Genomic DNA, 56364 nt, shown 5'->3' on the forward strand with positions numbered 1-56364 from the left:
ACGAGCACGCCGGCGTGGGCGTGCCCCGCGCGAAAGAAGGTCCTCTGAAGCCCGTTGAACGGCAGACCGCGCGTCGCGATCCGCAGCAGGAAGGTGCCGCCCGACATGACGCCGATGACGGTGAGGATCGTCGCGCCGGCGACGATCGTGAGGATCGGGTCCATGGTGACCTCCGTTGGATAGTCTGACTCTCCAATATTGGATAGCGATAGTATCCAATGTCAAGAGCACGAGGGAGGCGCGATGAAGATCTCTGAACTCTCGGAGCGCAGCGGGGTGCCGGTAGCCACCGTGAAGTTCTACATCCGCGAGGGCATGCTCCCCCGGGGCGAGGCGGTCTCCACGACGCGGGCCGAGTACGGCGAGGAGCACCTTGGGCGCCTCAGGCTCATCGCCGCGCTGGCCGACGTGCGCGGGCTCCCGCTGTCGCGGGTGCGCGACATCCTCGGGCTGGTCGATGCCCCCGACGACGACCCGGTCGCGACGCTCGGGCGGGCGGTCGGGGCACTCCCGCCGTACGTCGAGTCCGACCGCGACGACTATCCCCGGGCGCGGGCCGCCATCGCCGAGCTGGGCCTGACGTACGACCCCGACTTCACCGCTGTCGCTCAACTCGACGAGGCGCTGGGAGCCTTGGAGGCGGCGGGATTGGATGCCGCCCCGGCCGTGCTCCGCCGCTACAGCGAGGCGATGCGCCAGGTCGCCGCCGAGGAGCTCGCGCCGCTGGCGGGCATGTCTCGCGCCGAGGCCGTGCCCTATGCGGTGCTCGGCACCGCGCTCTACGAGCCGGTGATGCTGGCGCTCCGCCGCCTGGCCCACCACCACCTGCTCGTCGAGGGCCAAGCCCGCTGAGCAGACCGGCCCAGGCTTGTTCGCCGGCCCACCGCGTTTCGACTTCGGGCGCCAGAGCGCCCTTCGCTCAACGACCGGTATCCGCTCGTTGAGCGACCGGTATCCGCTCGTTGAGCGAGCGGTATCCGCTCGTTGAGCGAGCTTGCGAGTCGAAACGCCCCGAACTGGGGACGAACGCCGGGCCGCGGGTGATCAGAGCTTCGTGATGGGGGCGATCTTGATCAGCAGCTTCTTCGGGCCGGCCGAGTCGAACCGCACGTGCGCGACGCGCTTCGCGCCCTCGCCGGTGATGGCGTCTACGCGGCCCTCGCCGAAGTCGTCGTGACGGATGCGGTCACCGGGCGCCAGCTCGAGGTCGCCGTTGTCGCGCACCTTCGCGGGGATCTTGTTCGCGAAGCGCTCGAGGTTGCCCGACGGTTCGCGGCGCGCCAGCGGCACCAGGTCATCGCCGTAACGCCGGCTGCCTGATCCGCCGAACCCGGAGCTCGACCCTGAGCCGCGCCGTGCGTTGAGCGCGCGTGACTGCGTGCCGCCCCGCGAGTTGACGTCACCCGGAGACTGGCGCCAGTGCAGCAGCTCGGCGGGGATCTCCTGCAGGAACCGGCTCGGCATCGCCACCGTGACCTCGCCGAACTGCGCGCGGGTCATCGCGAGCGAGAGGTACAAGCGCTTGCGAGCGCGCGTGATGCCGACATAGAACAACCGACGCTCCTCCTGCGGACCGCCGGGCTCCCCCGCCGAGATCCGGTGCGGGATGAGGTCCTCTTCGACTCCCGTCACGAAGACGGCGTCGTACTCGAGGCCCTTCGCGGTGTGCATCGTCATGAGCGACACCGAGCCTGACGCGTCCTCGAGGTCGTCGGCATCCGACACCAGAGCGACCTCGGTGAGGAAGTCCAGCAGGGTGCCCTCGGGGTTGTTGCGCGCGAACTCGCGGGCGACGGCCACCATCTCGTCGAGGTTCTCGATGCGCGCCTCGTCCTGCGCGTCCTTGCTGGCGCGCAGCGCGTCGTAGTAGCCGCTCTTGTTCAGCAGCAGGGTGAGGCCCTCGGCGACGGCGGTGGGCGGAGCGAGTTCACCCGACGACGGGAGCATGATCTCGGATGCCTCGGCCAGCACGGCGTCGAGATGCGCGATGGCCGCCTGGATCTTGGGCCCGACCCCCAGCGCGGATGCGTTTGCGAGCGCGTCGCGGAACGTGATCTGCTGATCGGCGGCGTACCGCGAGATCGTCTCGATCGTCACGTCGCCGATGCCGCGTCGAGGCCGGTTGATGATGCGGCGCATGGCCATCTCGTCGGCGGGGTTCGCGACGGCGACGAGGTAGGCGAGGGCGTCCTTGATCTCGGCGCGCTCGTAGAACTTCGTGCCGCCCATGATCTTGTAGGGCAGCGCCGAGCGGATGAAGATCTCTTCCAGCGCACGCGACTGCGAGTTGGTGCGGTAGAAGACCGCCATCTGCGAGTAGTCCACGCCGCCGCGGCGCAGCGCCTCGATCTCGTCGGCGACGAACTGCGCCTCGTCGTGCTGCGAGTAGCCGGTGAAGCCGACGATCTGCTCGCCCTCGCCGACGTCGGTCCAGAGCTTCTTGTCTTTACGGTCGAAGTTGTGGCTGATCACCGCGTTCGCGGCCGACAGGATGTTCTGCGTCGAGCGGTAGTTCTGTTCGAGCAGCACGACCTTGGCGCCCGGGTAATCCTTCTCGAACTCGCTGATGTTGCGGATGTCGGCACCGCGGAACGCGTAGATCGACTGATCGGAGTCGCCGACCACCGTCAGCGAGGCGCCGTCCTCGGCGGCCGGTTCGGGCTCGAAGATCATCATGCCGCCCGACGCGGCGAGGGGCGCAGCATCCGATCCGGGCGGACGCGTGAGCTCGTGGATCAGCGCGTACTGCGCGTGGTTGGTGTCCTGGTACTCGTCCACCAGGACATGGCGGAAGCGCCGTCGGTAGACGTCGGCGACCTGCGGGAAGGCGCGGAACAGGAAGACCGTCTGGCCGATGAGGTCGTCGAAGTCGAACGCGTTCGCCTTCTGCAGCTCGCGCTGGTACGCGCCGAACAGTTCGACGAAGACGCGCTCGGCAGGGTCGCTCATGTTGGCGGAGCGGGCGTAGGACTCCGCATCGGCCAGCTCGTTCTTCAGACGGGAGATCTTCGACTGCGTGGCCGCCGGCGTGAGCCCGAATGCGTCGGCCTCGTGCTCTTTGACCAGGCGCTTGATGAGCGCGCGCGAGTCGCCGGAGTCGTAGATCGTGAACGACTTGGTGAAGCCGAACTGCTCTGCCTCGCGCCGGAGGATCCGCACGCACGCCGAGTGGAACGTCGAGATCCACATGCCGCGCGACGAGTCGCCCACGAGGTGCTCGACGCGCTCGCGCATCTCGCCCGCGGCCTTGTTGGTGAACGTGATCGCGAGGATCTGGCTCGGCCATGCCTCGCGGTTGCGCAGCAGCGACGCGATGCGCCGTGTCAGCACGCTCGTCTTGCCGGAGCCCGCGCCGGCCACGATGAGCAGCGCCTGCCCTCGGTACGTCACGGCCTCCCGCTGCTGCGGGTTGAGCCCTTCGAGGAGGTCGTCGTCGAGGCGTGCGGCGGGGCCCTGGGGACCGATGTCTCTGCCGACGATGATGGGGGTGCTGGCGTCCGTCATTGCCCGTCAAGTCTAGGCGCGCGCGCCGACACCCATGCCGCCGGCGTCGTGCCGTTCACGCGCGACGAATGCTGTGCCTCACGGCAGCCGGGAGGCAGCCGCCTTCAGCTTCCGCAGCGCCGGCGACACCTCGGCGAGCCGTTTCTCCGCGTCGTCACGCAGCAGCTCAGCGATCGTGTCGTAGGCGTCGGACAGCTCGCCCGCTCGGCCGGCGAGGGCACCTTCGTGCGCGACCCGGAGCGCGAGCAGCATCGCGTCGCGGTGCCCACCGAGCGCGTCGTGCAGGTCGTCGCCGGCCTTCGCGATGGCCTCGACCTCCTTGGGGAACAGATCGGGAGCGACATCGGCGATCGCCTCGGCGACGTACCGCGTGCGACGCGCGGCCTTGCGCAGCTCGTGGTGAGCCTCGTCCGAGCCGTCGAGGCGGTCCTCGGCCTTCGCCACGCGCCGCGCCTGCTTCGCCAGCACGGCCGCGAACAGGTCGGCCGCAGGCTGATCCGGGTCCCCGACGACCGCGGGATCGACGAACTCGCGCAGCAGTCGGACGCGCTCCTCCGACCGCGGCGAGCGGGCGAGCTCCACGAGCCGCTCGTGCGCGGCGGGGTAGAGGCCGCGCTCACTCTCGACCAGCCGGCGCCGGACCGCGGGGTCGTCGATCTCGGCACGCTCCAGCATCTCTTCCGCGACGTCGGCCCGCACCTCGATATCGCGCACGACGCCGAGCTCGCGCCCCCACTCCGCGTACGCGACGCGCAGCCTATCCGCCGCGCGCGTGTCGAGGGCCCGGCGGAAACCGCCGAGCACGCTCCGCAGCCGCCGCACCCGCACGCGATGCTGATGCACGCCGTCCGGCTCGTCCGCCAGGGCGGCAGCGGCGGTGTCCTCGACCTCGGCCGCCGTGCGGCGCAGGATCTCTCCCAGCACGTCTCCGACGGTGGGATCCTCGCGCAGCCTGCCCATCCCCCGAGCCTAGAGAGGCGCCGCAGCGAGAGCCAGCGGCGCGAGCGATCGGCACCTGGGTCGCAGCATCCGTGCGCGGCCCGCGAGCAGGAGGCGTGTGGTCCGACCACGGCCGGTCTCGCACCCCCCCTCTCAGGAGGGAACGGATGCTGCGCCCCGCCGCCGTCGCCACGGCACCGCGAGCAACAGGCCGACGATGAGCAGCGCACCACCCGACGCGGCCGCGGCCCAGGGTGTGGCATCCGGGATCTCGAGGTACGTGGTGATCCCGAGTATGCGCGCGAGGCCCCACGGGAGCAGGCCCATCTCGTCGTTCCACCGGCTCAGCGCGGTCTCGAGGCCGACGAACCCGACGACGACCGCCGGCACGAGCAGCCCCGCGCCCGCAGCGGCGAGCACATACCCGGTCGCGCGCCGCGCGCGCACCTGCGCCGCGAGGGCCCAGCCGGCCGCGACGAACACCCAGACGAACAGCGCGAACGCGACGGTGATGTACACGGTCCGCAGCACGGGGTCGGTCCAGAACGCGAACCAGTAACCGCCCGGTCCGGAGAACGACAGGGCGAACAGCGTCACGATGCAGCGGAGCATCACGACGCCGCCGACGGCTGCGATGACAGGCCACGGCGAGCGCTCCCACACGAAGAGGCGCAGTACGAGGGCGAACACGACCCAGGCGCCGATGACGACGGCGAGGTGCGTCCACGACAGGAACGACGTCTGCACGGCGCGCGTCGCGATGAGCAGCCCGGCGGGCACGACCAGCAGCAGCCAGCGGTCGAGCTCCAGCATGCCGAGGGTCGACTCGCGGGCCCGCCACGGCCGGGTCGACGCGATCCACGTCGCGCGCGCCGCCGCGGCGCCGGGCTTCGCGACCAGGCGCGTGCGGGCGGCGAGCATGCCGATCACGACCCAGGCGACGGCGAGCACGAGCAGAACGCGCGCGAACCACGCCATCGTCTCGTCACGCTCCCCGCGCTCCACGCCGAGCCGCGCGGCGGTGAGGTTGAACGCCGGGTAGTCGATGTTCCCCTCATAGGCCTCGAGGTGCTGGGCCGCACGCTCCTCGTAGACGGCGCGGTCCGCGTCCCACCGGGCATGCGCCTCGGGCGAGAGCGTGTCGTGCCACTGCCCCTGGTGCAGGATCATCGCGCGATACGCCTCGAGCAGCCGCAGGGTGTCGAGCTCGTAGTCGAGCGTGTCCAGGAACGCGGCCCGGATGTCGGCGGAGTGCCAGGTGGCAGCATCCGTCTCCGAGACCAGATCGCGCATCTGCTCGACCGCGGCCACCGCGTCGGCTCCGGGGGCGATCGCCGCCTCGACGCCGTCGGGGCCACTGTCGCGGACGATCGAGTACAGCACGTCGAGCACCGCGGAGTCGCCGGTGAGGATGTCCCACTCGAAGATCCACATCATCGGCGGCGGCTCGAGCCCGATGGCGAACACCCGCTGCTCGGCGAACTGCGGCACGTACATGCCCTGCGCGATCGCGTCGCGGGAGTGCGTCATCGCCGCGACGATCGCCTCGACCGTGGCGGGGTCTTCGGAGAAGTACTCGCGCGCCCACGCGGCGGTGATGCCGGCGACGTCGCCGTCGGGATTCTGCGCAAGGGATGCTGCGAGCTGAGTGTTCAGCTCGTACAGCTGCCAGAACCCGGACTTCAGGTACAGCGACATGGGTCCGGCTCGCCAGGGTCCGCCGTCCTGGGTCCAGACCCAGACACCCTCGACCTGGTCGTTCGCGGCGAGCAGCTGCTGCAGCGCCGACTGGTACTCGGGGCCGAGGTCGTTGGGGAACGCGCCGAAGCTCTCGAACTCACGCCGGCTCTGGAACTCGACGATGCGCCGCTGCGCCCCCTGCTCGAGCGTGTCGTTGAGCGGCGGCCACGTGTAGAAGTCGCCGAGCGTGTACTTCGTCGACACGATCAGCGCGGGCGAGTCGATGCCGCCCAGCACCGCTTCATACGACGCGCTGTTGGTGTGCATGTCGCCGACGGCGCCGACCCCCACCGACCACGTCCGGAAGATCACTTCGCGATCGGATGCCTCGGCCTGCCCCGTGAACGCCTCGAGCATCGTCCGCACGGCGTCGACCGAGGTCACCTCGAGCGCGGAGTAGTAGTCCCAGCCGCCGACGTCATAGACCGGACCGGCCTCGCCGATACGGATGAGCACCCCGTCGAGCGCCGGCACGGCGGCGTAGAGCTCGTCGAGGCCGGCGGTGTAGACGCTCCACAGCTCGGGGTTCTCGGTGTCGAGCGAGCCGAACTCATCCGTGAGGTGCTGCTCGAGCGGCCCGGTCAGGGCGAGCATGTCGGTGCGCAGGAACACCTTCATGCCGAGCTCGTCGGCGCGCTCCCAGAACGGTGCGTACGCGTCGCGGAGCGCCAGCGCCTTGTCGCGGTGATCGTCGCCGTCCGCGTAGACCGGGCCGCCGGGAGCGTCGTCGAACGTCACGTACTCGACGAATCCGGGGAACGCGACCGCGTTGAACCCGTTCGCGAGCGAGTGCCGCAGGAACCCGTCGAAGTCCTCGAACGCCGCGGCGAGCGCGGTCTGGTCGACGTAGGGCGGCTCGGGCTGCATCACCGCCGCGAACGCCTTTGACGCGTGCGAGTAGTCGTCGCCCGACTCCCACTCCGCCGGGTCGGGGATCACGCCGACGGCGCCGAGATCGGTCATGCGCACCGGCAGGCGCGAGGCCTCGTGTTCGCCGATGAGCTCGGTGAGAGGCGCGGCGGCGCGCACCTGGTTGCTGAGGTCGTAGATGCCTCGCGTGACGCCGGCTTCGCTGCCGGCGCGCACGAGCAGCGACGCGGCATCCCCTTCGAGCGTGTACGCGTCATCGGTCGCGACGAGGGTCGGGTCGATCCGCACCGTGAGCACGCCTTCGCCGGAGGTTCCGGATGCTGCGGCCGCAGCATCCGTCAATTCCTCCAGTGCGACCGCCACGCGCTCGGTGTCGGGAGCATCGAAGGTGAGGGACGGCGGCAGAACCGGGTCGGCGACGTCCGGGACGAGCGGGGCGGCCGGTTCCATCTGGGCCGAGGGCTCAGTGCGGATGCCGAGCGCGTCGCCGACGGCGACGGCGACCCCGGCGCCGAACGCCAGCAGGATGATCGCGGTGACGGCAGCGAGGATGCCTCGCCGTCGCGCCGTCGTCATCCTCTGATCCTAGGTCCGCCGCCGAGGCCCCCTTCGACGGGTGCGCCCAACCGTTGCGGACATGTTGCCGAGCGGAGGGAACCGTTCACGGGAAGACGATCTCGGAATCCGGCTGCCGGATCAGGAAGCCCTGTGCGCGATCGCATCCCAGCGCCACCGCGATGTCGAGATGCGTGAGGGTCTCGATGCCCTCGGCCACCACGCGCAGCCCGTGCTCACGTGCGCGCTCGACCTCGTCGCGCAGCGCGGACCGCGCGTCGCCGTCCGCCGCCCGCACGAGGGATCCCGGCAGCTTCACCTCGGTGAGCGGCAGCCGCGGGAGGAGCCCGCGCGATGCGGGACCGGTGCCGAACCCGGCCATCGAGAACTCCACACCCATCTCGCGCAGCAGGTGCAGCTGCGACAGCACCGCACCATCGCTGAACGGGACGTCGTGGGCAAGCTCGAAGACGAGCGAACCGGGAGCGACCGCGCGTCGCGAGATCTCGCCGGCGACGTCACGGGCGAACGCCTCGTCTTCGAATTGCACCGGCGAGACGTTGACGGCGACGGCCCAGTCCCTGCCGGTCTCGCGCCATCCGGCGAGCGTGCCGAGGCACTCGTCGAGCATTCGCCGGCCCAGCGCGTGGATCGCTCCACTGCGCTCGGCGACGCCGATCATCGTCACGGGGTCGATGTCACCGAGCCGCGGATGCCGCCAACGGCACAGCGCCTCGGCGGCTACGATCGACCCGCTCTCCAGCGACACCTGAGGCTGGTAGACGGCGAAGACATCGGAGCCGCCGACAGCCGCCGCCAGGTCATCCGCGAGGTCTCCAGTGGTGGGCATCCCTCAAGTCAGCCCTGCGGAGCGCCTCCCTCGCAAGCCGACGCACGAGGAGCGACGATCGGGTACAGTCCCGCCCTTCCACGAGCGCAGGTGGTCTTCGAGGGCGGATCCCCGGATCCTATACTTTTCTCGTCGCAGAGGCAGCGGAAGGATCGCGATGGCGTTTCGGAATCTGAAGACGTTGGAGTCCTGGCTCGCCGAGTATCGCGCGCAGGGGAAGCCTCTCGCCGGCGCCGCACGTGTGATGGTGCAGGATGGCGAGGGCGGGGCGAACACGGGCCTGGTGGCGTTCCGGCTCGGTCACGCTCCGACGGGCGTCACCATCCAACCCGCGACGCCGGAGGACTCGACCTGGGTCGCGACGATGGAGCCGCGCGACGAGAGCCTCGTCCTCGACGCCGCGGGGCTGCTCGAGCTGTCCGCCGAGCTGGCCGCGGTCTCCGAGCTGTGCGCGTTCCTCGAGGCGAAGTCGCAGGAGTATCAGGGCACCGACGTCGCCTGAGCGACCGGTCAGCGCCGCGCGCCGACCGTGGCGGCGGTCAACGCCTCGAGCAGGGCGGCGGAGTCGCTGACCTTCGTCTGATCGGCAGCACCGACCGCGACGTCGAAGTCGTCGTCGAACCGGTTGAGTAGCGACCAGGGATCGACGGCGATGTCGATCGTCGCCGTGATGCGGTTGACGCGCCTGTCGGAGGGGTCGACATCACGCCGCACGAGGGAGCGGCTGACGAGCCGATCGATCAGCGTCGTCACACCGGCCGACGTGATCCCGAGGTATTCACGCAGCGCCGTCGGCCGTGTTCCGGGGTTGCCGACCACGAACAAGAGGGCGCGCGCGTCGATGTCGCTGATCCCGAGGCTGGCGCGCGCCGTCACCAGAGCGGCGTTGCGCGCCTCGAGGTACTCGCGCAGCGCTTGCCCGAGGGTCAGCGCCGGTGTCTCGTTCGCCATGCCGATTCTCCCCTCAGCCGCTTCGGGAGCAGAATAGCTCAGTCACGAATATTTAAGAAGACTAACTAAGTTTGCGAAGTATCGCCTAGGGTGGAGTGATCACCACGCGACGTCGCCCGCCGTCTCGCCACTATCCACCGCCTCGTGCAGAAGCTGGGAGGCCATCGTGACCGACGGAAATGCTCTGATCGTATGCCGCATCCTGTCCACCCCGCACGCCACGGTCGACCCATGCTAGGTCTCGCGAGCTGCGGGCTGATCGCCGTGGATCGGCAGTCGACGATTCTCGACGCGAACGAACAGGTCCTGGAGTGGTTGGGCTGCGACCGCGATGACGTCATCGGGAAGCCGCTGGAATCGCGCCTCACCCTGCGCATGCCGCTGGCGGACGCAGGCGGAATGCGCCCGACCGATGCCACCCTCCACGGCGTGTCAGGGGTCGTCCGCCCCGTGGTGGTCGGCTCGTTCGGCGAGGACGAGTGCGGCGTGGAGCGCATCGCCGTGTACGACGTATCGATGCGGTCGTCCTTCACTCTCGGATTCCAGGGCGCGGAGGCGAAGACGGAACGCGGCCGGCAGCGACTGCAGATCCTGCTCAACGCCGCGGTCGGATTCGGCAACGTGAGATCCGAGGTCGACGCGGCCGAGCTCCTCGTGGACGTGGCTCAGCGGGCGTTCGCCGCGAGTGCGGTGAGCGTGCATATCAGCGGTCCCGATGGGCTGACCCAGGTCGCCGGCGTGAACCCGCTCGCCCCTCATTGGCCGACGGACCTGCAGCCGGCCGGAACGATGACCATGCTCGGCGGCCAGGTGCTGATCGTTCGCTCCCCCGAAGACGCGAACTTCTTCATGCCCGGCGTCGGCATGAGCGAGATCTACCGAGCGGGTGGCGTGCACGCGGCAATCGCCTCGCCCATGCGATCCCACGGTGATGCGGTCGGTTCGATGGTGTGCTTCTTCGACCATCCGCGGGAGTTCGACGAAGAGGCCGTTCCGCTCGCCGAGGCGCTGTCCAATCAGGCAGCCCAGGCGATCGCGCGCATCCGCCTCGAACACACGCTGCGGCGCGCGGCCATGCATGACGAAGTGACCGGACTGCCGAACCGGCGATTGATAGAGGAAGACGTCACGCGCACGCTTTTCCCCGACTACTCGGCGCTGACGGTGATCTTCATCGACCTCGACGGCTTCAAGGCCGTGAACGACATGCTCGGTCACGCCGCCGGAGACGCGCTCCTCCGCGAGATCGGCCAGCGGCTGCGCGCCGTCATCCGTGAGAAGGACGTGCTCGGACGATTCGGCGGCGACGAATTCATCGCGGTCGCCGCGGTGGACAGCATCGCCGCCGCGGCGCTCGCCGACCGCATCCGCGCCGCGATCGCGGAGCCGTACGACGAGCTGCCCCCTGCGCTGACCATCACGGCCAGCGTGGGCGTGGTCACCGTCGGCAACGACGGCGCCCCGGTCATGGACCAGCTCATCCGCGCCGCGGACCACGCCATGTACGAGGCGAAGATGGCCGGCGGAGACCGCGTCGCCGTCGCCCACCACGCATTCACCCCCGCGACCCCCGCTATCCCCGCTGTTCCCGCTCGTTGAGCGAGCGTGCGAGTCGAAACGCCCCGAGCCCGGCGCAGGCCGCCGGATCCGAGGCGTTTCGACTTCGGGCGCCAGAGCGCCCTCCGCTCAACGAGCGAGGAAAGGCGCCAGAGCGCCCTCCGCTCAACGAGCGAGGAAGGCGCCAGAGCGCCCTCCGCTCGCCGAGCGGTGAGGAGTGTCAGCTGCTCTTTCGCATCGCCCGGATTCCGACGGCCAGCCCGACCACCGCGAGCACGATCGCGGCCACCCAGCCCCACAGCACCTCGACTGCGCCGAGATCGCCGGCGAACAGCGCGCGCTCGGCCTGCACGACCCAGTTCACCGGGTTCACCGTCGACACGGCGCGCATCCACGCCGGCCCCTCGTCCAGCGGCAGGAGCATGCCCGACAGGATCAGCAGCGGGAAGATCAGCGTCTGCTGCACGCCCCAGAACAGCCACTCGCGGTCCTTCGTCTTGAGGGCGAGCGTGTACGACAGCGACCCCAGGCCGACGCCGAAGACGGCGAGCAGGGCGAGCCCGATCACGAGCCCCGGCGCGTTGATCGTGAACCCGAAGGGCCACGCGATGAGCACGATGATGAGCGCCTGCACGACGATCGGCGCGATCTCCTTGAGCGCCCGGCCGACCAGCAGTGACGACCGCGCCAGCGGCGCCACCAGCGTGCGCTCGTGCGAGCCGGTCATCATCTCGTACTGCAGGTTCGACCCTGTCGCGCCGGTGCCGAACAGCACGATCATCACGAGCACGCCCGGCACGAACCATTGCAGGGTCTCCCCTACGGGCGCACCCGACGACCCGACCAGCAGCGGTGCGAAGAGGCCGAGGAAAACCAGGGGCTGCACAAGGCTGAAGATCAGCGTGAACGGGTCGCGTACCACCGGCTTCAGCTCGCGGGTCAGCACGTTCCAGACGTCACGCGCAGGATTCGCCCGCACCGCGGTGTCGGGCCGGGTCTCGATCTGAGTGCTCATCGCTTCGCTCCTGTCGTCTCGTTCACCTGTTCGGTGACGGATGCCTCGGCCGCAGCATCCGTGTTCTCCTCCGGTTCACCCTCACCCTCGCCGGCCTCGCGCAGCGTGCGTCCGGTGAGCGCCACGAACACGTCGTCGAGCGTCGGCGGCACGCCGGTCGCGGTCCGCACCGTGAGCCCGGCCGCGTCGAGCGCGCGCACCGCGGCGGGCAGCAGCGCATCGCCCTCCGGGACCGTGAGGACGACGGATGCGGCTTCCCTTCGCACCTCGCGCTCGGTGAGCCTCTGCACCACGGCGACGGCGGCGGCAGCATCCGTCTCGCCTCCGAAGCCGAAGGTGAGCACGTCGCCGGCGAGGTCCGACTTCAGCCGCGCGGCGGTGTCGTCCGCGATGACCCGCCCGCGGTCCATGACCATGACGCGTTCGGCGTAGCGGTCGGCCTCCTCGAGGTAGTGCGTCGTGAGGAAGACCGTCGTGCCGTACTGCGCCCGCAGGTCGATGATGTGCTGCCAGAGGTTGGCGCGGCTCTGCGGATCGAGTCCGGTGGACGGCTCGTCGAGGAACAGCAGCGGCGGCGCGTGCATGAGCCCGAGCGCGATGTCGAGCCGGCGCTTCTGCCCGCCCGACAGCTGCTGCACCGTGCGGGTCGCGAAGCCCGTGAGGTCGAGCGACTCGATGAGCTCGTCTGCCCGCGTGCGGGCAGCGGACTTCGACATGCCGTAGAACGCGCCCTGGCTCAGCAGTTCGTCGCGGGCGCGCTGCGAGAAGCTGCCGCTCGTGAGCTGGCCGACGTAGCCGATGCGCGCGCGGACTTCGGCGGGCTGCTTCAGGATGTCGAACCCGACGACCCCGGCCGTGCCCGACGTCGGCGGGATGAGCGTCGTGAGCATGCGCAGGCTGGTCGATTTGCCCGCGCCGTTGGGTCCGAGGAATGCGACGAGCTCGCCGCGCGCCACCTCGAACGCGAGGTCGGTGACGGCCTCGACGGTCTTGCCTTTCACGGTGAAGCGCTTGGTGAGCCCTTGCGCTTGGATGATCGATTCGTTCGCCATGCCCCCAAGCTAGGAGCAGATGCGGACAGATCCTGTCCGCGATGCATGAGATTCTTTTCTCATGTCCGACACGACCACCCGAGCCCTCTCGCTGCTCAACCTGCTCCAGACGCACCGGCATTGGCCGGGTTCCGAGCTGGCCGATCGGCTGGGCGTCACCGAGCGTACGGTGCGGCGCGACGTCGAGCGGCTGCGTGAGCTGGGCTACCGCATCGAGTCCATCCCGGGGGCTGCGGGCGGTTATCGCCTCGAGGCCGGCAGCGCCGTGCCGCCGTTGCTGCTCACCGATGAAGAGGCCGTGGCGATGGCCATCGGGCTGCGGGTGGCAGCATCCCAGCGGCTCGTGAGCGGCCCCGAGACGACCATCACCGCGCTCGCGAAGCTCGAGCAGGTGCTGCCCGCTCCCCTGCGGCGTCGCGTGGCCGCGCTGGCCGAGGCCGTGCAGCCCGCAGGACTCAACGTCGGCGCCGCCGTGTCGGGCGAGGTGCTCGGCGAGCTGGCGCTGGCCACCCGCGACCACGAGCGCGTGCGCTTCACGTACACCGCGGCGTCGGGCGAGGTCACGCACCGCCGCGTCGAGCCGCACGCCCTCGCGCCCGCCGACCGGCATTGGTACCTGCTGTGCTGGGACCTCGACAAGGACGACTGGCGCACCTTCCGCGTGGATCGACTGGCGGATGTCGCGCACACGCGCGTGCTCTTCGCCCCCAAGCCGCTCACCCCCGAGCAGGTCGAGGAATTCATCTTCGTGGCGCGCTCGTGGGCGCGGCAGGCGGTCGAGGCGGATGCGGTGATGGAGCTGCCGTTCGATGAGATGCGGGAGTACTTCGGCCAGTGGGGGCAGGGGGCGTCGGCTGAGGACGAGAGGCACACGCGGTGGCCGGTGGGTGGCGCGGACTTCCGCGAGACGATGTACGGTCTGTCGTGGATCCCGTCGGGGGTCGAGTACACGACGGACCTCGCCTCGCCGGCCCGGGAGGAGCTGCGCGAGACGCTGGAGCGGATGCTGCGCGCCCTCGACGCGCCGGCACCCCCTGTCCCGCCCGAACGGGCGTCGGCGCGGGAGCGCCAGCTGTCGGGGTGATACGAGGAGCCGCCCTGACGGGCCGCCAGCCGCAACATGTCCCGGTCAAGCGGAAGTTGCAACGTTGTGCTGATCGTGGCGCGCGACCGAGGTGACGGGACCGAAGACGAGGCGGCGCTCCGGCGGGATCACCGCAAGCGCCGCCTCGTCGGCGGGTCAGCCCTTGACGGCTCCCGCCATGACACCGGCCACGAGATGCCTACCCGCGAGCACGAGGACCAGGAGCAGGGGCAGGGCGACCAGGAAGACGCCGGCCATGACGAGCCCGGTGTCCGACGTGAACGCGCCGCGCAGCTGCGGAACGACGAGCGGCATCGTCAGCTGGGAGCGCATCACCACCGACGGCCAGAAGAAGCTGTTCCACGAGCCGATGAAGGTGAACAGGGCGAGGGTAGCCGCCGCGGGCCGGGCGGCGGGCATCGCGATGGACCAGAACGTGCGGAACATCGAAGCGCCGTCGACGCGTGCGGCCTCGATGAGCTCGTACGGCAGCGCTTCCTGCAGGTACTGCGTCATCCAGAACACGCCGAAGGCGCCCACGAGACCGGGCACGATCAGCGCCAGCACCGAATCGATCCAGCCGAAGTCGTTCATCATCACGAACAGCGGGATCGTGCCGACCTGTGCCGGGATGATCAGGGTGACGAGGACCGCGACATAGAGAGCCTGCCGGCCCGGGAACCGCAGCTTCGCGAAGCTGAAGCCGGCGAGCGTGGAGAAGAACACGACGGAGGCGCTCACCGCGACCGCGACGAGCAACGAGTTGCCGAAGGCGAGCCAGATGCTGAACTGCTCCGATGCGAAGACCTGGCCGAAGTTCTCCCACAGCCGGACCGTCGGAAGCCATCGCGGGAGATTGCCGACGGCCCTGGTGATCTCGGTCGTCGTGGATGAGCCGTACATCGCCGCGGCATAGAGAGGGAAGACAGACAGGAGGAAGACCAGGGCCAGGATGCCGTAGGTGACGAGCCCCGGACGCCGGCCCGAGGGAGCATGCGAGGCGATCGGCCGGCCGCGCGCCGCACGCCTGGCCGCGTACCTCGCGGCCCCTCGGCCGGCGGTGTTCTCGATGAGTGCCGTGTTCATCGGCCTGCTCCTTCCATCGCGTCATCCGCGACTTCGTGTGCGATCACGGACGGCGTGCCCGGCTGCCCCGCGGTGGAAGCGGACCGGCTGCGCCGGCGCGGACGGCGGGGCGCAGCATCCGTCGAGGAGATCCGCCGGGTGAGGGAGAAGTTCAGCAGCGAGATCACCAGGATGATGAACGCGAAGATCCACCCGACCGCCGCCGCCTGACCCAGCCGGTCCTGCCATTGACCGAAGCCGAGGTTGAAGAGGTACAGCATCACGGTCGTCCACTGGTTGTCGGTGCCGCCCTGACCGCCGCCCGTGCCGCCGCCGTCGAACAGGCGCGCCTCGTCGAAGATCTCCAGGCCGCCGATGGTCATCGTGAGGATGACGAAGATCAGCGTCGGACGGATGCTCGGGATCGTCACCGAGAAGAACTGCCGTGCCCGACCCGCGCCGTCGACGGTTGCAGCCTCGTACAGCTCGCGCGGCACCGCCTGCATGGCTGCGAGCAGGATGAGGGCGTTGTAGCCGGTCCAGCGGAACACCACCATCGAGCCGATCGCGACGTGCGAGAGGAACCGGTCCTGGAAGAACGGCGAACTGCTGTCGGTGAACAGGCCCAGGGCGTGGAGGTTCGGCACCAGGATCCCGAACTGGCCGAACACCTGGCCGAAGATCATCGACGTCGCCACCGGCATGACGACGAAGGGGATGAGAACGCTCATGCGCCAGAACGTCCGGGCGCGAAGATTCTGGTCGAGGATGGCCGCGATGATCAGGGCCAGGACCAGCTGCGGGACGCCGCCCAGCAGGAAGATCGAGATGGTGTTCTCGAGCGAACGCCAGAAGAGCGGCTGCTGCAGCACCCAGGCGAAGTTGTCGAGCCCGACGAAGTCGCCCATGCCCGCACGCCGATGCCAGTCGTGGAGGGCGACGACGACGTTGAACAGCAGCGGGAAGATGCCGAACACCGCGAAAAGCAGGAAGAAAGGCGAGATGTAGAGGTACGGCGAGACCTTGACGTCCCAGCGCGAGAGCCGCTGCCCCCAGCCGATGCGCCGCGGGGTGCGCGGCAGCGCTGAAGTGAGAGCCATCTTCGGCTCCTTCCGTGGAGTGGGTGCGATGTGGGGTGTCGCGGTCCGGCCGCGCGTTCGCGCAGCCGGACCGCGAACAGAGGTCAGTCCGCCGTGTCGAAGCCGAGCGCGTCGAACTCGCTGACGACCGAGTCCCACGCTTCCTGGGCCGTCGCACTGCCTGACTCGACCTGGCGGATGCCGTCGGTGACGAGGGTCTGGATGCCCGCGAAGTTCTCACCGCGGTAGCCTCCCGCCGCGGCATCCCCCGCGCCGGCCGCGAGGTCGCCGTAGATCTGGCCGAGGCGCTGGCCACCGAAGAACTCGTTCTCGGTCTCGGCGATGTCAGGGCTGGCGATCGCCTCGAGCTGCGAGGGGAACTGGCCCGTCTCGTGGAACCACTGCACGGCGGCATCGGGAGAGGTCAGGTAGTCGGCGAGCTTGACCGCCCATGCGGTGTTCTCCCCCGTGGCCGGGACCGCGAAGAATGAGCCGCCCCAGTTGCCTCCCCCGTCGGGGAAGGTGCTCGAAACGCGCCAGCCGGGCACGCCATCGGCGTTCTCGGCGATGATGCCGGCCATCCAGGCGGGGGTGACCACTGACGCCCACTGGCGGTTCTGGAAGCCCGCGCCCCAGTCCGCGTGGCCGATCGGGATGCCTGCCGAGATGCCGTCTTCCGCCGCCTCGGCGAACATCATGAAGAGCTCTTCGATCTGCGCGTTGTCCGCCAGCTCATACGGCTGACCGGAGTCGGCGTCCTCGAACGCGGCCGGAAGCAGGTTGATCGCCGCCTGGAACGCGCTGGAGAGGGAGTCGATGTAGTAGTTGTCGGACGCCGCGACGTACTGACGCCCGGCGTCGAGGAACGACTGCCACGATGCGGCGTCGCCGCCGATGAGCTCGCCGAACGACTCGGCGTCGGTCGCGACGCCCGCCGCGGCCATCATCTCCTCGTTGTACGCGATGCCGAGCGGGCCGATGTCGGTGCCGTATCCCGTGATCACGCCGTCGACGGATCCCTGTTTCACCTTCCAATCGACCCACCGATCGGGGATCTCGGGCAGCTCCACCCAGTCTTCGGGGACGGCCATCATCTCGGTCCACCAGTCCAGCTCGATCAGGTGCACGTCCGACAACCCGGCGCCGTTGGACGACAGCCCGTTGCGCAGCACGGTCTGCGCGGACGCCCCGTCAGGGAACGAGTTCACGACGACCTCGATGCCGTACTCGTCCTCGAAGGACTGCAGCAGCTCGGGCGGGAAGTCCATCCAGGCCGCGACGGTGAGCTTCTCGGGCTTGTTGTCGCCTGTCGCCTCACCGCCGCCGCTGCCGCCGGAGCCGCCTCCGCTGCAGGAGGCGAGGGCGAGGGCCGCCAGCGCGGCAGAGGCGATGACCGCGCCGGCTCGTGTGCTGATTCTCATGGTGGATCCTTTCGTGACGTCGTTGTACGCGGAGATGATGGTCAGGGGTTGCGTGGCGCGATCGACATCACGGCCCAGGGTGCGAGGGTGATGTCGATCTCCAGCACGCCGTCGGCGCTCACGGTGAGCGATCGGCGGTCGAGGTCGTCGGCGATCGCCGCGAGGTCGGCGACCTGCCGGGGGCTGAGATTGAGCGGCTCGCCCAGCCGATGCCACGCCTCGGCCACGTTGCCGTGCTCGAGGTCCAGGGTCTCGACGGCGTAGGCGTCACCGGGGCGGAGTCCCGTCACGGTGTGCGCGATGTGCCGGTCCGGCCCTTCGCCGGCGAGCCGGTGGGTCTGCACGTACCGGGTGGCGCCGCCGATGGACCGCGAGCCCATGGAGTCCGGGTAGTTGAAGAACACGGCGGCGACGGCATCCTCTGATGTCCGGGTGATGATGCCGTGCTCCGTCTGCAGCGCGATCCGGTCGCCGAGCCGGTTCAGCATCGCCATGGCGTGGAACGTCGGCTTGTGGATGCCCTGCTCGTTGACGAAGCCGAACCCACCGTGGAAGGGGCCGATGCCGCCGCCACCCTCCTCGAAGACGTCGGTGAACGTCCAGTACGAGATCGAGTCCGCAAGGCTGTGACACTGCAGGAACGCGCGGGCGATGTAGGTGGCCGCGTAGACGGTGTCGTGCATGTTGTCGCGGCTGGACGGCGACGTGGACCACTCGGTGATGTGCAGCTCGGCGTGCGGGTAGGGCGACCGCGCGATCACCTGGCGCATGACCTCGAGGTCGCTCCGCGTCGCATCGCGGTCTCGGCTGATCGAGCGGCCCACGCCCTGGGTGTCGAATGCGTAGTCGGTCGGGTAGAGGTGCGTGGAGAGGAAGTCCAGCGGGAGCTCTCGTTCCGCGCAGTACGCGATGAGCTCGTGGATCCACACCGGCTTCCAGGGCAGCGCGTCGGGGTCGGTCGCCTCCGCCGTCGCGGCTTCGACGGACTTGTCGTGGTACTCGCCGTCGTAACGGGAGTCGGGCACGAAGACCGATGACGAAGGGCCGCCGACCTTGAGGCTCGGATCGATCGCCTTGATCGCCCGGGCCGTCGCCTCGTAGAGCTGGAAGTACTCGGTTCGCGTGCCCGTCCAGAAGTGGGGCACGAGGTTCGGTTCGTTCCAGACCTCGAACGGCCACGTGCGCACCTCGTCGAGGCCGTACCGTTCGATCCAGTGCTCGACGGTCGCCGTGACGAGCTCGACCCACGCCGCCATGTCGGTGGGCGGGCTGCAGTGCGCCTTCCACCAGAACAGCGTCTCGGTCTGCGTCGCGAGCTCGCGGGGCATGAAGCCCAGCTCGACGAACGGGCGGGCTCCAGCGGCGAGGATGGCGTCGAAGACCTTGTCGACGTAGGCGAACGTATAGACGGGCGCCGTGAGCGGCGTCGGCGGTCCGAAGCCGCCCCCGTTGGATGCGCGGTACACGAACATGTCGTCGTGGAAGAGCCCGTGGAACCGCACGTAGCGCGCTCCCAGCGAGCCGACGGCCTCGCGGAAGTGACTCTGCCAGTCCGCGCGCAGTGCTTCGTTGGCACGACCCGCTCCGAGGCACACGCTCCACACGTGGGGCAACGGCGCCTCGGCAGAGGCCCGGCCGTCGATGGTGAGAGCGAGCGACGTATCGACGGACAAGGACGACCTCCATTGGTCAGGAGTGAAGGATTGAGATTCGATATTGCGAAAATATTTCGCAACCTGTATCGTTCGATCAGGCTAAGCATTCAAGCGCCGCCTGTCAAACTCTTTCCAACGTTGCAAAGACTCCAGGAGGCTCGTCGATGGAGCTGAGTATCGAAACTTGTTCGCCCGATCAGGCGAAACCGTGAAGCGTCCAACACCGCAGCGGGCCACGCTCGCAGACGTGGCGACGGCGGTCGGCGTCTCGCGCGCCACCGTGTCGAAGGCCCTCAACGGGCGGGGTGACATCTCCGACGAGACGAGGGAGCGGGTTCTCGCGGTCGTCGCTGAGCTCGGCTACCGCTCGACGACGGACCCGACTCCGTCGCCCGGCCGACGCTCGATCGCCGTCGTCTTCGACATCCCCGCGTCGCCGTACATCGTGGGCGTGCTCCAGGGCGTCCTCGCAGCCACGACCGAGGCCGGCGTCGATCTGCTCACGCGGTTGGCCCCGGACCGCTCGTCGCGCACCCAGCGCGCCGTCGCCCGCGAATGGGTCGCGCAGCAGCAGGCGTCGGGGGTCGTCGGCATCATCGGCCTGACGCTCGCGCGCCCCGACGGAATCCTCGAAGCCTCGAGCAGCGCGGGCCTGCCGTTCGTCATGGTCGACCCGGTCGACGCCCACCATCGCCAGATGGTGAGCGTCGGGTCGAGCAACTGGGCGGGAGCGCGCACGGCAGCCGAGCACCTGATCGGGCTCGGTCACCGTCGAATCGCCTGGATCGGCGGCCCCGAGGTGTCCGATGCCGCACGCGACCGGCTCTACGGCTATCAGGCAGCCCTGGACGCTTCAGGGGTCGAGATCGACCCGTCGCTGATCCGTGCCGGGCAGTTCGCCATCGCGACCGGAGCGGAGTTCGCGCGCGAGCTGCTCACGTCCCCAGAGCCCCCGACGGCGATCATGGCCGCCGGCGACGAGATCGCGGTAGGTGTGCTGGCGATCGCTCACGAACTCGGCGTCTCGGTGCCGCGGAGTCTCAGCGTGATGGGCTTCGACGACACACCGCAGGCGGCGTGGACCTCCCCACCGCTGACCACCGTGCACCAACATCTCGAGGGCATGGGAGCGATGGCCGTACAGACGATCCTCGTGATGGCGGACGGGCACCAGCCTTCGTCGCGTCACGTCGAGCTTGCGACCTCGCTCATGGTGCGCAACAGCACCGGGCCCGTACCCGCGCAGTGACCGCACCGCGAGGCCGCCGCAACGTTCGTGCTCGGGAGCAGGAGCCCGGGCGCCAGCCACGGATCCCCGATCCCCGGATAACCGCGCCCTGAATCCCCGCCGCCCGCGCGCGCAGCATGAGAAGCACCCACCGACACAGGAGCCCTCATGGCCAAGCCTCTCGACATCCCCGTTCCCGACCTCACCGGCAAGCTCGCCCTCGTCACCGGCGCGAGCGACGGCGTAGGCCTCGAGATCGCCGCGCGTCTCGCCCGCGCCGGCGCCGACATCCTCATGCCCGTCCGCAACCAGCAGAAAGGCGAGGCTGCGGCCACCCAGATCGCGCAGCGGACCAACCGCGGCAGCATCCGTGTCCTCCCCCTCGACCTCGCGTCTCTCGATTCGGTCGCGACCCTCACCGCGCGGCTGAACGACGATGGCCGCCCCATCGACCTCCTTATCGCGAACGCCGGCGTGATGAACCCGCCGACCCGCCAGGTCACCGCCGACGGATTCGAACTGCAACTCGCCACGAACCATCTCGGCCATTTCGCGCTCGTCGCCCAGCTGCACCCGCTGCTCGTCGAGGCGAAGGCGCACGTCACCAGCCAGGTGAGCATCGCCGCCGATCGGGGCGCCGTGAACTGGGACGACCCGAACTGGGAGCACGGCTACGACCCGATGAAGGCGTACAGCTCGTCGAAGATCGCGTTCGGCCTGTTCGCGATGGAACTGCAGCGGAGATCGGATGCTGCGGGCTGGGGAATCCGCAGCAACCTGTCGCATCCCGGCATCACGCCGACGAATCTGCTCGCCGCGCAGCCGGGCATGGGCCGGTCCACGGACACGACCGCGGTGAAGTTCATCCGGGCGATGTCGCGCCGCGGCATCCTGTTCGGCACTGCGTCCTCGGCGGCGCTGTCGGCGGTCTACGCCGCGACGAGCCCCGACGCCCGCGACGGACACCTCTACGGGCCGAAGGGCTTCGCCCACCTGAGCGGCCTGCCGGCGGAGCAGCCGATGTACTCCCGCCTCGAGAGCGAGACCGACGGTGGCCGCGTGTGGGACCTCTCCGAGCAGCTCACCGGCGTGCGCGTCGCGCCACTCGGTCGTTGAGCGAGCGCAGCGAGTCGAAACGCCAACCCGCCACCTCCGGTCGTTGAGCGAGCGCAGCGAGTCGAAACGCGAGCGGGGGAGCCCCAGTCCCTGGTTGAGGAATGACGGATGCCGCAGACTCAGGTGATGGACAGAGCACAGTTGGCCGACTTCCTGCGTCGCCGCCGCGAGGCGCTGCAGCCCGAAGACGTCGGGCTGCGGCGCGGGACCCGGCGCCGCACGGCCGGCCTTCGGCGCGAGGAGGTCGCGGTGCTGTGCGACATGTCGACCGACTACTACAGCAGGCTCGAGCAGGCCCGAGGTCCCCAGCCGTCGGAGCAGATGCTCGCCGCGATCGCCCGCGGCCTGCGGCTGACGTTGGACGAGCGCGACCACCTGTTCCGGCTCGCGGGTCACACGGCGCCGGCGCGGGCACTGCGCGGCGAGCACGTCTCACCCGGACTCATGCGCATTCTCGACCGCCTCGCCGACACGCCCGCCCAGGTCATGACCGAGCTCGGCGAGACGCTCGCCCAGACACCGGCGGCCCGCGCGCTGTTCGGCGACGAGACGCGCTTCGACGGCCTCATGCGCAGCGTCTGCTACCGGTGGTTCGTCGACCCGTCGGCGCGCGACGTCTACCCGGCCGAGGACCATCCCGCGCTCTCGCGCGTCTGGACCGCCGAGATCCGCACCGCCTACGCGAAGTTCGGCGCCGACTCGCGCGCCGGCGCGATGGTGTCGGCGTTGCTGCGCGAGAGCCCGGAGTTCGCCGAACTGTGGGCCGAGCACGAGGTGCGCTCGACGCATGCCCGCGAGAAGCGCCTGCAGCACCCCGAGGTGGGCGTGATGGACATGCAGTGCCAATTCCTCATCGACCCCGAGCAGGGTCAGACTCTTCTCGTGCTCACCGCGACGCCCGGTACCCCGAGCTACGAGCGGCTGCAGCTGCTCTCGGTGATCGGCACGCAGGAAATCGCCGCCGGCCGCTGAAACGTGCGGGAGAGGCTCGGCGGTCGGACCGCTTCGTCGCGCTCCTCTACGCTCGGCGTATGCGCTGCGTCGCCTTCATGCGGAACGTCAACCAGGGCCAGCGCGGCCATCCGTCGACCGCCGACATCGTGGCCGGCTTCGCCGACGCCGGCTGCCCCGACGTGCGGACCTTCCAGAGCAACGGCACGGTCCTCTTCGACTCCGACGAACCTGCCGAGTCGGTCGAGAGCGCAGCGGAGGCGATCGCGGCGAGGTCCGGTCATGATCGCGACATCCTGTGGATCCCGCTCGCCGAACTCGCGGCGATCGTCGATCAGCACGGCGCGACACCCGACCCGCGCCGGCACGAGTTCACCCTTCATCGCGGCGGCACGGTCGATGCCCACGCTCCCGACGCGATCAGCCTCACCGCGCAGGCGCGGTGCTCGATCGTCGACGCCGGGCCCGGCTGGGCGCTCGTCAGGAACGACATCGACGGTCAAGGCAACGCCACCCCCGTGCTGGAGCGCCTCACCGGTGACCGAGCGACCTCCCGCGGACTCCCGACGCTCGTTCGCCTGATCGCCCGCTTCGGCTCCCGCTGATCTCAGCGGGAGCCTCGCCCCGCGACGTGCCGCCGATCACGACCGTTCGTCGTCAGCCGCCTCATCCTCTTCCGGCTCGAACGTCGACGGCTCACCGGTGTACCCGGCGGCGACGCCGTCGGGGTCGTCGGGGATGGTCCCGTCCCGTCCCAGCCCACCGGGCTTGCGCTCACCGGCGTCATCGCCGGTCGGGCGCCGGCGCTCCTCGTCGTTTCCCATGTTCCGCTCCTCCTGTCAGTCCCACGCCGACGGCGTTCGTCTCCTCCCGTGCATCGTCGTGGAAGGAGGCTACGGACGCGCGGGCGGACCGCCGTACCCGGTTGACACAGCTCGCGCGCAGTGCCACCCTCGGCGCCTCGCGCCGACGCTGCAACCGGTGCCGGGCGGAGTCAGTCCTCGAAGATCCCCACCGACTCCGACAACCGCGTGACCTCGTCCGCGCTGAGCTCGAGGTCTGCCGCGTGGGCCGAGTCGATGATGGATGCTGCGCGCCGAGCTCCCGGAATCGGAATGACGTGCGAGCCCAGCGCCAGCTCCCACGCGAGCACCGCCTGCTGCGGGCTGACGCCGTGCGCCTCGGCGACCTCCCGGAACGCCGAGAACCGGTCGCCGACCCGGCGCGCTCCCCCGCCCGTGCCGCCCAGGGGGCTCCACGGCAGGAAGGCGATGCCACGCTCCCCGCAGAAGCGCAGCTCGTCGATGCTCGCCGGATGCTTCGGTGAGAACTCGTTCTGCACGCTGGCGAGATTGCCCTCTCCGAGCACATCGATTGCGATCTGGATCTCTTCGACGCTCGCGTTCGAGATGCCGATCGCACGGACGAGCCCGTCGTCCTGCAGCGCTTTCAGACCCGCCATGATGTCGCCGTAGACGAGCCAGCGGTCGGGACGGTGGTACTGGTACAGCTCGATCTGGTCGACGCCCAGGATGTCGAGCGACCGCTCGACCGCCGACCGCAGGTACGCCTCGGATCCGTCCCGTCCTTTCGAGCCGTCGTCGCCGAGCGTGATGCCGCCCTTCGTCGCGACGAAGATGCCCGACCCGTCGCCGCCCCACGTGCGCAGCGCCTCCGCGACGATGCGCTCGTTGTGCCCCATCTCCTCGCCGTCCGGCGCGTAGATGTCGGCGGTGTCGATGAGTGTGACGCCGGCGTCGAGCGCCGCGTGCACCGTGGCCACCGCATCGTCGAACGACGGATACACCTTGTCGTTGTTCATCGACAGCGGCATCGCACCGAGCCCGATCGCCGAGACCTGTCGCCCTGCCAGCGTGCGCTGCTTCATCGCATCTCCTTCTCGCATGGCCCCACCCTGCCAGGCCGGTGCGACAGGAATCAGGGGACTGGACACCGGCCGCCCGGCCCGATAGACGCCAGATGCAGCATCTGCTCACCCACGCCTCACCCGAGTCCCGACATCGCCTCCCGCCACAGCTCCCGCAGCCGCCGGTTCGGCTCGGGCGCAATACGGTTGCCCGAGCGGAACTGGAACCGCCACGCCACTTCCGGCACGATCACCTCGAGCACGTCCCGCGGCACCCGGTCGCCCTCGACCACGAGCTCGTCGAACGCGACGTCGACGAAGCTCGCCGTGCGCCGCGGATCGGCGAAGTGCACGTCTTCGTACGGATCCGTCAAGACGGTGCCGTGCCCGATGAGCCCGTACGACCCGCCCTGCCGCAGCAGCCATGCGTCGGTCCCCGGTTCGACCGCCTTGCGGGCGCCCACCGACCACTGCGTCACGAACGGCGTGCCGTTCGCGACGCCTCCCACGACGCCCGCGTACGTGCCTGGCCACTCGTCCCACAGCCTCGGATTCCAGCCCAGGATGATGCCTGCGTCGCGCCAGTGGTCAGATGCCTCGGCCATGCGCCCGACCCTAACCTGCTCTGAGGCGCCACCTGCTCCCCATACCGACGCTGGGCGCGGTGGCCCCCTCTGCGCAACGGGGTTCCGATGCGGTCCCGCCGCCCCTACGCTCGCGTGGCATGAGCACGAACGATCGCGAGCACGACATCGTCCTGCTCGGCGCGTCCGGCTTCGTCGGCAGGTACACCGCGCAGCACCTGGCACGATCGGCTCCCGACGGTGTGCGGATCGCCATCGCCGGCCGATCCGCGCGACGCCTCGACGACGTCACCCGCGAACTCGGCGTCGACTGGCCGACCATCGAGGTCGACACCTCGGACAACGCCGCCGTCGTGGGGGTCGCAGCATCCGCTTCCGTCATCGCCACCACCGTCGGACCGTACCTGCGCTACGGCACGGCGGTCGCGGCGGCCTGCGCCCGCGCCGGCACGTCGTACGCCGATCTGTCGGGCGAGAGCATCTTCGTCGCGCGCAGCATCGAGCGCAATCACGCCGTCGCCGAGACGACGGGCGCCAAGATCGTGCACTCGTGCGGCTTCGACTCGATCCCGTCCGACCTCGGCCTCGGTCTCGCCCACGCCGCCGCCGGCGGTGTGCCGATCGTCGCCGCCACCCTCAAGGTGCGGTCGCTGCGCGGCGGCATCAGCGGCGGCACGATCGACTCGCTGCGGGAGCAGGTGAAGGAGGCGAAGACGGATGCTGCGACCCGCCGCCTTCTGGCAGACCCCTTCGCGCTCACGCCCGGGCCGACCGTGCGGCTGCCGGGCCGTCCCGGCAGCGGCTGGGGCAAGGTGCGCGGCACCTGGCAGGCGCCGTTCATCATGGGCTCCTACAACCAGCAGATCGTGCAGCGCAGCAACTACCTCACGGGGTGGAGCTACGGCGAGCTCCTGCAGTACCGCGAAGTCGTGGTGACCGGGCGCGGCCCGGCGGGGTTCGTACGGGCAGGCGGGATCGCTCTCGGGACGGCCGCCTTCGTCGGCGCGCTCTCGTTCCCTCCGACCCGGGCGGTCCTGGATCGGGTGCTTCCCTCCCCCGGACATGGACCCGGGGCCGATGCGGTCGAGCACGGCCGCTTCGTCCTGGACGTCGACGTCTACCCGGTCGAGGGCCGGCCTGTGCGCACGCACATCGCCGCCCCATACGATCCCGGCTACGGCGGAACCGGGGTCATGCTCGCCGAGTCGGCGCTGAGCCTCGCCCTCGACGACCTCCCCGACCGCGCCGGGGTGCTGACCCCGATGGTCGCCATGGGCGAGCACCTGGCCGATCGCCTCCGCGCGCACGCCTTCACGTTGGGTACAGGCGCGCTGCCCTGACCCCACCCCTTCCTCCCCCTCTCCCCCTCCTCCCCCCCGCTCGTTGAGCGAGCGAAGCGAGTCGAAACGCCCCGAGCCGCCGAGCAACCCCGCCCCTCCCCTCCCCCCGCTCGTTGAGCGAGCGAAGCGAGTCGAAACGGCCCGAGCCGCCGAGCAACCCCGCCCCGCAGCATCCGTTCCGGGATCAGCTCTCGAGCGATGCGTCGCCGACGCTCGCCTGCTGAGCCCGGGCGAGATCGAACACGCCCCATACCGCCACCGCGCCGGCCGCTGCCAGCAGGAGGAGCGACCAGACCGGCGCACCCGTGGCCTCGCCGAGGATGGCGATGCCGAGCACGACGGCCACGAAGGGATCGATGACGGTGAGTCCGCCGACGACGACTTCGGGCGAGTTGACGGTGTGCGCCCGCTGGATGAGGTAGATGGCCAGGCCGCCCGAGAGCGCGATCCCCACAAGGCACGCCAGCGTCAGCAGGTTCGAGGCGTCGAAGCGGTAGTCCTGGGTGGTGAGGACCGTCTGCACCCGCAGGATGACGGTCTTGCCGAGCGTCGCGACGAAACCCGAGAACACGCCGGCAGCGATGACGATCACGACGGCGGGCATGCGGTGTCCGCGTCCGACGACGGCTGACACGATCGATACGCAGAGCACGACGGCGAGCGTCAGCAGGATGGCGACGAGCTGGCGGTCCTCGATGGTGCGCTGGGTGCTCACGAGCGCCGCCACGGTGACGAAAGCGCCCACCCCGATGACGCTGGTCGCGATGGCGCGCATCTCTCTCCGGGAGGGCTTCCGGTGTGTCGCACGGGCGGTGAGCAGCGAGGCGAAGACCAGTGCGACGACTCCCACGGGTTGCACCACGATGAGCGGTGCGAACGTGAGACTCGCCAGCTGAAGCAGGATCGCCGCTCCGATCAGCAGCGCGCCGATCACCCAGGGCCTGTTGCGCAGGAGTGCGAAGAACTGCTTGGCGCCGAAGGCTCCGGCCTCGCCGCTTCGCACTCCGCGCGCCTGCATCATGTTGCCCAGCGCCAGCATCGCTGCCGAGGCGACGGCGAGGACGATGCCCAGCACGGGGAACGAAGCGATGGTGGAAGGCATCCGTCCCCCTCTCCGCGGTGGGGCTCAGGCTACACAAGCGCCCGCGCGATACCGGCGATGGCTGCAGGGCCGACACGACAGCATCCGCCGATGAAGCGCGCGCCCGCCTCCGCCCAGGAGTTCGTGAGCGCCGTGTCGAACTCGGGCTCACCGACCCATCGACGAGCTGCGCCATCCCAGATCTCGCCCGAGTTGGGATAGACGATGGCGGGCTTGCCGCTCGCCGCGATCGCGGACCGCACCGCCGGCAGCACGTCGCCGGGCGCGCAGCAGTTGACGCCCACGGCCACGATGCCACTATGGTCGGCGGCCAGCGCGAATGCCTCGGCGGCCGGCCGCCCGTCGCGCAACCGGTCCCCGGCGATGGTGCACGACAGCCAGGCGGGCGTCGCGAACTCGTCGGCGAGATCGAGGAGTACCGAGACCTCGTCGAGATCCGGGATCGTCTCGAGCGCGAACATGTCGGGGCCCGCGCTTGCCAGCAGCTCCATCCGCGGGGCGTGGAAGTCGCGCAGCGCGGTGCGACTCAGGCCGTAGCGGCCGCGGTACTCCGATCCGTCGGCGAGCACTGCTCCGTACGGGCCCACGGATGCCGCGACCAGTCGAACCGCATCGTCACCGGCGGACGCGGCGACGTCGTCGCGCACCTCGCGGGCGATCGTCACACTTCGGGTGATGAGATCCTTCGCCTCGGGGCGGGTCATTCCGGCGCGCTCGAACCCGGCGAAGCTCGCCTGATAGCTGGCGGTGGTGGCGACCTGCGCGCCCGCGTCGAAATACGCACGGTGCACGGCAGCCACCTCACCGGGCGCGTCGCGCAGCAGCCGCGCGGTCCAGAGTTCGTCGGTGAGATCGTGGCCGCGTTCGGCGAGCGCGTTGGAGAGCCCACCATCGAGCACGACCACCGCCGGTGTCCGCGACGTCTTCACCCACCCATCCTCTCCGACTCGAGGACCTGTGAGCGGTGCCCTCGCGGCGACGCAAACGTCGCGTCGAGGGCGGCTTCGAGATCTGCGAGCAGATCGGAGGTCTCCTCGATGCCCACCGAGAGGCGCAGGTGGCCGAAGGTGCGGAAGGGCAGCGGGTAGGTGGCGACGCGACCGCCTTCGGTCCCGGTGTGCACGATGAGCGAGTCGTCGTGCCCGAGGGAGAAGCCCGAGGTGATGAGTCGGAGGTTGGCGACGAACCGGTTCTGGGTGTCGGGGTCGCCCGCGACGGCGAAGGCGATCATGCCGCCGTAGCCGCGACCGCCGAACTGCCGCGTCGCCAGGGCATGCTCGGGGTGTGAAGGCAGGCCGGGATAGTAGACGTATTCGACTCGAGAGTCGTCTTCAAGGAACTCGGCGACGGCGAGCGCCGACGCCATGTGCTGCCGGAGACGCAGCGGCAGGGTCACCGACCCGCGATGGATCTGCCACGCGTTGAAGGGTGAGATCACTCCGCCCACGTCGACCATGGCGTCGGCCTTGATCGGCTCGATGAGCTCGCGTGAGCCGATGACGGCGCCTCCCATGGCGTCACCGTGCCCGTTGATGTACTTGGTCAGCGAGTGCACGACGAGATCCGCACCGTCGGCGAGCGGGCGGTAGAACGGCGGCGGCGTGAAGGTCGAGTCCACCATCAGGATCGCACCGGCAGCGCGGGTGATCTCCGCGATCGCGGCGACATCGGCCACCTTCGTGGTGGGGTTCGCGATGGCCTCGATGCAGACGAGCCGGGTGCTGGGGCGAAAGGCCGCGCGCAAGGCATCCAGATCGCCCACGTCGACGAACGTCGCCTCGATGCCGTATCGCTGGGGCAGAAGTTCGGTCCACAGTCGCCAGGTCGCCTCGTACGTGACGTCGCTGACGATGACATGGTCGCCGACGCGGACGTGCGTGAAGAAGACCGAATGCAGGGCGGCAACCCCGGATGCCAGCGCAACGGCGTCCTCCCCTCCCTCGAGGGCTGCGAGCTTGTCTTGCAGGCCGGCCTGGTTGACCCCCGTGTTGCGGGTGTACAGGCCCGGCGCGGAGGCCGACCAGCTAATGTCGCTCGGATCGTCGGGAAGCTCGTACGAGTTCGCCATCACCAACGGCGTGCGCAGCGCCTTCGTGGAGTCGAGGCGATTGCCGCCGTGCACGGCGAGGGTGAGGTCCGACAGGGTCTCGGCCCGTCGGCGGTCAGGCCGTTGCGACATTGCGTTCCTTACTGTGCGGCGAAGGGGATAGTGTGCGAGGGTCGGCAACCGATCGAAGGTTCCCGATCTAAGTTAGTGTGTGCAATTGACACTCGCAATTGCTAATCGTGCACGGAGGCATGGTGGCCGGACCGCACCTGGACGACATCGACCAGCAACTGCTCGCAGCGTTGACCGCGGATGCGAGGCTGCCGATGGTGACTCTGGCAGCCCAGGTGCATCTGTCGCGCAACGCGGTGCGGCAGCGCATCGAACGCATGGAGCGCGACGGCGTCATCGCCGGTTACACCGTCCTCCGGGGCGCCGCGTCGCGCCCGCGCGTGACCGCGATGGTCATGGTCTACCGCGTCGACCGCATGCGAGACGATCGGGTGATCCCCGCGTTGCGCGGCATCCCGGAGGTCACCCGCTGCGACGTGCTGTCGGGGGCGTACGACCTTTTCGTGACGCTGGAAGCCGACTCGATGGATCGCGTGGGTCAGATCTGGGAGCAGATCGCCGCCCTGCCGGGCGTGGCCGACACGGTGACCGCGGTCTCGCTGTCGCGGGCCATCGACCGGCGGTGACGCTGCCGCCCGGGAGTCCGGGCGGCAGCGCACCTCAGTGGGCCAAGAGCTCAGCTGCCTCTTCTCGCGACAGTCCGGTGTGCTGCGACACGGCGTCGGCGATCGGGATGCCGGTGCGAAGCGCGTGCTGAGCCGCCCGGGCGGCCGCCTCGTAGCCGATGGACGGCACCAGGGCCGTGACGGTGCCGACAGACGATGCCACGTAGCGCGCGAGCACGGTGTCGTTCGCTTCGATGCCCTCCACGCAGAACCGGCGCAGCGCCGAGACGCCGTTGGTCACCCAGCTCAGCGATTGCAGGAGCGAATGCGCGATGATCGGCTCGAAGGCGTTCAGCTGCAGCTGGCCGCTCTCGGCGGCGACGCCGATCGTGACGTCCGCGCCCATGACCGCGAAGGCGATCTGGTTCACCACCTCGGGAATGACCGGGTTCACCTTGCCTGGCATGATCGACGACCCGGCTTGGCGGGCGGGGAGGCGGATCTCGCCGAGACCTGCCTGCGGCCCGCTGGCGAGCAGCCGCAGATCGTTGCTGATCTTCGACAGCTTGATCGCGGTGCGGCGGAGCACCGCGGAGGATTGCAGGAAGGCGCTGACGTCCCAGCTGGCTTCGAACAGGTGCGCCGCCGGGGTCAGCGCAAGCCCGGAACGCTCGCGGAGTCGCTCGAGAGCGAGATCCCGATAGCCGGCCGGGGCGGTCACACCGGTGCCCACGGCAGTGCCGCCGAGGCTGCATTCCAGCAGCAGCGGCACGGTGTCGCCGATGCGCACCACGTCTTCGCGGATGGCGACCGCGAACGCGGCGAACTCGTCGCCGAGGGTCATCGGCACGGCATCCTGGAGCTGGGTCCGGCCGATCTTGACGATGGCGCCGAACGCGACGCTTCGCTCTTCGAACGCCTCGGCCAGGTCCTCCAGCTCCGGCACCAGCCGCAACAGTCCCTTCACCACGGCGATCTTGACCGCGGTCGGGTAGACGTCGTTGGTCGACTGGCTCCGGTTCACGTCGTTGATCGGGTGCACGACGTCGTAACGGCCGCGCGGCAGCCCCAGGTGCTCCAGGGCGGCGTTGGCTATCACCTCGTTGGCGTTCATGTTCGTGCTCGTACCCGCACCGCCCTGCAGGACGTCGACGCAGAACTGGTCGTGCAGCTCACCGGCGCGCACCCTTCGGCAGGCGAAGGCGATGGCCTCTGCCACTCCCGCCGGCAGCAGCCCGAGCTCGTGGTTGGCGGCGGCAGCAGCATCCTTCACGGTGACAAGGGCGTCGACGAGATCAGGATGCCGCGAGATCGGCGTGCTGCTGATCGTGAAGTTCTCCCGGGCGCGGGCCGTGTGCACGCCCCAATAGGCGTCGGCCGGCACCGCCAGCTCGCCGAGCGAATCGCGCTCGATCCGGGTTGTGGACGCGCTCATGCGTTGATGCAGACGACTTTGGGCTGGGTCATCTCCTCATACGCGAATCGCACGCCCTCGCGGCCCATGCTGCCGTACTTCGATCCGCCGAACGGCATGCTGTCGACCCGGTAGTCGGAGGAGTCGTTGATCATCACTCCTCCGGCCTCGAGCTTCTCCGCCACCCGCAGCGCCCGCGTGATGTCGCGGGTGAAGGTGGCAGCGTGCAGCGCGTAGTCGACCTCGTTCGCCTGCGCGATCGCCTGTTCCTCGGTCTCGAACCGAGACAGCACAACCACCGGCGCGAAGGCCTCGTCGGCCCACAGCTCGCACGAGAACGGCACTCCTTCGACGACGGTGGGCCAGTACACCGCGCCCTCCCGGCGGTGCCCCGCCAGCACGCGGCCGCCCGCCGCCACCGCGTCGTCCACGAGCCGCTCGGCGGCCTCCGCGGACGCGACGGAGATCATCGGGCCGACGTCGGTGGCCTCCTCGCGCGGGTCGCCCGCGCTGAGGGCGATCGTCTGCGCCGCGAACCGGTCGCGGAACTCTTCGTACACCGCGTCCTGCACGAGGATGCGCTGCGCGCCCACGCAGTTCTGCCCGGCCGCCCAGAACGCGCCCGACACGCACGCCTCGACCGCGGCCGGGACGTCCGCGTCGGAGAACACGATGACCGGAGCATTGCCACCCAGTTCCATCGCAAGCTTCTTCAGACCCGCGTTGCGGGCGATCGCTTCACCTGTGGCGAACCCTCCGGTGAAGGACACCATCCGCACCTCGCGGGCCGAGATGAGCGCCTGCGCCAGTTCACGGTCGCCGTGCACCACGGTGATGATCTCATCGGGGAGACCCGCGTCGATCAGCAGGTCGACGAGGAACCGTGCGGTCAGCGGGGTCAGCTGCGAGGGCTTGAGCACGACGGAGTTGCCGCCCGCGATGGCCGGACCGAGCTTGTGCGCGACGAGGTTCAGCGCATCGTTGTAGGGAGTGATGGCGACGATGATGCCCAGCGGCTCGCGGGTGAACCACCCGCGCCGGTTCTCCGAGCCTTCGAACGCGTCGAACGGGACGACCTCCCCCGCGTCGGAGCGAGCCGCGTCGGCAGACAGTGACAGCGTCATGACTGCGCGGGCGACCTCCTTCCGCGCCTGACGGAGCGTCTTTCCCGCCTCCCGCACGATCAGTCCCGCGGCGGTCTCGGCGCGCTCGCCCAGCAGCGTGGACGCGCGCTCGAGGATCTTGTGCCGCGAGAACCGCGACAGCGACCGTGACAGCCCGAACCCGGTGCGGGCGCGGTCCAGGATCTGCTCGAGCTGGACGGGGCCGGCCTGCGGGACGGTGCCGATCACCTCGCCGTCGAACGGATTCGTGACGACCAGGTCGGGGTATCCGGAGATGGTCTGTGTGTTCGCCATGACGCTCACCGCACAGCCTCGGCGCGAGCGCGCTGGTGCGCGTCGATCGCGATGATGTCCGACAGCAGCGCGTAGGCGGTCTCGATGCGACCCGCGCCGGGGCCGGAGACGGTCACCGTGCCGAGGAGATCGGTGTCGAACGAGACCGCGTTCGTCGGACCGCTGACGCTGGCGAGCGGGTGGGTCAGCGGCAAGGCGACCGGCTCGACCTTCGCGGTGACCGTTCCGGCGGCGTTGCGGAACGCCGACCCGATGAGCTTGTAGCGCTTGCCCTGCGCGGCGGCTTCGATGATGTCGGCAGCCGAGACCTCGGAGATCCCCCGCCGGGTCACGTCAGCCGTGGTGATGTCGGCGCCGAGGAGCTCGTTCGCCAGGATCACGACCTTCAGCTGGACGTCGGAGCCCTCGATGTCGGCCGTCGGGTCGGCCTCGGCGTAACCGAGCGCCTGCGCCTCCGCGACGGCGGCGTCCAACGTCATGCCCGACTCCATCTGACCGAGCACGTAGTTGCTCGTGCCGTTGAGGATGCCTTCGACCGCGTCGATGCGCAGGCCCCTGAGCGTCTCGGAAGCGAATCGCAGGATGGGCGTTCCGCTGACGACCGACCCCTCGTACTGGAAGGTGACGCCGTTCGCGGCCGCGAGACGGTTCAGCTCGAGCCCGCCCAGCGCGACCGGCCCCTTGTTGGTCGTGGTCACGCTCTTGCCGCTTTCCAGCGCGGCACGCACGTGCGAGATGCCCGGCTCACCGTCGATCGGGTTGGTGAAGGTGGCCTCGACCACGATGTCGGCCGTGCTGTTGCGGATCACGTAATCGTTCTGCGGCGCCGCCGTGCCACCCGGCTTGCCGGCGAAGGTCTCACCTTCGGACATCGCGAACACCTCGGCGAGGTCGATGCCGTCGGCCTGCATCAGCGAGCCCAGGCGGAGATCGGTGATGGCCACGACGCGCAGCGTGAAGCCGAGCTCGGTGGCGAGCTCGTCGCCGCGGTCGAGGATGATCTGCGCCAGCGCGCGGTTGACGCCGCCGAAGCCGATCAGCGCGATGTCATGACGGTTCACGTCGAGCTCCTTCAAGAGAGGGAAGAGGTTCGACCCAGCATCGCGGGCGGTCTGGTCAGCCCGCGCCTGCCAGATCGCTCCTGCAGAATGTCAAACTGACCGCCGCGCGGAAGGTCTGCCGGAATCGCCCCTGAACGCCGCGAATCCCCGTGCCCGTCTTGTGCACCGCGCACCGTGCCAGGTAATCTGCCCGACACATCGTGCGTGCACCATAGGCACATTGTTGTGATGATGTGGCACAGATTTCCCACACCCGACTTCTCACCCGAATGCGAGAACTCATGAGCCCGCTGCCCCAAGAGAGTGCGCTTCCGAACGCCCTCCCTCACACCACCGCCACCCAGGTGCCGCTGCGACGACTGCAGCGTTCCATGGACGCGCGCCACCTGATCATGATCGCCCTCGGCGGCGTGATCGGGTCCGGGCTCTTCCTGAGCTCGGGTTACACCATCAGCCAGGCCGGCCCGCTGGGCGCCATCATCGCGTACCTCATCGGCGCGTTCGTGGTCTGGCTGGTGATGGCGTGCCTCGGCGAGCTGGCGCTGGCCTATCCCGTGTCGGGCGCGTTCCACATCTACGCGGCACGCTCCATTGGCCCTGCCACGGGCTTCACCACCGCGTGGCTCTACTGGCTGTGCTGGGTCGTCGCGCTCGGCTCGGAGTTCACGGCATCCGGCATCCTGATGCAGCGCTGGTTCCCGGGCGTCGACGTGTGGGTGTGGTGCCTGATCTTCGCCCTGGGGCTCTTCACCATCAACGCCATCTCGGCGCGGGTCTTCGGTGAGACGGAGTTCTGGTTCTCGCTGATCAAGGTGGTCGCCATCGTCGCGCTCATCGTGTTCGGCGGCATGGCGATCTTCGGCTTCACGCCGCTGTCGAGCGAGCATCCCGCGGCTCCCCTGTTCAGCAACTTCGTCACCCCGGAAGGCCTGTTCCCGAACGGCGTCGCGGGCGTCGTCGTCACCGCCCTCGCCGTCTTCTATGCGTTCAGCGGCTCGGAGCTGATCGGCGTCGCCGCCGGAGAGACCAAGGATCCCGGCAAGAACATCCCCAAGGCCATCCGGTCGACCGTCCTCCGACTGCTGATCCTGTTCGTCGGGTCGATCACCGTCATCGCCGCGCTCCTCCCGTACGAGGACGCAAGCCTCACCAGCAGCCCGTTCGTGGACGTCTTCGAGTACGTGGGCATCCCCTACGCCGCCGACATCATGAACTTCGTCATCATCACCGCGCTGCTCTCCGCCGGCAACAGCGGCCTGTTCTCGTGCGCCCGCATGCTCTTCTCGCTCGCCGAGGAGGGCCACGCGCCGCGCGTGCTGCAGCGCCTGACGCGCCGGGGAATACCGCTGGTCGCACTCACCGTGAGCCTGGCGCTGGGCCTGGTCTCGCTGATCTCCAGCGTGATCGCCCCGCAGACCGTCTATCTCGTGCTGGTGTCGATTGCGGGATTCGCCGTCGTCGCCGTGTGGATGTCGATCGTCGCATCGCAGTTCTTCCACCGCCGCAGGTTCGTGCGCGAAGGCGGCGACGTCTCGGCGCTGCCCTACCGCACACCGCTCTACCCGGCCCTGCCCATCCTCGCCTTCGTGCTGCTGCTGGTCTCGCTCGTGGCCATCGCGTTCGACCCGAACCAGGTCGCGGCGCTGTACTTCGGGGTGCCCTTCGTCGGTCTCTGCTACCTGTACTTCTGGTGGCGCTACGGACGCCGCGGCGCGCGCCGGGTCGTCGCGGTGTCGGAGGAAGCCCCCGTCGACGAGGCGGACGACCCCGTCGCAGAAGAACCGGTCCGCCAGCCCCGCGGGTGATCGCGGACACCGACCACCGCCGCCCATGAGCACGACGCCCGCCTGGGTCGAGATCGACGCCGGTGCCATCGCCCACAACCTCGGCCTCGTACGCGGCGAGCTCGGGAGCACGACACGACTGTGCGGCGTGGTGAAGGCGGATGCCTACGGACACGGCATCTCGGTCGTGCTCCCGATCCTGATGGCGGCCGGCGTCGATGCCATCGGGATCACCTCCAATACGGAGGCCGAGGGGGCACGTCGACGGGGTTTCTCGGGACGCGTCATCCGCCTCCGGGCGGCGCTGCGCGAAGAGGTCGAAGACGGTGGCCGGTTCGATATCGAAGAGTGGGTGGGTGGTGGCGAGCACGCGCGTGTCGTGACCGCCGCCGCCCGCTCGCTCGGGCGCCCGGTCCGCGTCCACCTCTCCCTCAACTCCACGGGCATCAGTCGAGACGGCATGGACTGGAACGACGCGCAGTCGCAGCGGCACCTTCGTCGTGTCGCGGCGAGCCCCGAGCTCACCGTGGTGGGAATCTGCTCCCACTTCCCGTGTGAGGACGCCGCGGATGTGATGGCCGGCGCCCACGTCTTCCGCCATCAGGCCGGCGCCGCAGAGCGGCTCCTGGGCGCTTCCCGCGGGCTCCTCGAGAAGCACTGCGCCACCTCGTATGCGGCGCTGAGCGTTCCCGACTCACGCATGGACATGGTGCGGATCGGTGCAGCTCTCTACGGGGACACCTCGGCCGCAGCCCCCGGGCTTCGCCCCGCCATGCGCCTGGTGTCCCGTATCGCGGCGATCAACGCCTACCCCGCCGGCAGCACCGTCGGGTACGACCGAGCCGGACGGCTCGACCGTGCCGGCAAACTCGCCGTCGTGCCCCTCGGGTACGCCGACGGATATCCGCGTGTGCTCGGCGGTCGCGCGAACGCGCTCGTTCGCGGTGCCTTCGTGCCGGTGGTCGACCGGCTCGCGATGAACAGCCTGATCGTCGACGTCACCCATGTGCCCTCGGCCGGCGTCGGAGACGAAGTGGTACTTTACGGACGGCAGGGATCGGCACAGATCCACTCGGCCGACATCGAGCGGGCAAGCGGCACCATCGCCGCCGCGGCGTACACGGCGTGGGGTCGACTGAACCCACGCGTCGTCGTCAACGTGCCGGTCTCGGCGCCGACTCCCACTCCGTGACCAGACGGTGACCCCACCGGCCAGAAAGCACCGAACCATGAGCGCCCCTTCCTCGCTGCTGCAGGGCATCGCGCTGCTCGACGCGGCGATCGCGCAGGAGCGATCAGGTCGCCAAGGCCACAATGCCTCCCGCCTCTCCGAGGTGACCGGCATCGAACGCAGCCGCGTCTCGCGTCTCACCCGCGAACTGCGCGACCTGGGCTACCTCGACCGCGACGACACAGCGGTCTTCAGCGCGGGTGACGAGTTCTTCCGCGCCGCGGGCGCATTGAGCCGGCCGTGGCTGCGCGCGGCCCGCGAGGACCTGCGCGTCCTGGCCTCCCGGCTGGGAGTCTCGGCCCAGCTGATGGCGGCCGAGGGACCGGGCGCCATTCTGCTGCGCTCCGAGAAGGGTCCCGGTGTGTCGGCCGACTATCTTCGCCCTGGCATCGTGACCCCCATCTGGTGCACCGGTGCGGGGAGGGCACTGCTCTGGGACCACGCCCGGGCGGAGCTTCACGCCCTCCTCGACGACGTGCAGTTCGTCGGCGTCGGCGGTCCCGGTGCAGCGCGGTCGGTCGACGAGCTCCACCAGCGCCTCGAGCGAGATCGGGATCTCGGGATCGTGGACGCGCGCGAGGAGTACGTCGAAGGCGTGCAGGAGTATGCGCTGCCGATCCGCGATGACCGGGGCATCGTGGCATCCATCGGCATCAGCGGCGGGGCGCTCTCGGCGCGTCGTGCGAAGGAAGCGCAGAGCGCGCTCCTGGAGGCCCACACGCGTCTGACCAGCCTCATCCAGGAGCCCTGAGACCGAGCGGGCTCAGCTGGTCCGCGCGGCAGCGGCGCCCAGCGCCGCGGAGAGCCGGCGGGCCGCGTCGACGCACGCCGCCCCCAGCGCCGCCGACCTCGGCTCGAGCCGGTGGCGCTCTCCCACGATCTGCAGCCCCGCGATGACCTCGCCGCGAAAGTCCCAGACCGGCGCCGACACGGAGTACAGTCCCGGCTCCGCCTCCTCGGCCACGATCGCGTAGCCCCGGGTCCGCGCCTCTGCCAGCCGCGTGAGGAACTCGTCGACCGACGTCGCCGCGTTCGGGCCGGTGCTTCGGAACTCGGTGCGGCTGAACACTCCGCGGATCTCGTCGTCCGAGGCATCCCACAACACCGCCTGGCCCGCGTCGCTGCAGAACGCCGGGTACCCGCGGCCGATCCACGAACCGATCATGCGCGCGCCGGCCGGCACGCTCTCGACGATGGTGACCGTCGCGTCACCCTCCAGAACGCCCAGGAAGCACGCCTCTCCGACGCTCGCGGAGAGGTCGTCGAGGATCGTCAGGCCTTCGCTGCGCAGGCGCCGGTCGACCAGCTGCTCCGCGGTCGCATACCAGCCCCATGCCAGGTGGTAGAGGCCGTCCGGGCCGCGGGTGACGAGCCGTTCGCCTGCCAGAGCGGCGAGCGTGCGCGAGATCTGCGAGCGGTCGCGCTGCAGCTCCCGAGCGATGTCCTGGACGGATGCACCGCGTGCACTCGACGCCGACAGCTGGGCGACGCAGGAGAGCACGTCGATCCCTCTGCCCATGCTGGTCCGCTCGGGAACGAGATCCTCACGAAGCGACACAAGGAGAGGATATCCAGGGAATTGCGCGGCGGCGTCCGGAGCCGCGATCAGTGTCGGTCCGCGCCGGGGCACGGACGAACCGTGGCGGGCCCCCTGCGTCATCGGGGCCCGCCACGGTCGGTCCGCGTTGCTAGGACGCGGGAACCAGCACGCGGTCGATCGTGTGGATCACACCGTTGGTGGCGGGGATGTTGATCGCCCAGACCACGAGCCGAGGATCGGCGAGCGCCGGCGTCTCGTCGCGCAGCTTGACGCCGCGCGGCTCGACCATGCCACCGTTCGCCATGGTCAGCGAGCCTGCGGTGACGATCTTCACCAGGCCCAGCTTCTCGCCCGCCACCACGTGGTAGAGCAGGATGTTCGAGATCTGCTCGACGGTGAACGTCGACGTGATGGCCGCCAGCGCGTCGGCCTCGCTCGCCGGCACCGTGCCGGTGAGGTCGGTCACGAGTCGCAGGAACGCGCGGTCGTTCGGCGCGAACACCGTGTAGGTCTTGCTCGTATCTGCAAGCGCGCCGTTCAGACCCGTGGCCAGCACCGCCTGGACGAGGATGTCGTAGTCCCGGGGGTTGTCGTCGGGGGTGCCACCGCCGGATGCCGCGACCGCGACGTCGACGATCGTGCCCGTGGGCGCGGATCCGCCGGAGGCTTGCGCGGGCGTGGCCGCGAACACCAGCGCCAGAGCGGCGAGCGCCGCGATGGCCAGGCGAGACTTCTTCATGGTCCGATCTCCTTCGATGCGATGCCGGCACGGTCCGAACGGAAGGTGCCAGAGAGGTATTCGCCCGAACCTGAGGAGTTGGATGCAGCGGCCCAGAACTTTTTCGTCGGGCCGGGCCCGGCACGCCGAGCGCGGGCGTCCGCGCCGAACCCGGTGGTCAGCTGAAGTCGAGCTGCCCGCGGACGATCGAGTCGCCGGAATGGGTGGGATCGCCGTCGAGTGGCTCCTGGGAGACGTCGACGAGCACGTAATCGCGCAGGTCGACGTCGGCCGGAACGACGAACGTCCCCTTCCTGCCATCGAGCTCGCCCAGGCTCACGAGATCCGAGGCGTCGGCCGTGATGAGCCAGACCTCGCGGAACCCGTCGCTCTCGTCGACGTCGTCGAGGCTCACCGTGATCGTGCGCTCCCCGTCCGCGAGCTCGGTCACCTCGGCCGTTCCCATCGCGTTCGGGTGGGCGGGGAAGGCGGCCAGGGTCGCCGACGCGATCTCGACCGACTCCGGCGCTCTGACGAGGTTCCACACCCCGACGACCGCCAGCACCGCGGCGATGCTCGCCGCCAAGGCGAACAGCATCCGTCCGCCTCGGCGCCCGCGGCGCGGCTCTGGCGGTTCCTTCGTGACGGGGGGCGGAGGCACGACGGTCACATCGTCCTCCACCGCGGATGCCGCGGCCGCCGGCTGCGACCGCACCTCGTCGAGGATCCGCTCCCAGACCCGCTCCGGCGGCGTCTCGAGCTCGCCCAGGGCCACCGTGGATCGGCCGACCGCCACGGTGTGCTCGAGCTCGGCGAGCTCGAGCGAGCAGGCGTCGCACGTCGCGAGGTGTTCCTGCTCAGCATCCGTCAGAGATTGGCCGACGGCGACCAGCGCGAGGCGCTCGGGGTCAAGATGCGACATGAGGCACCTCCAATCGGTCGCGCAGTCGGGTGAGACTTCGGCGGATGTGACTCTTCACCGTACCGAGCGGCATGTCCAGGCGCGTGGCGATCTGCTGGTGGGTGAGGTCGTCGTAGAAAGCCAGCCGCACCACGCGCTGCGCGTCGGGCTCGAGACGGTCGATCTCGTCGGCCAGCAGCAGGCGGTCTCCGAGGTCGATGTCGGACGAGCTCGACTCGTCGGCGACGGCGAACTGCTGCAGCTTCTCCTGCAGCTCGCGCACGCGCCGGCGGGCCTCGAGGGTGTCGGCGATGCGCCGGCGCGTGATCGTGACGAGCCACGTCGACAGCCGGCCCTTCGCCGGGTCGTATGACGCGCGCGATGCCCAGGCCGAGACGAACGTCTTCTGCGTCACGTCCTCGGCATCCCCTCTGTCTCCGAGCACCCGCAGAGCGAGTGTGAACACGATCGGCGACCAGCGCCGGTAGATCTGCTCGAGAGCGCGCTCGTCGCCGGCGGCGAAACGGCCGCACAGCTCGCGCTCTTCGTCGTCGTCCACGCTGATTCCCCTTTGCTGCTCCGACGCCCTCGCCGGCTCACGTGATCGGGGTCGCGATCGCGACCACGTTGTCCGCGTAGCGGCCGGTACGGGAGTCGAATTCCCCACCGCATGTGATGAGCACGAGACTGCGCGTGCCCGATCGGGCGAACAAGTCCTTGACCGGCAGGTCTGCCTTCGGGTAGTAGCTGACGCTCTGCACCGCGTAGCGGCGCATGTTACCCGCGGCATCGGTCACCTCCACCACGTCCTCGGCAGTCAGGTCGCGCAGGCGGCTGAACGGCCCGATCGGGTACTGCGGCGAGTCGACGTGCGCCGAGATCACGACATTTCCATCGGATGCCGCGGGATCGGCGCCGAAGCGGTACCACCCGCCGATCGCGGGATCGGCCGGCAGCTCCATGAAGCCGCCGGTCTCGACGCCGACCGGCACCACCGGCACGTCGACATCGATCGAGGCGGCGACCACCCTGACCGGCGGCACCGGAGTGCGCACGGGAGACGGGGTGGCCGCCGCGACCGGCACCTCGACGGCGGGCGTGGGGAGCACCGTCGCCGTCGCAGAAGGTGCCGGCGCCGACGGTGCGACTCGTGGGGGTGAGGCGCATGCCGTCAGCGCGAGGGCGATCGCAAGAGAAGCTCCCACCCCTGCGACCGCCCTGGTCATCTCTCGGACCTTCAGCGCTGTGCCCGGCTGCGAGCGACGACGACACCGGATGCTGCGACCAGCACGGCCACGGCGATGCCGCCGACGGCCCACATCCACTGCTGGAACAGGTCGCGCTGCGCGAGCTGGCCGCCCGTGCCCGAGTTCACACCGTCGGGCGCGGAGTGCAGGCCCGTGATCGTCTGCACGGCGAGCTGGAGATTGCCCTTCTCGAGGCTTCCCCACGCATAGGCGATCGTGAGCACCCCCTCCTGCACCTCGAGGGGTGCGGGTCCGATCACGGGTTCGGTCGTACCGGCTGCGGCGACGGATGCCTCGATGGTTCCGGCAGCCAGATCCAGGGTCGCCTCCTCAGGATTGGCGAGTCCCTGGATCACGGCTGTTCCGCCCGCGAGCACGTCGACCTCGGGCGCGGCCGCATCGTGCCGCACGGTGAGGCGTCCCTCCCCCGCCGCGGTGGGCGACGTGTCGTTGACATATGGGGTGACCGTCGGCGCCGCACCGGAGGCGTTGAGGTGGGCGACCGCGGTGTAGTTCTTGCCCGCCTCGAGCGTCAGTGTCACGGGCCCCACCACGGGTGAGCTGGCGTCGGTGGCGTCCGTCGCCGTCAGTGCGACCTCGTAGGCGCCTGCGGGCAGATCGAGCGGCCCAGCCAGGTCGCCCGGCTGGAAGTCGTCGAGGGTGAGCTCGCCGTTGACGTAGACGTCGACCGGCGTATCGGGAACGCCGTGCAGTACCGAGAGCACGGCGTTGCCGCTCGTGGCGGCGGTTGCGGGGGCGCCCAGGCCGAGCGCGGCGACGATGCCGGCGGCGAGTCCCGCGAGAAGCGTCTTTCGCATGGTGATCCTCCTTCTCCGAGCGGCTCTTTCGCCGCCGTGTGAAGAGTGATTCCGGCGGGAGGGGGAGTTCGGATGCAGGAGCCAACAGGTTTTCTCGAACGCCGTGGTCGTCGCCGTTGCAGAAGTCGGCCGCGAGCGTCGGCGCCTGCCTCGCCGATCACGAGCGCGTCAACGCCTCCGTCACGCGCGCGTGGGCGTGGGAACGGAGAGTTCGCGAATCGTCACATCATGGAAGACCGCGGTCGCGCCGCGCGCGAAGAGTCGGATGCCGTCATCCCCGGGGGCCGGGAAGACGCGGTGCGACTGCACGCTGCGACCGCTGTCCACGAACAGCTCGACACTCGTCCGATCGACCAGGAGGCGGATCCCCACGCGTCCGGCCGACGGGTCGAGCGGGGCTTGCGTGCGGCCTCGCGTGGGGTTGACGGTCAGCGTTCGGTCCACATAGGCGTGCGGACCGAACAGGTTGAGCCCGGCGGCGACGAAGCGAGACCCGCCGGCGGCACGGCACACCTCGAAGCCGATGTCGCCGGTGTGGTCCGCAGCGTCGGAATCCCACTGAATCTCGCAGCTCAGGTCGTACGCGGGCGCGCGGACTTCGAGATCGAGGTCACCGTCGACCTCGACGTCGCCGAGGCGGTGCGTGCGAGTGGCGTACCCCGTCAACGCGGCGGTGGGAACGGCGGCGAGGGCGTATCCGTCGTGCTCGCGCACCAGGCGAAGGTCCCGGACGATCATGTCGTCGCCGTTGTAGCCGTCGGCCACGAGGGTGAGAGTGTTGTGCGGGTAGTCCCAGAAGTTCGCCCAGCCGATCGCGTGGCGAAGGGACGGGTCTTCCGCACCGGAGGCGTCGTGGTGCGCGTAGGTGACGGCGCCGTAGAAGTCGAAGCCCCAGTCGAGCCAGCGGGGCTCGTGCGCATCGGGAAGGAACCGGCTGCCGTCGAAGGCACCCGTCCAGTAGGCATAGGTGGCGGGAAGGCCGCGGTACTTCGCGTTGGCGCTGACCCCGAGAACCCACTGCGACGATCCGTCGTCGGCGGTCATCTCGAAGATGTCCGGGCACTCCAGCAGTCCCAGGTCGCCGCGGGCGAACTCGCCGACCCGCGTCCAGGTGGCGAGATCGGGCGACGCGTAGAAGCCGAGGCGGTAGCCCTCGGCGAGGGCCATGAACCACCGGCCACGGCTGCCGTCCCAGATCACCTTGGGGTCGCGGAACTCCGTGCGGTCCGGGTCGGCCAGCACCGGGTCGTTCCCGCCGGGCCGGAAGGATCGGCCGCCGTCGGTGGAGTACCAGATGAACTGTGCCTGGCCTCCCTCGGGCACCTGGTCGACCCGGGCCTGGGTGACCACGGCGATCACCGCTCCGCGTCCGAACCCGGCGGTGTCCTCGGTGTCGATGACGAGCGATCCCGACCAGCAGTCACCGTTACCGTTGGTGAACTTCTCTATCGCGACGCCATGATCGACGAAGCTCACGTGATCCCGGGTGGTGGCCCGGCGCCACGACGTGCCGATGCCGCCGGCGAGGTAGTCCGCGTTGTACAGGTAGTAGTAGTGGTACTCGCCGTCGACGAAGATGGGCCGCTGCGGATCGTTCTTCCAGTTGTCGGGCACGCTGAAATGAAACTCGGGCCGCATGGTGCGCCCCGCCGGCTGCCCGGGGCCGATGCTCATACGCCGGCCGCCGCGTCCCGTGCGACCCGGTGCATGGACCAGACGCGCAGCTGCGCCGGGACGCCGTCCCCCGACAGGCGGATGGCGAGGGCGTCGGGACGGGTCGGGTAGACGCGCGCCGTCAGCGGGACTCCGCCCGCGAACACCTCGAGCGCCGAATGGTCCACGAGGATCCGCACGTCCAGGCCCCCGTCGGCGTCCACGGGCACCTCTCCCGCGCGCGGGCTCGCGTCGACCACGGGGTCCAGGCTCGACCGGGTGCGGTCCAGCCTCAGCTCGGCGCGATCGCCGTGCCGCCGCAGGTGCAGGACCGTGCGCTCGGCGTCGTCGTCGGTGGCCCGCAGGGCGATCGTGACGGCACCGTCGTCGGGAATCGTCAGCCGCAGCTCGAGATCGAGCTCGTCCCCACGGACGACGTCCACCGGATCGGCGCTCAGCACCGAGGAGAAGGACGCCACCTGCTCGTCGCGTAGCGCGTCGACCTCGGGAGCCGGCGCCTGATGGATGGATCCGTCCGGCGCGGCCGTCACCACGCGCGGCAGGGACATGACGCCCGACCACCCCGCTGCGACGGCGGCACTGTCGGGTCGCCCCTCCTGCAACCAGCCGAACATGAGGCGCCTACCCGACTCGTCGCGCATCGACTGCGGCGCGTAGAAGTAGCGTCCGCCCAGATCGAGGCGATGGAGCGCCGCCGACGTGAAGCGGTCGCCCTCGTACCGACCGGACCAGTACAGCGGGTGGTGGGTGACGCCGTCGTCCCACGCCGAGAACACGAGGATGTCGCGGTGCGCGGCATCCTCCCCGCCGATCCGGAACAGGTCGACGCACTCCCACATGGTGCCGGTCCAGTCGGGAGCGCCCGCCTCGCCCACCGCGCTGTCGCCGACCAGCAGTGGCCCGACGTAGGCCCACTCGCGCAGGTCGGTGGACTCGTAGAGGAACGCCGTTCCTCCGCGGCCCCGGATGCCGGAGCCGATCAGCTGGCGCCAGGTCTCACCCTCGCGCCACACGCAGTGGTCGCGGAACGCAGTGACCTCGACACCCGCCGGTGGCGCCGCGATCACCGGGTTCTCGGCGACCTTCGTCCACTCGACGAGATCGGGCGAACCGGTCGCCACGCACGGCAGCTCCCTGTCACCGTGCCGACCGGAGTACACGATCGTGGGCGTGTCGCCGTCGTACACGAGCACGCCGGACCAGCATCCGTCGACGTCGGGGCCGTCGCTCGGGGTCAGCGCGATCGGCAGATCGCGCCAGTGCACCAGGTCGGTGCTGACGGCGTGCCCCCAATGGATGCGGTGGTGCAGCGGCGCATACGGGTTGAACTGATAGAAGAGGTGGTACTCGCCGTCTCGCTGGGTCAGGCCATTCGGATCGTTCAGCCATCCCGCAGGCGCAGTGAAATGGTAGGCCGGGCGGTGCGGATCAGCGGCGGCGCGCGCGATCAGCTCGGCCGGGACGAGCGTGGATGTGGATGTCGCGGTCATGCGGCAGGGCTCTCTTCGAGGTCGTCGGACAGTTCCAGCGCGGTGCCGGGCGCGTCGGAGGGTGGTGCGTAGAGCCCGCACCGCACCCAGTGCTCGGGCTGTTCACTGACGTGATGGAAGACCGCCTTCGCGTCGGAGCACGGCTCGGCGGCGGTGTGGGCCAGCGCGCACCGAGTCGGCCTCAGCACCTGGCGGCGGAGGCGAGCGCGTTCGACCGGGTCGAACGGCTCCGTGCGCCGGGGGTCGGGTACTGCCGAGATCAGCAGCCGCGTGTACGGGTGCTGCGGGTTCGCCAGCAGCTCCATCGCGTCGCCGCCCTCGACGAACTCGCCCGCGAACATGACGACGATGCGGTCGGCGAGGTAGCGCGCCGAGGCCAGATCGTGCGTGATGTAGAGCATCGAGATGCCCTGCTCCTCGCAGAGCGTGCGCATGAGGTTGAGCACCCCGATCCGCACCGACACGTCGAGCATCGACGTGGGCTCATCGGCCAGGATCAGCCGCGGGTTCACGGCGAGCGCGCGGGCGATGGCGATGCGCTGGCGCTGACCGCCCGAGAGCTCGTGCGGGTAGCGTTCGAGCATCTCGGCGGGAAGGCCGACCTTCTGCATCAGTCGCTGCTTGGCCTGCTCCATGGCGGCGCGTCCGGACGCGGCGCCGTGGATGCGCAGCGGACGCTCGAGGAAGTGGCCCACGCGGTGCACCGGGTTCAGCGAGCCGAAGGGGTCCTGGAAGATCATCTGCACGGCCGAGCGGTACTCCCGGGTCGCGCGTCGCTTCGAGGTCGCCATGACGTCTTCGCCCTCGAAGAGGAACGTGCCCGCCGACGGCTGCTCCAGGCGCGCGAGGCACCGGGCGAGGGTGGACTTGCCGCTGCCGGACTCGCCGACCAGCGCGACGATCTCGCCGTGCGCGATGTCGAGGTCGACGCCGCCGAGGGCGCGCACCCGCTTGCGCGAGAGCGTCCCGCCGATGGTGAAGGTCTTCTCGAGTCCCCGAGTCGAGAGCACGGGGGTGTCGTGTGCGGTCATGAGATCGTCTCCGTGATGAGGGATGCGCCGTCGCTCGGTGCGACCCAGTGCGTGGGTCCGACCTGTTCGAGGTCGGCGATGTCGCGGAACCGCACGCCTTCGCCCAGCCCCTGCAGTCGTGCCCGCGGGCCCGACATGGGCGGGAAGGCGTTCATCAGAGCGCGGGTGTACGGATGCTGCGGCGCGGCGAAGATCTCTCCCGCTCGCGCAGTCTCGACGAAGCGCCCCCCGTACATCACGGCCATGCGGTCCGACAGCTCGACCATGAGCGACATGTCGTGGGTGATGAAGAGGATCGCGAACCCGAGCTCGCGCTGCAGGTCTTTGATCTGCGCCATGATCTCCTGCTGCACCACCACATCGAGCGCCGTGGTGGGCTCGTCCATGATGAGCAGCGGTGGTCGCAGCGCCGTCGCCATCGCGATGACCACGCGCTGCCGCATCCCGCCCGACAACTGGTGCGGGTACGACTTCAGCCGCTCGCGGGGGATGCCGACGAGATCGAGCAGCTGGCCCGCGCGGGCCAGCGCGCTCTTGCGGGACGCGCCCTCGTGCGTGGTGAAGATGTCGGCGATCTGGTCCCCGACGGTCATCACCGGGTTGAGCGAGTTCATCGCGCTCTGGAACACCATCGCCACCTGGCGCCAGCGGAACTCCCGCAGCTCTTCTGGGGTGAGCGCCAGGACATCGGTGCCGGCGAAGCGGATCGAGCCGCCGGAGATGAGCGCGGGGTCGCGCAGCAGCCGCAGGATCGCGTTGGCGATCGTGGACTTGCCGCAGCCGGACTCGCCCGCCAGACCGAACACCTCGCGTTCGGCGATCGAGAACGACACGCGATCGACGGCGCGCACGGTGCGGGCCTCGGTGACGTACTCGACGGAAAGGTCCTGGACCTCGAGCAGCGGAGCGCTCATCGCGCTGCCTCCTTCCGCGTGCGCGCGGCGACACGGGTGGGTGCATCGGGCGTGGTGCGCCGGCGCGGGCGTCGCAGGCGGGGGTTGGTCGTCTCGTCGACGCCGTAGTTGACGAGCGCGAGTGCGAAGGCGACGAGGGCGATGCACACGCCGGGAGGCACGAACACCCACCAGGCTCCCGTCAGCAGGGCACCGTCGTTGCTCGCCCAGTACAGGTTGGTGCCCCAGCTGACGGTGCTGATGTCGCCGAGTCCGAGGAACTCCAGACCCGCCTGGGCGCCGATGCCGAAGATGACGCACGCGAGGAACGTGCTCATGACGATCGACGCCATGTTGGGCAGCATCTCGCGGAACATGATGCGCAGCCCGCCCTCACCGGTGACCTGGGCGGCGGAGACGAAGTCCTTGCCGCGGATCGACATGGCCTGCGAGCGCAGCACGCGGGCGGAACCGGCCCAGCCCGTGATGACGAGCACCAGGATGACGGTGCCGAGGCCCTGCGGCAGGAACGCGGCGAGGATGACGAGCAGCGGCAGCCCGGGAAGGAGCAGGAACACGTTGGTCACCAGGGACAGGAGGTTGTCGATCGTGCGGCCGAGGTAGGCCGACGCGAGACCGACGAGGAGGCCGACGAAGGTGGCGGCGATGCCGACCGTGAACCCGACGAACAGCGACGATCGCGCGCCCCACACGTTCAGGGCGAAGACGTCCTGTCCCTTCGCGGTCGTGCCGAGCCAGTGCTCGGCGGACGGCGGCTGAGAGCCGATGCCCTGGATCAGGGTCGGGTCGCCCGGCGCGATGACCGGGGCGAAGATCGCCATGAGCGCGAAGAGCACCAGGATGACGACGCCGGAGAGGGACTTCCCGTTGCCGAGGAGCCCGCGGAGGAGTCCTCCCCCGCCGCGTCGGCGGGGGGGCGGCGGTGGCGCGACGACCTGGCCGTCGGGGGCGGGGGGCGAGCCGAGATCGAGCTCGGCCATGACGCGAGGATCTTGCGCGAGTGACATGTCGCACCCTCCGTTCAGCTCACGCGCACGCGCGGATCGAGGCGCACGTACACGATGTCGACGAGGAAGTTGGCGATCAGCACGGCCGTGGTGATCGTGAGGAAAAGCCCCTGCATGAGGGGATAGTCGAGGTTCTGCACTGCGGCGAGCAGCGTGTAGCCGACGCCCGGGTAGGCGAAGACGACCTCGGTGAGCAGCGCGCCTCCGACCACGAAGCCGAGCGACATGCCGAATGCGGTGACCGACGGCAGCAGGGCGTTGCGCGCCGCGTACTGCATCATGACGCGGTTCGGGCGAAGGCCCTTCGCCTCGGCCATGACGATGTAGTCCTCGGCGTTCGTGGCGATCATCGTGTTGCGCATGCCGAGCATCCAGCCGCCGATCGAGACGAGCACGATCGAGGTCGCGGGCAGGATCAGGTGATAGGCGACGTCGCCGAGGAAGGCGATCGAGAACTCGGGCACGGTGCCCACCGCGTACGCATGCCGCAGCGGGAAGGCCTGGAGCGTGACCCCGAAGAGGTACAGCAGCCCCATCGCGAGCCAGAAGTAGGGGAACGAGCCGATGAAGATCAGCACGGGCGGCACGACGGAGTCGAGGATGCCGCCACGGCGCCAAGCCGCCAGGATGCCGAGCACGTTGCCGATGACGACGGCGACGATCAGCGATACGAAGCCGAGCAGGAAGGTCCAGCCGATGACGCTGGAGATGACGTCGATGACGGGCGTCGGGAACCGCGAGATCGAGAAGCCCAGGTTGCCGGTGAAGACCTGCCCGAGATAGCGCAGGTACTGCTCCCACAGCGGGGCGTCGCTGAGTCCGAAGGACTCTTTCAGCGCCTCGATCTGGTCGGGACGGATCTGCCCCTGCAGACGCGCGACCATGCGCGACACCGGATCGCCCGGCATGAAGCGGGGCAGGAAGAAATTGAGGGTGATCGACACCCAGAACGCGACGAGATAGAACCCGAAGCGCCGCAGCATGTAGCCCATGATGTGTCTCCACGGTCGTCCTGCTGCGCCGCACGGGCGACGCAGCAGGACGACGCGATGCGTCAGTCGGCGACGACCGGTTCGAGGCTGGTGAGGATGAGCACGGCGGTTCGCGCACGCACGCCCCCCAGGGGTGCGTACGGGTTTTCCTCAGTCGGCCAGCCCGTGAAGCGCTGAGTGCTGGCGGCCCCGAACTCCGGTCCGGGGAACAGCGTCGCCACGGGGGCCACCTCGGCGAACAGAGCCTGAAGATCGTTCATGATCGACTGCTGCTCGGCCTCGTTCGAGCTTGCGGCGAACTGCTCGAGGAGCACGTCGGCCTCCGCGTTGCCGAACCGGTGGTAGTTGTCGAACGTCTGCTCGCCCACCGGCTTCACAGTCTCGGTCGACATCACGCCGCGGTAGAACTGGTACGGCGTGGGGGCGTTGGCGCTCCACACGATGCCCGAGTCGAAGGTGCCGTTCTCGTACGAGGCGACGACGTCACCCCAGTCTTTCGCGGCGACCGTCACGGTCACGCCCAGCTCGGCGAGGTTCTGCGAGATGACGTTGCCGACCGACACCCAGTCGCTCGAGGTCGAGCCGACCGAGAAGTCGAAGGCGAACGGCGACCCATCGGGCAGGACGCGCTTGCCATCGGCGCCGAGCGTGATGCCTGCGGCATCCAGCAGCTCACCGGCACCCTCGAGGTCGCGCTCAGTCCACGTGCACGAATCGACGACGGCCTCGTCACGCCACGCATCGTACGAACCCGACAGGCCGGTGCAGTCGGCGGGGTGCGTGTAGCCCTGCATGCCGATGTCGGTGACCTGCTCGCGGTCGACCGCCATCGACAGCGCCTTGCGCACGTTCGCGTCATCGAACGGCGCCTTGGAGGTGTTGAACTGCCAGTTGATCATCGACCCGGTCGTCGGGAACCAGTAGAACCGGTGTTCGGGGTCCTTCGCGACGTACGCCTCGTCGATGTTCGGGATGAACTGAGGAGCCCAGTCGACATCGCCGTTGGCGGCGGCGAGGTTCGCGCCGTCGTTGCCGGCGAAGGCCAGCATGCGGATGCCTTCGATCTGCTGCTTCTCGGGCTGCCAGTAGTTCGGGTTCTTGCCCAGGTCGAAGGACTGCGCCTGGAAGTTGGTGATCTCGGTGTACGGCCCGGTGCCCACGGGCTCTTCGTTGGCGAACTTGGTCGGGTCGTCGACGTCGTTCCAGATGTGCGCGGGAGCGATCACCTGCTGACCGATGTCGAGCAGCGCGGGCGAGAACGGCTCGGTGAAGTCGAACTGCACCGTGAGCGGGTCGACCGCCGTCACGGACTCGATGTAGTCGAACCCGCCGCGCACCTCGCGCTGGAGGTCGAACGAGACCACGACGTCGTCGGCGACCAGAGGCTCGCCGTCGGACCACTTCACTCCCTCGCGCAGGTGGTACGTGATGCCCATGCTGTCGGGCGCGACCTCCCATTCGGTCGCAAGCCACGGCGTGGTCGAGCCGTCGGCGGGGTTGTAGACGAGCATCGACTCGTAGATGGCCACGTGGGTCATCGGGAAGTCGGGGTTCGCGAACGGGTTGAAGTTGCGGTCGAACGTCCCCATGTCCTCACGGGGGATGGTCAACAGCTGCGAGCCGTCGAGCGAGTCGGCGGGTTCGCCTCCGCCGGCGCTGCAGCCGGAGAGGGCGAGTGCTGCTGTGGCCGCCAGGGCGGCGGCGATCAGCACCGCTTTGCGGTGAACTGTCATGATGAGGGTGTTCCTTTCTTCTTCGTTGAAGCCGAAGGGGGCTGCGCATCGGACGAGATGTCCAGTCACACCGATGCGCGTTCGAGGAGCGGGCAGTCGACCGTCACGGTTCCCGTGCCGGTCGACTGACCCGCGATCATGCCGGCGAGGAGTTCCACGCCGAGGGCGCCCATCGTCTCGAAGGGCAGTGCAACCGTCGTCAGACCCGGCCGCAGGTAACCCGCGATGAGCTCCTGGTTGTCGAATCCGATGACGGCGACATCATGGGGGATGCGCAGACCGCGTTCCTTGATCGCGTCGTACGCTCCCATCGCCATGCGGTCGTTCGCGCAGAAGATGGCGGTGGGCGGGTAGGCGAGATCGAGAAGAGCGGATGCTGCGTCATAGCCGCCGTCAGCGGTCGCGTGTCCAGAGATCTCGAGGTCGGCGTCGGCGGCGATGCCGGCTTCCTGCAGCACCTCGTGATAGCCGCTGAGCCGGCCGACGGCGGCGGGGATGTCGGGATCCAGGTTGATGAACCCGATGCGGCGGTGCCCCGCGGCCAGTAGTCGCTCCGTCGCGCGGCGACCACCGGTGCGCTCGTCGGGAACGACAGCGGGATAGCGGCCTTCGGCGTCGAAGCAGTTGACGAGAACGGTCGGCACCTCGCGCGCGACCTCGGGCAGCTCGACCGCGCGGTGCCAGGTGGCCGCGTAGATGAGCCCCTCGACCCGCTGCTCGAGCAGCCGCTCGATCGCCGCCGTCTCGACGGCGGGGTCGGACTCCGTCGACGCGATGAGCAGGTACTTCTCGTCGACGAGGGCGCGGTCCTGGGCCCCCTTGATGATCTCGACGGCGAAGGGTGCGGTGACGATCTCGGTCACGAGGCCGTACCAGTCGCTCTGCTTCTTCGCGAGCGCGCGGGCGCCCGCGTTGGGGCGGTATCCCAGCTCGGCCGCGGCGGCGAGCACACGATCACGCGTGTCTTCGGCGATGCTGACCGAGCGCCGGTCGTTGAGCACGAACGAGACGGCGGAGCGCGAGACGCCGGCGTGACGGGCGACGTCCGCCATGGTCACCGCACGCTTGGTCGTCTCTGACATGTCGTGTCCTTCGTTGGAAGCGCGAACAGTACTAACGCGCGTGAGTTTGGGGCGACACCGATGCTAACGCGAGTTAGCAGATGAGCGCAACCCCCCGTCTCTGCCCACCCAACCCCGCGTCTCCGCCCGCGCAACCCCACGTCTCTGCCCGCGCAACCCGGTCGTTGAGCGAGCGAAGCGAGTCGAAACGCCCGAGCCGACGAGCATCCGGCGGCCGCAGGATCCGTCGGTCCCCTACCGGGCGGTGCTCGCCTGCTTGTCTGCGGCGTCCGGCTCAGCGGGGGTCCGAGTGGTCCTCATGCCGCGCATCGCGCAGCGGCGACATCAGGATGACGACCCAAGAACCAGACGTGCACCGACAGCGCGAGCGGCCGGAGCGTCAGGTGCCGATAGGTGTACTGCAGGCCCTCGGCGATGTCGTGCCCGACGTGTCGCCCCGCCGGTCGCGGCTCCGGTCTCGGCTCGACCACCTTGATCCGCCACTGCAGGAACGCCGCGATGGCGTTGATGAACGCGTCGAAGGCGAACAGGATCGATGGGCCGAGGAGGTTGATCAGCGCGCCTCCGATGGCCGGCCCTGCGGTCGAAGCCACGGTCTCGCTCTGCCCCAGCCGCGCGTTCGCCATCACGAGCGAGCCTCGCGGAACGAGACGCGGCAACAGCGGCTGCGCTGCGGAATCCGCGAACAGCGCGAGGATGCTTCCTCCGCTCTTCCTCCCCTCTTGCTCCGCTCGTTGAGCGAGCGAGGAACGAGCGAGTCGAAACGCCCCGAGCCCACGAGCAACCTGGCGTCAGAGCACGAACTCCGCCATCCACGCGCACCGCGGCTCCGCCACCGTCACCGCCGGCGTCAACGGCTCCGCCACCGTCTCGATCTGCCGGGGCAGCACCGCCGGGATCAGCGGCTCGATCCGCCCCGGCTGGGCGTGCAGCGGCCCGGCGAGCGCCCACCGCTCCCCCACCTGGACCACCGCGAGCGGATGCCCGTCCGCCGTCGCTACTCCGGCCTCACTTCCCAACGAAGCGAGCAGCGCGGCGAGGCTCACCTGCACCTCCGCCTCCGACGCCTCGCGCGAACGCAGAACCGCGTGGGGTGACCGGAGGTCGGTGCGGTCCGAGCGCCGCAGCAGCGCCCGCAGGTTGGTTCGCATCGCGACGACCGCGGCCTCGGGGTCGCTGTGCTGCTCCGACAACGCGAGCGCGATCGGCCAGAGTCGAGGGTCTGCGGCGATGAGGGGACGGATGTCGCCGAGCAGACGTTTCCGCTCACCCTGAAACAGTCGCCGCACCCCGCGGGCGTGACTCAGCACCGAATGAACCTCAGGCAGGTCGCCCGACAGCCGCGCGGCCACCTCGACCGGCGTGCCGGGCCCCGTCCCCTCCGGAACGTCCGCCACGAGGTTCGCGTACCCGAAGTCCCCGTCCCGCGTGTAGAGGAACACATCGGCCGCGACCTTCCCTGCCGACCGCGGGGGCAGCACCAGGTCGATCGGCCCCTGCGCCGGCCTCGTCGTAGCGATCGCGCGACTCGTGCCCGTGTTGCTCAGCGCTGTGACCCGCGCCTGCGTGTTCGTCGTTCGATACGTCAGCTCCAGCCCGACCAGAGGCGACACATCGAAGTCCGCCCGAGACCCCACGATCTCCGCGAACCCCTCCGCCGATACGTCCACCCCGCGGGGCCGCGCGTTGATCCCATCCGGCGACGCGAACCCGGCCGCCCGCGCTCTGCGCCAGAGCGGAGGCAGGTGCTCGCGGTGGTGCTGGGGCTGCAGCATCCGTTCCAGCATCCAGAGCAGTCGACCCAACCCGCGTTCCGGGTGCGGCGAGAGGTGCCACCACGTCAGCCGCCGCGCGAGGTCGCCGGCGACGGCGGGCGCCCAGGTGGAGGCGTCCGCGTATCCGAGCGCCGCCACCCAGGCGAGGTAGCGGGGCATGTCATCCGCCGCGCGGCGCAGCTCGGCCATCGAGACGCCCGCCGGCGGGTTCTCGCGGGTGCGAGCGGGGGCGCGCAGCACGAGCTGCGCGGCCGCCATGCAGACGCGCGCGCCGAACCACTCGCCGGCGCGGGCGAGGACCCGGGGCGACCAGCCGGTCAGCAGCTGGTCGACGTAGTCGGTGTACGTGCGCTCGTTGACGGGCCGTTCGCGCAGCGACGCGACGGCGGTCGCGACCGTCTGCAGCACCAGCTCTTCGGCTTCGTCGGCGGTGGCCGGCACGGGCAGCGACGTCAACGCGACCAGCAGCGAACCTGCGGAGTCGGTGTCGATCATGAGGCGCGAGGTCAGCACGCCGATCTCCGTCGGAGCGAGCCGTCCATCGACCTCGGCCGCGAACCCGCGGCCCAGCAGTTCGTCGACCACGGCGTCGAGGTCGACGGCCTGCCGGTTCTGCGCGAACGCGAGCGTCTGCTCGAACCACGACCGCGCGGTCTCGCGGTCGATCACCGATCCGAGCAGCAGCTCCGCGAGGATGGCGTCACCGAGCTGCGTCGTGATGCGGCTGTTCGCCGCGTATCCGTCGCTGAGCTTCAGCTTCCAGGCGCCCTCTTCGGTGCGCGGCACGAGCATGAATCCGAAGCCCTCGGGCTCCTGCCCCGCCCGGCCGGCCCGCCCGAACATCTGCTGGGCCTGGCTCACCTCGAGCGGCGTCATCCCGAGTTCGAGGTCGCGGATGATCACGAACTTCGCGGGCGTGTTCACGCCTGTCGACAGCCCCGACGTGGCGACGAGCACGCGCAGCTGCCGCGATCGGAACGCCTCCAGCGCCCGATTCGCGCGGGGCGCGTCACGGAAATGGATGCCGACACCCCGGCGAAAGCACGCTTCCACGAGCGCGTCCAGCTCGACGCCGTGAAACGGCACTCCGGCCGCGCGCGCCGCGGTGCGCAGCACGGCGGCCTTGCTCCCGCAGAATACGACGGCACTGGATGCTGCGCCCCCGTCGCCCGCGGCGGTGCCGAGGTCGCTGCCGATCAGGCTCCGCAGGAGGGGCACGACCATCTCGTCCTTCGCGGACTCGTACTGCTCGCGCTTGCCCTGCGTCGGCACGTCGTACGGCACCAGCTGCGTCGTCAGCACCGTCGGCCGCCACGCGGAGCGCACGAGGTCGGCGTGGAACCACGCGGCCAGCTCGTCGGCGTTCGATACCGTCGCCGAGAGCGCGACGATCCGCGTGCGCCCCTCGGCGACGCGCAGCCGCGCGATGAGCGACTCGAGCGTGGCACCTCGGGTGGGATCACCGACGAGGTGGACCTCGTCGATGATGAGGCATCCGATCCGTCCGATGACGTCCTTCAGCGACGCCCGCCGGTACAGCGCCTCGAACTTCTCGGTGGTCGCCACCCACAGCTGCGCCTGCCGCACCGCATCGCTCGACATGTTCGTCTCGCCGGTCAACTCGATGGTGCGGATGCCGTGCGCGTTCCACCGCCGCGCGATCTCGGCGACCTCCGCGGCGAGCGCGCGGGCGGGCAGCAGCCATACCGCGGGCTTCCCGTCCGACACGATGGACCGCAGCGCCGCGACCTCGCCGATCAGCGTCTTGCCCGAGCTTGTGGGCGCGACGATCATCACATGCCCGCTCGTCGACAGCACCGCCGGCACCGCCTTCGACTGCAGCGGGTTCAGCCGGTCGAACCTGTCGAGGTACCTCTGCAGGTCGGGTGGGATGAGGGTGGATGCCGCGGTCCAGGCCTCGTCGCCGTGCACGACCGCGTTCGCATTGTCGATGAGCGAGGTGAAGCCGAGCTCGACGGCGTCGACCATCGCGGGGTCGGTGTGCAAGAACCCGGAGTTCTGGTTGCGACCGGTCTCGGACGCCGTGAAGTTCATCGAGTGCGTGATCGCGACGTCGTCGGCGAGCAGTTCCTTCTCGTGGATGTACCGCACGGGCACGATCGGCACGTCAGCGCTTCGGAGTTCGCGGATGATGGCGTCGTTCGAGGATTCGGGCCGGCAAAGCACCTTGACGTCGACGCCTCGCCGGTGGGCCGCGAGCACAGATTCGAGGAGGAGGCGCGCGACGGGCGACGCATCCCACCACGGCACCTTGACCCACACGC

At 69.7% G+C, this 56364-nt stretch carries 50 protein-coding genes (2 of these 50 running past the window's edge); 13 read left to right on the forward strand and 37 right to left on the reverse strand.

Going from position 1 to position 56364, the window contains the following annotated elements:
• A protein-coding gene (locus MRBLWH7_RS09065; protein ID WP_342001367.1) for a hypothetical protein crosses the window boundary here: on the reverse strand, positions 1–164 show its 5' portion. The gene continues 253 nt to the left of window position 1, outside the view; 164 of the gene's 417 nt are visible here — the first part of the coding sequence; its start codon is at positions 162–164; the stop codon falls past the left edge of the window.
• Positions 165–243: 79 nt separating this feature from the next.
• Between MRBLWH7_RS09065 and MRBLWH7_RS09070 the strand changes: the two genes are divergently transcribed.
• Entirely contained in the window at positions 244–852 is a 609-nt protein-coding gene (locus MRBLWH7_RS09070; protein WP_342001369.1) for a MerR family transcriptional regulator, read from the forward strand.
• A gap of 192 nt (positions 853–1044) precedes the next feature.
• Here MRBLWH7_RS09070 and MRBLWH7_RS09075 read toward each other — a convergent pair whose 3' ends face one another.
• From MRBLWH7_RS09075 to MRBLWH7_RS09090, 4 genes are all read right to left on the reverse strand, one after another.
• On the reverse strand, positions 1045–3504 hold the full coding sequence (locus MRBLWH7_RS09075) for a UvrD-helicase domain-containing protein (protein ID WP_342001370.1): 2460 nt from the start codon (positions 3502–3504) through the stop codon (positions 1045–1047).
• A gap of 78 nt (positions 3505–3582) precedes the next feature.
• Entirely contained in the window at positions 3583–4464 is an 882-nt protein-coding gene (locus MRBLWH7_RS09080; RefSeq protein WP_342001372.1) for a CHAD domain-containing protein, read from the reverse strand.
• A 132-nt stretch (positions 4465–4596) separates the two neighbouring features.
• Positions 4597–7629, reverse strand: coding sequence for a hypothetical protein (locus tag MRBLWH7_RS09085; protein ID WP_342001374.1), 3033 nt, complete (start codon positions 7627–7629; stop codon positions 4597–4599).
• Between the two features lie 85 nt (positions 7630–7714).
• On the reverse strand, positions 7715–8458 hold the full coding sequence (locus tag MRBLWH7_RS09090; RefSeq protein WP_342001377.1) for an EAL domain-containing protein: 744 nt from the start codon (positions 8456–8458) through the stop codon (positions 7715–7717).
• Positions 8459–8615: 157 nt separating this feature from the next.
• Between MRBLWH7_RS09090 and MRBLWH7_RS09095 the strand changes: the two genes are divergently transcribed.
• Positions 8616–8960: a hypothetical protein gene (locus MRBLWH7_RS09095; protein ID WP_342001379.1), complete on the forward strand. Its 345-nt coding sequence runs from the start codon at positions 8616–8618 to the stop codon at positions 8958–8960.
• An 8-nt stretch (positions 8961–8968) separates the two neighbouring features.
• Here the strand turns inward: MRBLWH7_RS09095 and MRBLWH7_RS09100 are convergent, their stop codons facing one another.
• Positions 8969–9409, reverse strand: a complete 441-nt coding sequence (locus tag MRBLWH7_RS09100) for a helix-turn-helix domain-containing protein (RefSeq protein WP_342001381.1) — start codon at positions 9407–9409, stop codon at positions 8969–8971.
• 231 nt (positions 9410–9640) lie between these two features.
• Between MRBLWH7_RS09100 and MRBLWH7_RS09105 the strand changes: the two genes are divergently transcribed.
• Complete coding sequence (locus MRBLWH7_RS09105) at positions 9641–11008, forward strand: diguanylate cyclase (protein ID WP_342001383.1); 1368 nt, start codon at positions 9641–9643, stop codon at positions 11006–11008.
• Between the two features lie 178 nt (positions 11009–11186).
• Here the strand turns inward: MRBLWH7_RS09105 and MRBLWH7_RS09110 are convergent, their stop codons facing one another.
• A complete protein-coding gene (locus MRBLWH7_RS09110; protein WP_342001386.1) occupies positions 11187–11981 on the reverse strand; it encodes an ABC transporter permease in 795 nt (264 codons plus the stop codon).
• Positions 11978–13033 (reverse strand): ATP-binding cassette domain-containing protein, encoded by a 1056-nt coding sequence (locus MRBLWH7_RS09115; protein ID WP_342001388.1) that lies wholly within the window; start codon positions 13031–13033, stop codon positions 11978–11980. Before MRBLWH7_RS09115 ends, MRBLWH7_RS09110 begins: the two co-directional genes overlap by 4 nt.
• A gap of 61 nt (positions 13034–13094) precedes the next feature.
• Between MRBLWH7_RS09115 and MRBLWH7_RS09120 the strand changes: the two genes are divergently transcribed.
• Positions 13095–14117 carry a WYL domain-containing protein gene (locus MRBLWH7_RS09120; protein ID WP_342001390.1) on the forward strand — a complete coding sequence of 341 codons (1023 nt, stop codon included), beginning with the start codon at positions 13095–13097 and terminating at the stop codon, positions 14115–14117.
• A 156-nt stretch (positions 14118–14273) separates the two neighbouring features.
• On the opposite strand, the gene MRBLWH7_RS09125 is transcribed toward MRBLWH7_RS09120, so the two are convergent.
• The 4 genes from MRBLWH7_RS09125 to MRBLWH7_RS09140 all read right to left on the reverse strand — a co-directional run bounded on the left by MRBLWH7_RS09125 (position 14274) and on the right by MRBLWH7_RS09140 (position 19355).
• Positions 14274–15203, reverse strand: coding sequence for a carbohydrate ABC transporter permease (locus MRBLWH7_RS09125; RefSeq protein WP_342001392.1), 930 nt, complete (start codon positions 15201–15203; stop codon positions 14274–14276).
• Entirely contained in the window at positions 15200–16282 is a 1083-nt protein-coding gene (locus MRBLWH7_RS09130; protein ID WP_342001394.1) for a sugar ABC transporter permease, read from the reverse strand. Before MRBLWH7_RS09130 ends, MRBLWH7_RS09125 begins: the two co-directional genes overlap by 4 nt.
• Positions 16283–16365: 83 nt before the next feature.
• Positions 16366–17682, reverse strand: coding sequence for an ABC transporter substrate-binding protein (locus tag MRBLWH7_RS09135; RefSeq protein WP_342001396.1), 1317 nt, complete (start codon positions 17680–17682; stop codon positions 16366–16368).
• Positions 17683–17723: 41 nt separating this feature from the next.
• Complete coding sequence (locus MRBLWH7_RS09140) at positions 17724–19355, reverse strand: glycoside hydrolase family 44 protein (RefSeq protein WP_342001398.1); 1632 nt, start codon at positions 19353–19355, stop codon at positions 17724–17726.
• A 190-nt stretch (positions 19356–19545) separates the two neighbouring features.
• Here MRBLWH7_RS09140 and MRBLWH7_RS09145 point away from each other — a divergent pair, with 190 nt between their 5' ends.
• The 4 genes from MRBLWH7_RS09145 to MRBLWH7_RS09160 all read left to right on the forward strand — a co-directional run bounded on the left by MRBLWH7_RS09145 (position 19546) and on the right by MRBLWH7_RS09160 (position 23237).
• Positions 19546–20586 (forward strand): LacI family DNA-binding transcriptional regulator, encoded by a 1041-nt coding sequence (locus MRBLWH7_RS09145; protein ID WP_342001400.1) that lies wholly within the window; start codon positions 19546–19548, stop codon positions 20584–20586.
• A gap of 147 nt (positions 20587–20733) precedes the next feature.
• Complete coding sequence (locus tag MRBLWH7_RS09150) at positions 20734–21681, forward strand: SDR family oxidoreductase (protein WP_342001402.1); 948 nt, start codon at positions 20734–20736, stop codon at positions 21679–21681.
• A gap of 126 nt (positions 21682–21807) precedes the next feature.
• A complete protein-coding gene (locus MRBLWH7_RS09155) occupies positions 21808–22653 on the forward strand; it encodes a helix-turn-helix transcriptional regulator (protein ID WP_342001985.1) in 846 nt (281 codons plus the stop codon).
• 59 nt (positions 22654–22712) lie between these two features.
• Complete coding sequence (locus MRBLWH7_RS09160) at positions 22713–23237, forward strand: DUF1697 domain-containing protein (protein ID WP_342001404.1); 525 nt, start codon at positions 22713–22715, stop codon at positions 23235–23237.
• A 36-nt stretch (positions 23238–23273) separates the two neighbouring features.
• Here MRBLWH7_RS09160 and MRBLWH7_RS09165 read toward each other — a convergent pair whose 3' ends face one another.
• The 3 genes from MRBLWH7_RS09165 to MRBLWH7_RS09175 all read right to left on the reverse strand — a co-directional run bounded on the left by MRBLWH7_RS09165 (position 23274) and on the right by MRBLWH7_RS09175 (position 25104).
• The gene (locus MRBLWH7_RS09165) at positions 23274–23456 is read right to left on the reverse strand and encodes a hypothetical protein (RefSeq protein ID WP_342001406.1); all 183 of its coding nucleotides are present in this window, start codon (positions 23454–23456) and stop codon (positions 23274–23276) included.
• Between the two features lie 170 nt (positions 23457–23626).
• On the reverse strand, positions 23627–24520 hold the full coding sequence (locus tag MRBLWH7_RS09170) for an aldo/keto reductase (protein WP_342001407.1): 894 nt from the start codon (positions 24518–24520) through the stop codon (positions 23627–23629).
• 116 nt (positions 24521–24636) lie between these two features.
• Positions 24637–25104, reverse strand: coding sequence for a hypothetical protein (locus MRBLWH7_RS09175; protein WP_342001409.1), 468 nt, complete (start codon positions 25102–25104; stop codon positions 24637–24639).
• A 119-nt stretch (positions 25105–25223) separates the two neighbouring features.
• Between MRBLWH7_RS09175 and MRBLWH7_RS09180 the strand changes: the two genes are divergently transcribed.
• Entirely contained in the window at positions 25224–26423 is a 1200-nt protein-coding gene (locus MRBLWH7_RS09180) for a saccharopine dehydrogenase NADP-binding domain-containing protein (RefSeq protein ID WP_342001411.1), read from the forward strand.
• A 184-nt stretch (positions 26424–26607) separates the two neighbouring features.
• On the opposite strand, the gene MRBLWH7_RS09185 is transcribed toward MRBLWH7_RS09180, so the two are convergent.
• Genes MRBLWH7_RS09185 through MRBLWH7_RS09195 form a run of 3 tightly spaced genes read right to left on the reverse strand, consistent with a single transcriptional unit; the run spans position 26608 to position 29704 of the window.
• Complete coding sequence (locus MRBLWH7_RS09185; RefSeq protein WP_342001413.1) at positions 26608–27525, reverse strand: DMT family transporter; 918 nt, start codon at positions 27523–27525, stop codon at positions 26608–26610.
• A gap of 29 nt (positions 27526–27554) precedes the next feature.
• Positions 27555–28454 carry a homocysteine S-methyltransferase gene (gene mmuM, locus MRBLWH7_RS09190; RefSeq protein WP_342001415.1) on the reverse strand — a complete coding sequence of 300 codons (900 nt, stop codon included), beginning with the start codon at positions 28452–28454 and terminating at the stop codon, positions 27555–27557.
• Positions 28451–29704 carry an aminotransferase class I/II-fold pyridoxal phosphate-dependent enzyme gene (locus MRBLWH7_RS09195; protein ID WP_342001417.1) on the reverse strand — a complete coding sequence of 418 codons (1254 nt, stop codon included), beginning with the start codon at positions 29702–29704 and terminating at the stop codon, positions 28451–28453. Before MRBLWH7_RS09195 ends, mmuM begins: the two co-directional genes overlap by 4 nt.
• A gap of 119 nt (positions 29705–29823) precedes the next feature.
• Between MRBLWH7_RS09195 and MRBLWH7_RS09200 the strand changes: the two genes are divergently transcribed.
• Positions 29824–30270: an Lrp/AsnC family transcriptional regulator gene (locus MRBLWH7_RS09200; RefSeq protein WP_342001419.1), complete on the forward strand. Its 447-nt coding sequence runs from the start codon at positions 29824–29826 to the stop codon at positions 30268–30270.
• 34 nt (positions 30271–30304) lie between these two features.
• Here the strand turns inward: MRBLWH7_RS09200 and MRBLWH7_RS09205 are convergent, their stop codons facing one another.
• Genes MRBLWH7_RS09205 through MRBLWH7_RS09215 form a run of 3 tightly spaced genes read right to left on the reverse strand, consistent with a single transcriptional unit; the run spans position 30305 to position 34142 of the window.
• On the reverse strand, positions 30305–31684 hold the full coding sequence (locus tag MRBLWH7_RS09205; RefSeq protein WP_342001421.1) for an aspartate ammonia-lyase: 1380 nt from the start codon (positions 31682–31684) through the stop codon (positions 30305–30307).
• On the reverse strand, positions 31681–33081 hold the full coding sequence (locus MRBLWH7_RS09210; RefSeq protein WP_342001987.1) for an aldehyde dehydrogenase family protein: 1401 nt from the start codon (positions 33079–33081) through the stop codon (positions 31681–31683). Before MRBLWH7_RS09210 ends, MRBLWH7_RS09205 begins: the two co-directional genes overlap by 4 nt.
• A gap of 5 nt (positions 33082–33086) precedes the next feature.
• Positions 33087–34142, reverse strand: coding sequence for a homoserine dehydrogenase (locus MRBLWH7_RS09215; RefSeq protein WP_342001423.1), 1056 nt, complete (start codon positions 34140–34142; stop codon positions 33087–33089).
• 281 nt (positions 34143–34423) lie between these two features.
• Here MRBLWH7_RS09215 and MRBLWH7_RS09220 point away from each other — a divergent pair, with 281 nt between their 5' ends.
• The 3 genes from MRBLWH7_RS09220 to MRBLWH7_RS09230 are packed head-to-tail and all read left to right on the forward strand — an operon-like array spanning position 34424 to position 37908.
• Entirely contained in the window at positions 34424–35947 is a 1524-nt protein-coding gene (locus MRBLWH7_RS09220; RefSeq protein ID WP_342001425.1) for an amino acid permease, read from the forward strand.
• Between the two features lie 25 nt (positions 35948–35972).
• Positions 35973–37118, forward strand: coding sequence for an alanine racemase (gene alr / locus MRBLWH7_RS09225; RefSeq protein WP_342001427.1), 1146 nt, complete (start codon positions 35973–35975; stop codon positions 37116–37118).
• A gap of 37 nt (positions 37119–37155) precedes the next feature.
• Complete coding sequence (locus MRBLWH7_RS09230; protein ID WP_342001429.1) at positions 37156–37908, forward strand: IclR family transcriptional regulator C-terminal domain-containing protein; 753 nt, start codon at positions 37156–37158, stop codon at positions 37906–37908.
• A gap of 12 nt (positions 37909–37920) precedes the next feature.
• Here the strand turns inward: MRBLWH7_RS09230 and MRBLWH7_RS09235 are convergent, their stop codons facing one another.
• The 16 genes from MRBLWH7_RS09235 to MRBLWH7_RS09310 form a co-directional block, all read right to left on the reverse strand.
• Positions 37921–38715 carry an IclR family transcriptional regulator gene (locus MRBLWH7_RS09235; RefSeq protein ID WP_342001431.1) on the reverse strand — a complete coding sequence of 265 codons (795 nt, stop codon included), beginning with the start codon at positions 38713–38715 and terminating at the stop codon, positions 37921–37923.
• A 130-nt stretch (positions 38716–38845) separates the two neighbouring features.
• Entirely contained in the window at positions 38846–39436 is a 591-nt protein-coding gene (locus tag MRBLWH7_RS09240; RefSeq protein ID WP_342001433.1) for a fasciclin domain-containing protein, read from the reverse strand.
• A gap of 157 nt (positions 39437–39593) precedes the next feature.
• The gene (locus MRBLWH7_RS09245; RefSeq protein WP_342001435.1) at positions 39594–40337 is read right to left on the reverse strand and encodes an anti-sigma factor; all 744 of its coding nucleotides are present in this window, start codon (positions 40335–40337) and stop codon (positions 39594–39596) included.
• Positions 40324–40875, reverse strand: a complete 552-nt coding sequence (locus MRBLWH7_RS09250; RefSeq protein ID WP_342001437.1) for a sigma-70 family RNA polymerase sigma factor — start codon at positions 40873–40875, stop codon at positions 40324–40326. The genes MRBLWH7_RS09245 and MRBLWH7_RS09250 overlap by 14 nt, the downstream gene beginning before the upstream one ends.
• 37 nt (positions 40876–40912) lie before the next feature.
• The gene (locus MRBLWH7_RS09255; protein WP_342001439.1) at positions 40913–41425 is read right to left on the reverse strand and encodes a class F sortase; all 513 of its coding nucleotides are present in this window, start codon (positions 41423–41425) and stop codon (positions 40913–40915) included.
• A 128-nt stretch (positions 41426–41553) separates the two neighbouring features.
• Entirely contained in the window at positions 41554–42381 is an 828-nt protein-coding gene (locus MRBLWH7_RS09260; RefSeq protein WP_342001441.1) for a DUF4397 domain-containing protein, read from the reverse strand.
• A 180-nt stretch (positions 42382–42561) separates the two neighbouring features.
• Positions 42562–44055, reverse strand: a complete 1494-nt coding sequence (locus MRBLWH7_RS09265) for a glycoside hydrolase family 32 protein (RefSeq protein WP_342001443.1) — start codon at positions 44053–44055, stop codon at positions 42562–42564.
• Positions 44052–45545 carry a glycoside hydrolase family 32 protein gene (locus MRBLWH7_RS09270; protein ID WP_342001445.1) on the reverse strand — a complete coding sequence of 498 codons (1494 nt, stop codon included), beginning with the start codon at positions 45543–45545 and terminating at the stop codon, positions 44052–44054. The genes MRBLWH7_RS09265 and MRBLWH7_RS09270 overlap by 4 nt, the downstream gene beginning before the upstream one ends.
• Positions 45542–46576, reverse strand: coding sequence for an ATP-binding cassette domain-containing protein (locus MRBLWH7_RS09275; protein ID WP_342001447.1), 1035 nt, complete (start codon positions 46574–46576; stop codon positions 45542–45544). Before MRBLWH7_RS09275 ends, MRBLWH7_RS09270 begins: the two co-directional genes overlap by 4 nt.
• Positions 46573–47490, reverse strand: a complete 918-nt coding sequence (locus MRBLWH7_RS09280) for an ABC transporter ATP-binding protein (RefSeq protein ID WP_342001449.1) — start codon at positions 47488–47490, stop codon at positions 46573–46575. The genes MRBLWH7_RS09275 and MRBLWH7_RS09280 overlap by 4 nt, the downstream gene beginning before the upstream one ends.
• Positions 47487–48470 (reverse strand): ABC transporter permease, encoded by a 984-nt coding sequence (locus MRBLWH7_RS09285; protein ID WP_342001451.1) that lies wholly within the window; start codon positions 48468–48470, stop codon positions 47487–47489. Before MRBLWH7_RS09285 ends, MRBLWH7_RS09280 begins: the two co-directional genes overlap by 4 nt.
• A gap of 41 nt (positions 48471–48511) precedes the next feature.
• Positions 48512–49489, reverse strand: a complete 978-nt coding sequence (locus MRBLWH7_RS09290) for an ABC transporter permease (RefSeq protein ID WP_342001453.1) — start codon at positions 49487–49489, stop codon at positions 48512–48514.
• A 62-nt stretch (positions 49490–49551) separates the two neighbouring features.
• On the reverse strand, positions 49552–51222 hold the full coding sequence (locus MRBLWH7_RS09295; protein WP_342001455.1) for an ABC transporter substrate-binding protein: 1671 nt from the start codon (positions 51220–51222) through the stop codon (positions 49552–49554).
• Between the two features lie 65 nt (positions 51223–51287).
• Entirely contained in the window at positions 51288–52304 is a 1017-nt protein-coding gene (locus MRBLWH7_RS09300; RefSeq protein WP_342001456.1) for a LacI family DNA-binding transcriptional regulator, read from the reverse strand.
• A 296-nt stretch (positions 52305–52600) separates the two neighbouring features.
• Positions 52601–53002: an MFS transporter gene (locus MRBLWH7_RS09305; protein ID WP_342001989.1), complete on the reverse strand. Its 402-nt coding sequence runs from the start codon at positions 53000–53002 to the stop codon at positions 52601–52603.
• 93 nt (positions 53003–53095) lie between these two features.
• Positions 53096–56364, reverse strand: the 3' portion of a protein-coding gene (locus MRBLWH7_RS09310) for a DEAD/DEAH box helicase (protein ID WP_342001458.1). It continues 109 nt past the right edge of the window; only the last 3269 of its 3378 coding nucleotides appear in the window; its start codon lies off the right edge, out of view; the stop codon is at positions 53096–53098.

This window comes from Microbacterium sp. LWH7-1.2, from assembly GCF_038397755.1.
Lineage (GTDB): Bacteria > Actinomycetota > Actinomycetes > Actinomycetales > Microbacteriaceae > Microbacterium.

Coding starts and splice junctions, on each gene's coding strand:
- MRBLWH7_RS09270 (WP_342001445.1), bottom strand. CDS start 45,545: ATGACCGCGACATCCACATCCACGCTCGTCCCGGCCGAGCTGATCGCG.
- alr (WP_342001427.1), top strand. CDS start 35,973: ATGAGCACGACGCCCGCCTGGGTCGAGATCGACGCCGGTGCCATCGCC.
- MRBLWH7_RS09265 (WP_342001443.1), bottom strand. CDS start 44,055: ATGAGCATCGGCCCCGGGCAGCCGGCGGGGCGCACCATGCGGCCCGAG.
- MRBLWH7_RS09280 (WP_342001449.1), bottom strand. CDS start 47,490: ATGAGCGCTCCGCTGCTCGAGGTCCAGGACCTTTCCGTCGAGTACGTC.
- MRBLWH7_RS09075 (WP_342001370.1), bottom strand. CDS start 3,504: ATGACGGACGCCAGCACCCCCATCATCGTCGGCAGAGACATCGGTCCC.
- MRBLWH7_RS09155 (WP_342001985.1), top strand. CDS start 21,808: ATGGACAGAGCACAGTTGGCCGACTTCCTGCGTCGCCGCCGCGAGGCG.
- MRBLWH7_RS09085 (WP_342001374.1), bottom strand. CDS start 7,629: ATGACGACGGCGCGACGGCGAGGCATCCTCGCTGCCGTCACCGCGATC.
- MRBLWH7_RS09090 (WP_342001377.1), bottom strand. CDS start 8,458: ATGCCCACCACTGGAGACCTCGCGGATGACCTGGCGGCGGCTGTCGGC.
- MRBLWH7_RS09200 (WP_342001419.1), top strand. CDS start 29,824: ATGGTGGCCGGACCGCACCTGGACGACATCGACCAGCAACTGCTCGCA.
- MRBLWH7_RS09110 (WP_342001386.1), bottom strand. CDS start 11,981: ATGAGCACTCAGATCGAGACCCGGCCCGACACCGCGGTGCGGGCGAAT.
- MRBLWH7_RS09245 (WP_342001435.1), bottom strand. CDS start 40,337: ATGTCGCATCTTGACCCCGAGCGCCTCGCGCTGGTCGCCGTCGGCCAA.
- MRBLWH7_RS09175 (WP_342001409.1), bottom strand. CDS start 25,104: ATGGCCGAGGCATCTGACCACTGGCGCGACGCAGGCATCATCCTGGGC.
- MRBLWH7_RS09230 (WP_342001429.1), top strand. CDS start 37,156: ATGAGCGCCCCTTCCTCGCTGCTGCAGGGCATCGCGCTGCTCGACGCG.
- MRBLWH7_RS09120 (WP_342001390.1), top strand. CDS start 13,095: ATGTCCGACACGACCACCCGAGCCCTCTCGCTGCTCAACCTGCTCCAG.
- MRBLWH7_RS09165 (WP_342001406.1), bottom strand. CDS start 23,456: ATGGGAAACGACGAGGAGCGCCGGCGCCCGACCGGCGATGACGCCGGT.
- MRBLWH7_RS09135 (WP_342001396.1), bottom strand. CDS start 17,682: ATGAGAATCAGCACACGAGCCGGCGCGGTCATCGCCTCTGCCGCGCTG.
- MRBLWH7_RS09290 (WP_342001453.1), bottom strand. CDS start 49,489: ATGGGCTACATGCTGCGGCGCTTCGGGTTCTATCTCGTCGCGTTCTGG.
- MRBLWH7_RS09160 (WP_342001404.1), top strand. CDS start 22,713: ATGCGCTGCGTCGCCTTCATGCGGAACGTCAACCAGGGCCAGCGCGGC.
- MRBLWH7_RS09240 (WP_342001433.1), bottom strand. CDS start 39,436: ATGAAGAAGTCTCGCCTGGCCATCGCGGCGCTCGCCGCTCTGGCGCTG.
- MRBLWH7_RS09105 (WP_342001383.1), top strand. CDS start 9,641: ATGCTAGGTCTCGCGAGCTGCGGGCTGATCGCCGTGGATCGGCAGTCG.
- MRBLWH7_RS09150 (WP_342001402.1), top strand. CDS start 20,734: ATGGCCAAGCCTCTCGACATCCCCGTTCCCGACCTCACCGGCAAGCTC.
- MRBLWH7_RS09180 (WP_342001411.1), top strand. CDS start 25,224: ATGAGCACGAACGATCGCGAGCACGACATCGTCCTGCTCGGCGCGTCC.
- MRBLWH7_RS09205 (WP_342001421.1), bottom strand. CDS start 31,684: ATGAGCGCGTCCACAACCCGGATCGAGCGCGATTCGCTCGGCGAGCTG.
- MRBLWH7_RS09195 (WP_342001417.1), bottom strand. CDS start 29,704: ATGTCGCAACGGCCTGACCGCCGACGGGCCGAGACCCTGTCGGACCTC.
- MRBLWH7_RS09300 (WP_342001456.1), bottom strand. CDS start 52,304: ATGTCAGAGACGACCAAGCGTGCGGTGACCATGGCGGACGTCGCCCGT.
- MRBLWH7_RS09125 (WP_342001392.1), bottom strand. CDS start 15,203: ATGAACACGGCACTCATCGAGAACACCGCCGGCCGAGGGGCCGCGAGG.
- MRBLWH7_RS09130 (WP_342001394.1), bottom strand. CDS start 16,282: ATGGCTCTCACTTCAGCGCTGCCGCGCACCCCGCGGCGCATCGGCTGG.
- MRBLWH7_RS09285 (WP_342001451.1), bottom strand. CDS start 48,470: ATGGCCGAGCTCGATCTCGGCTCGCCCCCCGCCCCCGACGGCCAGGTC.
- MRBLWH7_RS09185 (WP_342001413.1), bottom strand. CDS start 27,525: ATGCCTTCCACCATCGCTTCGTTCCCCGTGCTGGGCATCGTCCTCGCC.
- MRBLWH7_RS09295 (WP_342001455.1), bottom strand. CDS start 51,222: ATGACAGTTCACCGCAAAGCGGTGCTGATCGCCGCCGCCCTGGCGGCC.
- MRBLWH7_RS09100 (WP_342001381.1), bottom strand. CDS start 9,409: ATGGCGAACGAGACACCGGCGCTGACCCTCGGGCAAGCGCTGCGCGAG.
- MRBLWH7_RS09070 (WP_342001369.1), top strand. CDS start 244: ATGAAGATCTCTGAACTCTCGGAGCGCAGCGGGGTGCCGGTAGCCACC.
- MRBLWH7_RS09095 (WP_342001379.1), top strand. CDS start 8,616: ATGGCGTTTCGGAATCTGAAGACGTTGGAGTCCTGGCTCGCCGAGTAT.
- MRBLWH7_RS09170 (WP_342001407.1), bottom strand. CDS start 24,520: ATGAAGCAGCGCACGCTGGCAGGGCGACAGGTCTCGGCGATCGGGCTC.
- MRBLWH7_RS09080 (WP_342001372.1), bottom strand. CDS start 4,464: ATGGGCAGGCTGCGCGAGGATCCCACCGTCGGAGACGTGCTGGGAGAG.
- MRBLWH7_RS09275 (WP_342001447.1), bottom strand. CDS start 46,576: ATGACCGCACACGACACCCCCGTGCTCTCGACTCGGGGACTCGAGAAG.
- MRBLWH7_RS09115 (WP_342001388.1), bottom strand. CDS start 13,033: ATGGCGAACGAATCGATCATCCAAGCGCAAGGGCTCACCAAGCGCTTC.
- MRBLWH7_RS09220 (WP_342001425.1), top strand. CDS start 34,424: ATGAGCCCGCTGCCCCAAGAGAGTGCGCTTCCGAACGCCCTCCCTCAC.
- MRBLWH7_RS09260 (WP_342001441.1), bottom strand. CDS start 42,381: ATGCGAAAGACGCTTCTCGCGGGACTCGCCGCCGGCATCGTCGCCGCG.
- MRBLWH7_RS09210 (WP_342001987.1), bottom strand. CDS start 33,081: ATGGCGAACACACAGACCATCTCCGGATACCCCGACCTGGTCGTCACG.